Consider the following 56,365-nt stretch of genomic DNA (forward strand, 5'->3'; position numbering starts at 1 on the left):
GTGCGCAATCCGAAGATCTTCCTGTTCGATGAGCCACTGTCCAACCTCGACGCCGCCCTGCGGGTGCAGATGCGCCTGGAACTGCTGCGCCTGCACAAAGAACTCAAAGCCACGATGATCTACGTGACCCACGACCAGGTCGAAGCCATGACCATGGCCGACAAGGTTGTCGTACTCAATGGCGGCAAAGTCGAACAAGTCGGCTCGCCACTGGACCTGTATCACCAACCGGCCAACCTGTTTGTCGCCGGGTTCCTCGGCACGCCGAAAATGGGCTTCCTCAAGGGCAAAGTCACCCGCATCGAAAGCCAGCGCTGCGAAGTGCTGCTGGACGCCGGCACCCGCATCACCTTGCCACTGAGCGGTGCCAACCTGAGCGTCGGCGGCGCGGTGACCCTGGGCATTCGCCCGGAGCATCTGAATCTCGCGCAAACCGGCGATTGCACCTTGCAGGTCACCGCCGACGTCAGCGAACGCCTGGGCAGCGACACCTTTTGCCACGTGGTGACCTCGTCCGGCGAAGCGCTGACCATGCGCGTTCGCGGCGACCTGGCTAGCCGCTACGGCGAGTCGCTGAGCCTGCATCTGGACGCCGAACACTGCCATTTATTCGATGCCGACGGCGTGGCGCTGACCCGCCCGTTGCGCGCTGCAGCCTGATTTCGAGACCATGTGATGAAACTCAATAAACACAACCTCAACCGCCTCGCCCCTGAGGTGATCCTGCCGGCCTATACCCTGAGCGACACTCGCCAAGGCATCGCGCACATCGGCGTCGGCGGTTTCCACCGGGCGCATCAGGCGTATTACACCGATGCGTTGATGAATACCGGCGAAGGCCTGGACTGGGCGATTTGCGGTGTCGGCCTGCGCGCCGAGGACCGCCGTGCCCGGGACGACCTCAAAGAGCAGGATTACCTGTTCACCCTGTTCGAGCTGGGCGATACCGACGACACCGAAGTCCGGGTGATCGGCGCGATTCGCGACATGCTGTTGGCTGAAGACGGCGCACAAGCACTGATCGACAAGCTCGCCAGCCCCGAGATCCGTATCGTTTCGCTGACCATTACCGAAGGCGGCTACTGCATCGACGACAGCACCGGCGAGTTCATGGCCCAGCTGCCGCAAATCCAGCACGACCTGGCACACCCAAACACACCGAAAACCGTGTTCGGTTTCCTCTGTGCCGCGCTGGCCAAACGTCGTGCAGCCGGCACGCCCGCGTTCACCTTGATGTCCTGCGATAACCTTCCGCACAACGGCGCAGTCACGCGCAAAGCGTTACTGGCGTTCGCCGCTTTGCGCGATGCCGATCTGCGGGACTGGATCGCCAGCAATGTCAGTTTTCCGAACGCGATGGTCGATCGCATCACGCCGATGACCAGCACCGAACACAAGCTGCAACTGCACGATAAACACGCTATCGACGATGTTTGGCCGGTGGTTTGCGAACCGTTTGTGCAATGGGTGCTGGAAGACAAGTTCGTCAACGGTCGGCCGGCCTGGGAAAAGGTCGGCGTGCAGTTCACTGACGACGTCACGCCTTATGAAGAGATGAAGATCAAACTGCTCAACGGCAGTCACCTCGCCCTCACTTACCTGGGTTTTTTGAAGGGTTACCGCTTCGTTCACGAAACCATGAACGACCCGCTGTTCGTGCGCTACATGCGTGCCTACATGGACCTGGACGTGACCCCGCAACTGTCACCCGTGCCGGGAATTGACCTGACCGAATACAAGAACACCCTGGAGGCGCGCTTCTCCAACCAGGCGATTGCCGATCAACTGGAGCGCGTGTGTTCGGACGGTTCGTCGAAGTTTCCCAAGTTCACGGTGCCGACGATCAATCGATTGATTGCCGATGGGCAGGAAACCAAACGGGCGGCGTTGGTAGTAGCGGCTTGGGCGCTGTATTTGAAGGGCGTGGACGAGAATGGCCAGACCTACAGCATTCCTGATCCGCGGGCGGCGTTCTGTCAGGCGCTGGTGGCGGATGATGCGTTGATCACGCAGCGGTTGCTGGCAGTTGAGGAGATTTTTGGGACGGCGATCCCGCATTCGCCCGAGTTTGTGGCGGCGTTTGAGTGGTGCTGTAACAGCTTGCGCGATGTCGGCGTGACAACAACCCTCGAACGAGTACTCGCCAACTGATCATTCCCACGCTCTGCGTGGGAATGCCTCAAGGGACGCTCCGCGTTCCAATTCGCGAAAGGGACGCGGAGCGTCCCGGGCTGCATTCCCACGCAGAGCGTGGGTACGATCTTCGGCAGGGTGTATCCATGACAAACCAACAACTATTCCTCGGCATCGACTGCGGCACCCAAGGCACCAAAGCCATCATCCTCGACGCCATCAGCGGTCAGGTGCTGGGCCAGGGTGCTGCCGCGCACACTTTGATCAGCGGTGCCAATGGCCGCCGCGAGCAAGACACCGCCCAATGGCTGGAAGCCTTCGCGCTTGCCACCCGCCGCGCATTGCTCGCGGCGAAGGTCGACGGCCAGGACATCCTTGGCATCGGCGTTTCCGGCCAGCAACACGGGCTGGTGCTGCTCGACGATCAGGGCCAGGTGCTGCGCCCGGCCAAACTCTGGTGTGACACCGAATCCACCCCGGAAAACGACCGTCTGCTGGTCCATCTGGGTGGCGAAAAAGGCTCCCTGGAACGCCTCGGCGTTGTGATCGCCCCGGGCTACACCGTCTCCAAACTGCTCTGGACCAAAGAACAACATCCGCTGGTTTTTTCCCGGATCGCCCGCATCCTGCTGCCCCATGATTACCTCAACTATTGGCTCACCGGCCGCAGTTGCAGTGAATACGGCGACGCCTCGGGCACCGGGTATTTCAACGTGCGCACCCGCCAATGGGACTTGCAGCTGCTGCGGGATATCGATGCCACCGGGCGACTGCAAGCTGCGCTGCCGGAGTTGATAGACGCTCATCAAGCCGTCGGCACGATCCTGCCGAGCATCGCTGAACACCTGGGCATCAACCCGCAGGCGCTGGTTTCCAGCGGCGGTGGCGACAACATGATGGGTGCCATTGGCACCGGCAACATCAAGCCCGGCGCTATCACCATGAGTCTCGGTTCTTCGGGGACGGTGTACGCCTATGCCGACCAGCCGAAAGTCAGTCCGGACGCTTGCGTCGCAACGTTCTGTTCTTCCAGTGGTGGCTGGCTGCCGCTGATCTGCACCATGAACCTGACCAACGCGACCGGGGTGATTCGCGAGCTGTTCGAGCTGGATATCGAACAGTTCAACGACCTCGTCGCGCAAGCCCCCATCGGGGCCGAAGGCGTGTGCATGCTGCCATTCCTCAACGGCGAGCGCGTCCCCGCCCTGCCCCATGCCACCGGCAGCCTGCTGGGCTTGACCATGACCAACCTGACCCAGGCCAACCTGTGCCGCGCGGTGGTCGAAGGCACGACCTTCGGTTTGCGTTATGGGCTGGACCTGCTGCGGCAGAATGGCTTACAAAGCCGCAGCATTTGCCTGATCGGCGGCGGCTCGAAAAGCCCGGTGTGGCGGCAGATCGTCGCCGACATCATGAACACCCCAGTCATCTGCACCGAACAAAGCGAAGCCGCGGCCCTTGGCGCCGCGATTCAGGCAGCGTGGTGCAAGTCTTGGGAAAACGGGCATGAAGACAGCCTGGAGGATCTATGCAAACGCTGCGTGAAGCTCGATCCAGCCAGCGAAACCTTGCCGATCGCAGACAATGTGGCGGCCTGTCAGCAGGCCTACGAACGCTATCAACAGCATGTCGCAACCCTTTAAAGAGTGAATAACTATGTACCTGGTGTGTGGCGAAGCGCTGTTCGATTTCTTCAGTGAAGAGGACGCCAGCGGCCTGGCGTCAAAAGTGAATTTCAAGGCGATTGCCGGCGGCTCGCCGTTCAACGTGGCGGTGGGTTTGCGTCGTTTGGGGGTGGATGCGGCGCTGTTTGCCGGCCTGTCCACCGACTACCTCGGTCGGCGCTTGCAGCAGGTGCTGCAGGATGAAGGTGTGCGCCCGGATTACCTGGTGGATTTCGCAGCGCCTACGACTCTGGCGATGGTGGCGGTCGGGGCCAATGGTTCGCCGCATTACAGCTTCCGGGGTGAAGGCTGCGCGGATCGTCAGCTGAAAACCGAGCATCTGCCAGAACTGGGATCTGAAGTGCGCGGCCTGCACATCGGTTCGTTTTCGCTGGTGGTACAACCGATTGCCGACACGCTGTTGGCCTTGGTGCAACGGGAAAGCGGTAAACGCTTGATCAGCCTGGACCCCAACGTGCGGCTCAATCCTGAGCCGAATATCGATCTGTGGCGCTCTCGGGTTGCCACCTTGGTTGAGTTGGCCGACCTGATCAAAGTCAGCGATGAGGATTTGAGCCTGTTGTACCCCGAGCAGGATCCGCAACGGGTCATTGAAGGCTGGCTGCAGCATCGCTGTCAGTTGGTATTTCTGACCCGTGGTGGCGAGGGGGCGACGGTGTTCAGTCGTGCCCATGGTTCATGGTCGGTACCGGCGAGTTCAGTGAAAATCGCCGACACCGTGGGCGCTGGCGATACGTTCCAGGCGGCGTTGATTGCCTGGCTGACGGAGCAGCAGCTGGATTCGGTTGAGGGCGTGCAGCAACTGAGCCGTGAGCAGATCGACGGCATGCTCAAATTTGCAGTGCAGGCGGCAGCGCTGACCTGCAGTAAGACCGGGCCGGATCTGCCGTATCGCCATCAGTTGGATCTTCGCTGAGGCTGATGGCCTCCTCACGACAGGCGGCATTCAGTCGGGTTAACCATTGCTTAACCTCGCGGTCCAAAACTTTACTGGACCGCACGCCCTCAGAGTTCTCTGACGCCCAGTGCGGCAGGTTCGACGCTTGAACGTCGAGCTTACTTCAAGCCTGCATCGGAGATCGTTCATGAACATGCGCATCTTGCTGGTTACCAGCGCTCTCGCCTGCACCGCGTTTGCCGGTCTGGCCCAGGCCAATGACACTTCGAGCTCCCAGGCGGTGCCATACCACTATGGTATGCCGCTGCACGTGGGCAAGGTCATTGCCTTGACCGAACCGTCGACGCAGGACTGCCAAGTGGTCACAGCCGACATGAAGTACATCGATAGCACCTCGGGCAAACCTGCTCAAATCTCATACCGTAAACTTTCTGACGCCTGCAGTTATCAGAACTGATTGAACGGTCTGATCGAACTGGCGCTGGGTCTGGTGTGTTTCCAGACCTGGCGTGCGTCGGTGGAATTCGAAGCCGCGGGTTAAAGCGCTTTTCTGTCTGGATGCAGAGCCTGGGCAATGGTTTGGTGCTGCATGTCAGAGCGCAGCCCGGCGATCAGGTCATTGATTTCGCGGCAACCATTTAGCCTCTTGGCATTGATTCCGGTCACCATGAGATCGAGATGGTCGGTTTCCCGATCGGAATACACCTTCACTGTCATCGACAGGTCCGGCGACAGCGTGCATTGACAACGTTTCGGTAAAAAACTGCTTTCAATGATATTGCGAAGTTCCAAGGCAGAAAGAAACATGGTGACCCTCTCCTTAATGTGAGACTGCCAATCAACTATCGATACTGACGCCAAGAAATCCCCGATCAGCTTGAGACCAGCTACAGCATAAAACATGCCCGGGATTTCGCCCTGCAGCTCATCGGTAAATCAACGATTTAGCGAAACCAGCGCTAAACGGCCTCATGCAAGCTGCAAGGCCGCCCCATTGCGCCGCTGCAATTTGCACACCTCCCTTCAGTTTGCATTCACAGCTAACCGCAGTAAGAATGCGGCCTGGCAATCAGTATCTGCTGACACCACTCACAAGCAAGGAGGCGATCATGGGTTCGTTGATCCACATCAATACCGTTGGGCTAATAGTTGCTGGACTGTCGTTCGCTGCGCACGCCGCGAGACTCGAAGAGGTCGCGCCATTCCCCAAAGCTGACAGCGGTTTCACCCGCCAGGTCATTCACCTTGCCCCACAGACTCAGGAAGACGGCTACCAGGTCGAAATCCTCGCCGGCAAAACCCTGGCCGTCGACTGCAATCTCCAACGCCTGGGCGGCATTCTCGAGGAGAAAAACCTCGAAGGCTAGGGCTACCCGTTCTACCGACTGGAAAAAGTCATCGGCCCGATGAGCACGCTGATGGCCTGCCCGGACGGCAAGAGCACAAAAGACTTCGTGCCGGTGGTCGGTGACGGTTTCATGCTGCGCTACAACAGCAAACTGCCGATCGTGCTCTACGTGCCTAAAGACGTCGAAGTCCGCTACCGGATCTGGTCGGCGTCGAGCAAGGTCGAGAAAGCCGTCCAGGAATAACCGTTCTATCCCGTTACAGGAGCGCCAATTTGATTACCTGCCACGTCAAGTATGTGATCGATCCGTACCAACTCAGCGAGTTCGAAGCCTATGCCAAAGCCTGGCTCGGCATCGTCGAACGTTTGGGCGGTACGCACCACGGGTACTTCCTGCCTTCCGAGGGCGCGAGCAATATCGCCTACTGCCTGTTCAGCTTTCCTTCGCTGGCAGACTACGAAAGCTACCGGCATATCGCGATGACCGACGCCGAAAGTGCCGCGCTCGTAGCTTCGCTGGTCGAAAAGAAGTTTATCGTCAGCTATGAGCGGACATTCCTGCGCCCGCTGCTGGCCTGACACCGCTCACGCCGGGACGTCGCTCAATGCGGCGCGCTCGGCCACATGGCGCAAACTGTCGAAATTGATATTGGCGCCCGAGTCGATCGCGACCAGCGTCTGACCACGGGCGCCGGTCTGCGCTACGTATTTCTTGATGCCGGCCACGGCCAAGGCGCCGGAAGGTTCGGTGATCGAGCGGGTATCGTCGTAGATATTCTTGATGGCGGCGCAGAGTTCGTCGTTGCTGACCGTCAACACTTCATCGACGCAAAACTGGCAGACCTCGAAACCATAAGCACCGATCTGGGCGACGGCGACACCGTCGGCGAAAGTGCCTACGCTCGGCAGGACAACTCGCTCGCCAGCCTGTAATGCCGCGGACAAACACGCGGAATGCTCCGACTCGACACCGATGATGCGGACTTCAGGTCGCAAGTATTTGACATACGCTGCAATGCCCGCGATCAAGCCACCTCCGCCCACCGGGACAAAGATTGCGTCCAGCGAACCTTGATGCTGACGCAGGATTTCCATGGCGACGGTGCCCTGACCGGCGATCACATCCGGGTCGTCGAAAGGCGAGACAAAGGTGCGACCGGTTTGCCGTGCCAGGTTCAGCGCATAGTCCAGGGCAAACGGAAAACTCTCGCCGTGCAGCACGGCGTCAGCCCCCCGACTGCGAACACCGAGCACCTTCAATTCCGGTGTCGTGCGCGGCATCACAATGGTCGCGGCGATCCCCAATTCACGTGCTGCCAGCGCCACGCCCTGGGCATGATTGCCCGCCGAAGCGGTGATCACGCCGCGTGCCTTTTGCTCATCACTCAACTGCACCAGTTTGTTGTAGGCGCCGCGGATCTTGAAGGAAAAGGTCGGTTGCAGGTCTTCGCGTTTGAGCAAGATCTGGTTACCCAAAACCTCGGACAGTGCCGGTGCCACCTGCAACGGCGTACGCACCGCGAGCTCATACACGGGCGCGGCGAGGATCTTTTTCACGTAGTGCTCAAGCAAGGTCTGCTGGGCGTTGGTGCTGCTCATGGTCGTCTCCTGACGTTGATCAGAACCCAGGAGGCAGAAAGTAAAAACCCGCCTCTAGGGCGGGTTGGGTGCTGCAGTCGTGAGCTAGCCCGCCAAATAAGGAATGGCGGTAATAATGCTTGGCTGGCAGCGAAATACAGTGGAAGTCATGCCCGGAAATTAGCCGGGCGTTGATGGCAAGTCAATGGCCAATTCTACTCGGCCTCTGTAGGCTGGCGACTCTACTCATCATCCCAAGGAAGGAAACATGAAGTCTGTCGCCCTGCCCCTCATTACCCTGATTGCGTTCGCCGGCTACACCGTTTCGGTGATGCTGCAGGCCGAACAGTCATTGATCGACTTCGGCATCAGCCTGATGTCGCGCCCCGACACGGCGCAGGTGGTAATTGATTTGTACCTGCTGGCGACGCTCGCGGGCATCTGGATGTACACGGATGCGCGCAAGCGCGGGCGGTCGGGGTGGTCGGTGGTTCCCTACCTTTTGATCACCGCTGTTTTCGTCTCCATCGGGCCGCTGGTATACCTCGTGGTCCGTGGCCTGCAGGATCGGAGAACGGCCGTCACTTCGCCAACCGTCTGAGCCCCAGCACCATCATTCCAGCCCCCACTATCATCGCGCTCAGAAACAGCGGATACGAAACCCACCATGGCACGCCCGCCGTCATCATGCTGAACTCGGACATGCCGCCGATACTTGCAATCAGGTTCAGCGGCAGAAACACCACATTGATCAACGTCAGTTTGCGCAGCAGGTTGTTCATGCTGTTGTTCATCAGGTTGCCCCGGGCGTCGATCAGCCCGGAGAACACTGTGGAGTAGATTTCCGCCTGTTTGTAGCACTGGTTGTTTTCGATGATCAGGTCGTCGATCAGGCCAATGGCTTCGACGCTGAAATGTTCCTTGGCGGCGTGATTGCGCAACCGGGTCAGGACGGCGCCGTTGCTGTGAATCGCGTTGATGTAATAGATCAGGCTTTCGCTGAGGTTGAACATCTGGATCAGGTGCTGGTTCTGCATCGACGCGTTGAATTTCTGCTGCAACTCCCGGGCAACCAGTTTGATCACCTTCAGGTGGCCCAAGTAGTGATGGATGTTGTTGAACAGCAGGTCGAGCAACACATCGAGTGGCGTGTTCAGCGGTTGGCGCATGCCGAGGCCACTGAGCGGCGAGTCGTCGGTGGCGATCACCAGCAAACGATGCTCGGAAAACAGCAAACCGCAGGACGACACTTCAAAAGCCAGGCTGCCGGCACCGGAATAGTTTTCCGGGCGTTTCCAGATCAGGAACAGGTTGTCGGGGTGAAACTCGATGCGTGACACCTCGTCGGGGTCCAGGGCCGAGGCCAGGGCGTGCTCATCGAGCTTGAAATGGCTGTGCAGCAAGTCCCGCTCGGCGGCGTCGGGGTTGCTGAAGAGCATCACTTCGGCGTCCAGCCGTTCGACTTTGTGCAGGGCGCCGTGGATCAGTTGAAAGCTCTTGATCATCGGCCGCTCACCAGGCCTGGCCGCGGCGCTTGAGTTCAAGGCGACGGACGAACTCTTCCAGCACCAGTGAATACAGATCGTCCTGCAAGTAAGCGTCTTCGATGCCAGCGTCCATGTTCGGATTGTCGTTGACCTCGATCACCACCACTTTGTCGCCGGATTGCTTGAGGTCGACACCGTAGAGGCCATCGCCAATCAGGTTCGCGGTCTTCACCGCCAGTTCCACCACCGCCCGCGGCGCTTCGTGAACCGCCAGGGTACGGCATTCACCGTTGATGTCCTGACCCTTGGCCTTATGGTTGTAGATCTGCCAATGGCCCTTGGACATGAAGTACTGGCAGGCAAAAATGGGTTTGCGGTTGAGCACGCCGATGCGCCAGTCGTATTCGGTGTAGAAGAATTCCTGGGCCAGCAACAGCACCGAATGCTCGAACAGTTCGGCCGTGGCTTCGAGCAAGGCCTGCTGGCTTTCGACCTTGATCACGCCCCGAGAGAAACAGCCGTCGGGGATCTTCAACACCAACGGGAAACCGAGGCGCTCGCCGACCCGCTCAAAGTCTTCCGGTCGCTCTTTGTAGAGAATCTCGGTGGCGGGCATGCCTAACTGATGACTCTTGAGCAGATCGGTCAGGTACACCTTGTTGGTGCAACGCAGAATCGACGCCGGATCGTCCATCACGACCAGCCCTTCGCTCTCGGCTTTCTTGGCGAACCGGTAGGTGTGGTTGTCGACGCTGGTCGTCTCGCGGATCAACAGACCGTCGTATTCGGCAATACGTGCGTAGTCCTTGCGTTCGATCAGCTCGACGTCGATGCCCAACGTTTTGCCAACCCTGACGAAGTTGTCCAGCGCCTTGGCATTCGACGGCGGCAACGCTTCCTGGGGATCGTGCAGGATGGCCAGGTCATAACGGGCCACACGGCGGGAGCGCGGTACTCGCCAGATCTTGCGACTGAAACTGTCGAGTGAGTGGGCGAACTGATCTTCCTGATCTTCGCGTAACTTATGCAAGGCACCGGACTTTATCCCGTCAATGTGCCAGCCGTTAGTTCGACGAAACTCAACTAACAATATCGGACACGGGAAGACTTCAAACAACTGTCGCGCCAGATCCTGTAACGGCTCGATATGAGTCTTGCCAAAGTACAGCGTCAGGGTAAAACCTTCGGTGTCACTGTAAAGATGATGACTGAGGGCTTTTTCCAGGGTTTTATCCAGATCATCCAGGGCCAGGCCATACAAGGACTTTCGAGTCAGTTCGCTGATGGTCCGCACCGACGGAATTACCTTGTGTCCGCGGGCTTCGGCCAGCAACGAGCAGTAGTAGCCGTGCCCCAGGTATTTGTAGCTGCGGCACAGGTTGATCACCTGGACCCGCTTGCCCCGCTCGTCATCACGGGTTTTTTCGAGGTATTCCTGTGCCGTCACGATGTCTTCACTGGGGAAGTAAGAGGCCCAGTCTTCCTTGCGTTCGACGATGATAATCAACTGGCTGGAAGTTCTAACACCGTCATTTAAATAAGTTGCCGCCGGCAAAGTTTGCTCGGATACTTCGCGCCAATGACCCTGTACCGCTGACATAGTGATTGATCCGTTGGAGAACAAGACCTTTCCTATTAAGCACGAACTTTTTAGAAAGTCCCGTTTCGTTACGCAACTTTTACGGTGGTCATATGAATCTGGTTTTTCGCTTGGCGATGGTTGAAGACTTGCCAGCACTGCTGGAACTCGAACAACACTGTTTCACCACGGATCGGCTTAATCGTCGCAGTTTTCAATGGATGATCACCCGGGCCCACGGGCAACTGCTGGTGGCCCAGCGTGGCGAGCACTTGGTCGGTTACGCCGTGGTGCTGTTTCACCGGGGCACTTCGCTGGCGCGCCTTTACTCGATTGCGATCGCCACCGACGCGCGCGGCAGCGGCCTGGGCAAACAATTGCTCCAACGCATCGAGGCCTGCGCCCTTGAGCACGACTGCGCCTACCTGCGACTGGAAGTGCGCATCGACAACCCGGCAGCCATCGCTTTGTACGAGCGCAATGGTTACCGACGCTTCGCACTGATTCACGACTACTACCAGGACCATACCGACGCGCTGAGGCTGGAGAAGCGCATCCTCCAGCACCGCGACTCGCGCAACATCAAGGTGCCCTGGTATCAGCAGACCACCGATTTCACCTGCGGCCCGGCCTGTCTGCTGATGGGCATGGGCGCACTGCAAGCGGATCGCGTGCTGGAGCGGCGCGAAGAACTGCAGATCTGGCGCGAAGCGACCACCGTGTTCATGACTTCCGGCCATGGTGGCTGCAGCCCTCAAGGCTTGGCGCTGGCGGCATGGCGACGGGGTTTTGGGGTGCGTTTGCAATTGAGCATGGCCGGGCCACTGTTTCTTGATGGCGTACGCGATGCGCATAAAAAAGAGGTAATGCGGTTGGTACACGAGGAATTCACCACGCAGCTACAGGAGACTGATGTGGAGCGAGTGATCGGCGGACCACTGAACCTTGCACGGTTACTGGACGGTGGCGGACAACCGCTGGTGCTGATCAGCAGCTATCGACTGACCCGTTCCAAATCGCCGCATTGGGTGATCGTCACCGATTGCGATGAAGAGTTTGTCTACCTGCATGACCCGGATGTCGATCACAGTCAGCATCGCCAACCCATGGACTGCCAGCATCTGCCGGTCAGCCATGGCGAATTCGACAAGATGAGCAGCTTCGGACGAGGCAAGTTGCGCGCGGCAGTGGTTCTGTACACCCGATCATGAGCTTCACAACCCTTGTTGCAGCTGGCGAACTGTGGCGAGGGGATGTGTTACTTGAGTCCGATCCTGTACAGGGCTCCGTCGTCCTCGTCGGTCAGCACATACAAATACCCGTCCGGGCCTTGCCGCACATCGCGAATGCGCTTGTTGAGTTCGCCCAGCAATCGCTCTTCGTGAACGACCTTGTCGCCATCGAACTGCAAGCGAATCAACTCCTGGCTCACCAGCGCGCCAATAAACACGTTGTGCTGCCAGGCTTTGAAACGGTCAGCGTCATAGAACGCCATACCGCTGAGGCCGGGGGACTTTTCCCAGACGTGGCGCGGGCCGACGGTGCCTTCGGCAGTCTTGCCCGTGGCTTCCGGAATCGGTTGGCCGGAATAGTTGATGCCATGGGTTGCCATCGGCCAGCCGTAGTTCTTGCCACGCTCGATGATGTTGATTTCATCGCCTCCCCGGGGACCGTGTTCGTTTTCCCAGAGGGTGCCGGTCCAAGGGTTGAGCGCCGCGCCTTGCGGATTGCGCTGGCCGTAGGACCAGATCTCCGGGCGTACGCCAGCCTGACCGACAAAAGGGTTGTCATCCGGCACCTTGCCGTCCGGGTAGATCCGCACGACCTTGCCTTGCAGCTTGTCGAGGTCCTGGGCAGTCGGACGGTCATTGTTCTCGCCAAGGGTGATGAACAGATAGCCGTCGCGGTCAAACACCAGGCGCGAACCAAAGTGGTTGCCGACCGAAAGCTTGGGTTCCTGGCGGAAGATCACGTTGAAATCCTTGATGGCGGTGAGGTCGTCAGAGAGACGCCCACGCCCGACCGCCGTCCCGGCCCTGTCGCCCTCACCGCCACCTTCGGCATATGACAAGTAGACCGTGCGGTCTTGCTTGAAGTCGGGCGACAACGCTACATCCAGCAAGCCGCCCTGCCCCTTGGCCCAAACCTTTGGCACGCCACTGAGCGGAGCGGACAGTTTGCCATCGGCGCTGACCACCCGCAGATTGCCGGGCCGTTCGGTCACCAGCATTCCTTGGCGATCGGGAAGAAACGCCAAGGCCCAGGGATGTTCAAGCCCCTTGGTCATGGTCGTCACCTCAAGGGTGCCCTGTTCGCTTTTGAAGTTCTGGGTTGGCGCCGCGAAAACCGGCGCCGTGACAGTGATCAGTGCGCTGGCACACAGAGTGGCCAGAAGGGTTTTACGCAACATGCACGATTCCTTTTGTCGTTCGAATGGCTGGCAACGCTGTCGTGCCGTTCAACGGTTGCTGGTGTTTGCGTCTCGATGAGGTGGATTGGGAATGAATTTCGGTGGAGTGGAAGGAGGCGAGCGATCCTGGGGATAGCGGTTGCCGATGCCACCATTGTCCAGCGTCGGAGGGCGCGGCACGGGCACTGTGTTTGGCCCACGAATGACCGGCGCGCCGGGTTGCGTGCCTTGCATGCTGTTGGGATTGGCCCGGCGAATCGGGCTGTTGTAAGGATTGCTGGAGTTGCCCGTCGGGCTCTGGGCCAACAGCAATGAAAAAGGTGGCGTTGTGGTGTCAGCCTGGACCAGATTGCTCAGCACGCCACTCAAGGCCAACGCGGTGCAGCCGAGCACAAATCTGTTCATGGGGGAGCCTCTCGACATCAGGGGGATTGGAACTTCGATATCACGCTACGCCCGGGGTTCGGATTTGTTAACTAAAACCTCCTGGGCAAGATGTAACACGAAGTTGAGGACGCCGTTCATCCCCCGCTGGACCGGGCCGCAAGCCACTGAAACTTTTACGCCAGGACACAGGTCACCTGAACATCACTCGCGAGAAGACGACCATGGCACGGGCAATCTGGAAAGGCGCGATCAGTTTCGGTCTGGTGCATATCCCTGTGGCACTGGTCTCGGCGACGTCCTCGCAAGGGATCGACTTCGATTGGCTCGACAGCCGCAGCATGGACCCGGTGGGCTACAAGCGCATCAACAAGGTCACCGGCAAGGAAGTGACCAAGGAACATATCGTTAAAGGTGTGCAGTATGAAAAGGGCCAGTATGTGGTCCTCAGCGAAGAGGAAATCAAGTCGGCGCACCCGCTGTCCACGCAGACCATCGACATCTTTTCTTTTGTCGACAGCGAGCAGATCCCCCTGCAAAACATTGATACGCCCTACTACCTCGCGCCGGACAAACGCGGTGGCAAGGTCTATGCGCTGTTGCGCGAAACGTTAAGCCAAACCAATAAAGTCGCCCTGGCTCATGTTGTGCTGCACACGCGCCAGCACCTTGCGGCTTTGATGCCGCTGGAGTCGGCGATGGTATTGGTGATGCTGCGCTGGCCTGCCGAAGTGCGAAGCCTGGATACGCTTGAGTTGGGCAGTGAAGTCACCAAGCCCCAACTGGCCAAGGGTGAGCTAGAGATGGCCAAACGACTGGTCGAGGACATGAGCGCAGACTGGAGCCCCGAGGATTATCGCGACAGTTTTGAAGACAAGATCATGGCCCTGGTGGAGAAAAAGGCCAACGAAGGAAAAATCGAAGCTGTCGAAACGGCGACTGGCGAAGATGAGCGTAAAACCGCCGATGTTATCGATCTGACCGAGCTGCTTAAACGCAGCCTGGGTGGCAAGAGCACGGGCAAAACGAAGCCCGCCGCGAAACCCGCCGTAAACAAAAAAGCCACGAAGACTTCTCGTGGCTGATTGAAAGTTTGCGGTGAATGTTATGGCCTCTTCGCGAGCAAGCCCGCTCCCACATTAGATCGCGGTCAACTGTGGGAGCGGGCTTGCTCGCGAAGGGGCCATACGCCGTGACACAATCTTTAGATCAAGACGAAAATCGCCAGCAATCCGCCAAAAATCGCCCACTTTTCGAGGTAGTAAAGCTTGCGGTTGCGCTTCTTCAGCGCTTTGCCACGCAGGCGAATCTTGTAGACCTTGGCGAACAAGCGGTTGAGACCGCCGGTCTTGTCGCCCGCATCGTTCGGCGCGCCCGCCGCCGACATCACATGACGGCTGAACCAGCTATTGAACGCCGCCGCCCAGCGATACTTCAACGGCCGCTCAACATCGCAGAACAGAATGATGCGGTTCTGCCCGGTGGTGTTTTCGGCGTAATGAATGAAGGTCTCGTCGAACATGACCGCCTCACCGTCGCGCCAATGGTAGTTCTCGCCATCGACGTTGATGTAGCAACCGGCATCGTTCGGGGTTTCCAGGCCCAGGTGATAGCGGTAGGAACCGGCGTACGGATCGCGGTGACGCACCAGCTTCGAGCCCGGCGGCAGCTCGGCGAACATCGCAGCCTTGATCGAGCCGATGCTTTGCACCAATTCGGTTGTGCGCGGGCAAAGTTTCATCGCCGATGGATGGCTGTCGCCGTACCACTTCAGGTAGAAACGCTTCCAGCCCGTCTTGAAGAACGAGTTGAAGCCGACGTCGTCGTATTGATTCGAGCGCTTGATCTCCCCGGCCCTGAGCAGGTTCTGGCCCTCGGCGCGAATTTCTTCCCAATGGTCCTGCAACGGACTGAGATCGGGAAAGTCGGCCGGGTTGAGAAAAGGCTTGTTGGGGATTTTCGAGAATAGATAAAGGAAGCAGTTGATCGGCGCCAGAAACGTCGAGTGGTCGCTCAATTGGCGGCCCAGCTTGTGGCGCACACGTCCGCGCAAGTGGACGTACGCGATGGATACAACATAGATAGCGGCAATGATCAATTTCACAAAAATCGTCACACGTCAGAAGTGAACAAACTGCGTCCCTTGCCGATCGATCGGCCCGAGGGTCTTGTGCAGCGTCTGAATTAACAACAGCGGTCCTGAATGGCCCGTTCTTGAGCCTGTACCGTCTGTCGGCAGCAGGTGATAGATGGCATTTTAGCCACAGTTTGTAACCAATAGTTAACCTTCAGATGTGAAAAACTGTCCACTGATGCTGCCAAAGTGGCCGTGCGGCCTTAACGCCCTATCGTTTAAAGAGCCAGACCAGTACAATCGCCGCCAAACATTACGCGCCCCCCTTGGTTGATGACGGGAATGAACCCCGTCTCAGCGCACTTCGACTCGGGCCAAGCGCTCCATATGCTGCTGTCCACTTATTGCCAGATGGACCTTCCGCTTCTGACCGGGATGCATTTCCTGTGGTTCGAAAACCGGAAACGGGTACTGAATCGGTACTGCCGCACCCCTAGCTACTCTGAATGCTTCGCAGGAAAAACCTTTGATCTCTACAGCTAACATCACGATGCAGTTCGGCGCCAAGCCGCTATTCGAAAACGTTTCGGTCAAATTCGCCGCGGGCAACCGCTACGGCCTGATCGGCGCTAACGGTTGCGGCAAGTCGACTTTCATGAAAATCCTCGGCAACGATCTCGAGCCGTCCGGCGGCCAGGTCATGCTCGAGCCGAACGTGCGTCTGGGTAAATTGCGCCAGGACCAGTTCGCCTACGAAGAATTCACCGTGATCGATACCGTGATCATGGGTCACGAAGAGCTGTGGAAGGTCAAGGCCGAGCGCGACCGTATCTACTCGCTGCCGGAAATGACCGAAGAAGACGGCATGGCCGTTGCCGAGCTGGAAACCGAATTCGCCGAAATGGACGGCTACACTGCCGAATCCCGTGCTGGCGAACTGTTGCTGGGCCTGGGTATCGGCATCGAGCAACACTTCGGCCCGATGAGCGAAGTGTCCCCAGGCTGGAAACTGCGCGTATTGCTGGCCCAGGCGCTGTTCTCCGATCCTGAAGTGTTGTTGCTCGACGAACCGACCAACCACCTGGACATCAACACCATCCGCTGGCTGGAAAACATCCTGACCCAGCGCTCCAGCCTGATGATCATCATCTCTCACGACCGTCACTTCCTGAACAGCGTGTGCACCCACATGGCTGACCTGGATTACGGCGAGTTGCGCCTGTTCCCGGGCAACTACGACGAGTACATGACCGTGGCGACCCAGTCCCGCGAGCAACTGCTGTCGGACAACGCCAAGAAGAAAGCGCAGATCTCCGAACTGCAATCGTTCGTCAGCCGCTTCTCGGCCAACGCCTCGAAAGCCAAGCAGGCCACGTCCCGCGCCAAGGCGATCGACAAGATCCAGCTGGCCGAGGTCAAGCCTTCGAGCCGCGTGAGCCCGTTCATCCGTTTCGAACAAACCAAGAAGCTGCACCGTCAGGCGGTCATCGTCGAGCGCATGGCCAAAGGCTTCGACGGCAAGACCCTGTTCAAGGACTTCAGCTTCCAGGTTGAAGCCGGCGAGCGCGTGGCGATCATCGGCCCGAACGGTATCGGCAAAACCACCCTGCTGCGCACCCTGGTCAACGAACTGACCCCGGATGCCGGCACCGTGAAATGGACCGACGCCGCGGAACTGGGCTACTACGCCCAGGACCACGCGCACGACTTCGAAGACGACTGCAACCTGTTCGACTGGATGGGCCAATGGACCCAGGGCGGCGAGCAAATCGTTCGCGGTACCCTCGGCCGTATGCTGTTCTCCAACGACGAGATCCTCAAGTCGGTCAAGGTCATCTCCGGTGGTGAGCAAGGTCGCATGCTGTTCGGCAAGCTGATCCTGCAAAAGCCGAACGTGCTGATCATGGACGAACCGACCAACCACTTGGACATGGAATCCATCGAGGCGCTGAACCTGGCGCTGGAGAACTACCCGGGCACGCTGATCTTCGTCAGCCATGACCGTGAGTTCGTATCGTCGTTGGCCACACGCATTATCGAACTCAGCCCTAGCGGCGTGATCGACTTCAGCGGCACCTATGACGACTACCTGCGTAGCCAGGGCGTTGTGTTCTAAAAAGCTGCCGAAACTGAAAAGCCCTGTCCTGGTGACGGGGCTTTTTGCATTTCAGGGTTTAGTAATTCTGTGGTGCGGAAACCTTCGCGAGCAAGCCCGCTCCCACATTTGAAATGCGTTCCCCTGTGGGAGCGGGCTTGCTCGCGAAGAGGCCCTCAAGCGCAACGAACATAGTTAGCCTGCTTTCTTTTATTTTTCGCCCACGCCATGATGCGGTTCTCTTACCGCCGCCCGCGAACGAGCCCTCATGTCTGTGCAGCAGCTGCCACCGCAAAGCTCCCTGGCGATCACCCTGCAGATCGTCTCCATCGTCTTTTATACCTTTATTGCCTTCCTCTGCATCGGTCTGCCAATTGCGGTGTTGCCGGGGTATGTCCACGAGCAGTTGGGTTTCAGCGCGATCATCGCGGGGCTGACCATCGGCTCTCAATACCTGGCCACCCTGCTCAGCCGCCCGATGGCCGGGCGTCTGTCGGACAGCATCGGCACCAAGCGGGCGATTGTTTACGGGTTATCGGGGATTGTGTTGAGCGGCGTGCTGACGTTGATTTCAACGCTGCTGCAAAGTCTTCCGTTGCTGAGCCTGTTGATCCTGATCGCCGGCCGCTTGTTGCTGGGGATTGCCCAGGGCTTGATCGGGGTCGGCACCATCAGTTGGTGCATGGGTCAGGTGGGCACGGAACATACCGCGCGATCGATCTCCTGGAACGGCATCGCCTCCTACGGCGCCATTGCCATCGGTGCGCCGCTTGGCGTGGTGATGGTCGGTGAACTGGGATTCGCCAGTCTTGGGATCGCGCTGTCGGTGCTGGCGCTGGCGGCGTTGTTGCTGATCCGAAACAAACCCTCGGTGCCGGTGATTCGCGGCGAGCGCCTGCCGTTCTGGGCAGTGTTCGGGCGCATTGCGCCGTTCGGCGCGAGCCTGAGCCTCGCTTCCATCGGTTACGGCACGTTAACCACCTTTATTACCCTGTATTACGTCAGCCGTGGCTGGGCCGGCGCGGCTTATTGCCTGACGGTGTTCGGCGTGTGTTTCATATTGGCGCGACTGTTGTTCATCTCCAGCATCAGCCGTTTTGGTGGATTCACCTCGGCCATTGCCTGCATGAGCATTGAAACGGTGGGCCTGGTGTTGCTGTGGCTCGCGCCTTCGACCGGTTATGCGCTGATCGGCGCAGGCCTGACCGGGTTCGGTCTGTCGCTGGTGTATCCGGCGCTGGGGGTCGAAGCGATCAAGCAAGTGCCCAATTCCAGCCGCGGGGCGGGGTTGAGTGCTTACGCGGTGTTTTTCGACCTGGCGCTGGCGATTGCCGGGCCGTTGATGGGCGCCGTGGCGTTGAACCTGGGGTATTCGTGGATTTTCTTCAGTGCGGCGTTGTTGTCTGTAACTGGTCTCGGACTGACGTTGTTACTGAAACGCCGCGCAATGGCCTGACACTCCTACAAGGATTTCTTATTGATCGGCAGTCTGCATTCCGGCGCGGGTCGGCTTGGCCAGTGCGTGTGAGAAAAAACGCCCGGCTTCGGAAATCATGTTGCGATGGATGTCTTTGCGATCGACGCCATCGGCATCGGTACACAGCGCCGGCATGGCGATGATCTGCTCTTCGTTGCACGGCGCCAGGAACACAAAGTGCCCTGCCCCCGCCAGCAACTTGAAGTCCGGTGCAATCGGCAGTTTGCGAGCCAGGGCGGCGGCATTCTTGTCGAACGCCACCAGTTTGTCGCCGTCGCCGCTGTAGAGCAGCACCGGCACATGCACGTCGGCCAGGGTATGGCGGCCAAACTTCAGGCTCAACGGCGCCATGAGCAGCAAGGCGCGAACCCGCGGGTCTGCCACCGGTTGCAAGTCATCACGATCCGCAATCAATTCGCCTTGGGTGTTGCAGGCATCGCGGTCGTCCGGGCGCTCCTGACAATAGCGGCGCAGACGCTCCAGGTCGGGTGTCGCGCCGGACAGAATCAGCGCCGTCTCCCCGCCCGCCGAATAACCGATTACACCGATCTGATCGGCATTGACGAAGGGCGCGAGCATTCGGTCGCCCAGCGTCGCGGTGATGGCTTCGGAAATCTGGATGGGCCGACCGTAAAGGTTACTCAACGTACCGAGGCGGCTGTGGTCCTTGGAGTTGTCACCGGGATGGATCACCGCCACCACCACAAACCCTTTACGTGCCAGCGACGTGGCGAGGTCGTGCAAGGCCAGCGGGGTTCCGGTGTTGCCGTGGGACAGCATCAGCATCGGGAAACGGCCGATAGCGACTCGGGTGTCTTCGCCCGCTTCGACCGTGTAGCCCTCGAGGAGGCTGGAGTGTTCCTTGTCGCTGGAAGGATAGAAGGCGATGGCGCGCATCGGCTGCAAATCCAGAGGGTCAAGGAAACTCATCTCATGGAAGCCGACGCTCCAGTGAGGATGCGGCGCAGGCGCGGCGTGCACCGAGTTCAGGCTGCTGAGCAGGCAAATCAGCAAGGCTGCACAAAGACGCACCATGGAAGGTTCCACCTGGCTACTGACCGGGGACGTTAACCCTCGACTGCATGACTCGGGCCACTATTTAATGAAACTCTAAACAGCAAGAAACAGCCAGAAACAAAAAACTCCGTATCTGGCACTTGCGTGATCAGAATACAGAGTTTTTTGAGTGCTGCTCGAGCTGTTTGATTTTCTTTACAAAGGCCTTACGCGGCGGCGAACAACTGCTCGCTGATTTGCGTGTGCGCGTCGCTCATGGCTTTGGTGCGGACTTCGTCACCGTAGGCAAGGCCATGGGCACGGACGAACTCGAGGTCGGTGATGCCGATGAAGCCGAACAGCACCTTCAAGTATTCTTCGTGAGCCACGCCAGTCGCTTGACCAGCATGCAGACCGCCGGAAGTCGATACGATGACGACTTTCTTGCCACCGCACAGGCCCTCAGGACCGGCTTCGGTGTAACGGAAAGTCTGACCGGCGACGGCGATGCGGTCGATCCAGGCCTTGAGTTGGGTCGGGATGGTGAAGTTGTACATCGGAGCTGCAATCACCACGGCATCGGCGGCGAGGAACTCGGCCAGCGTGGTGGCGCTCAACTCGGCTTCGTGCTGCTGGGCGGCATTGCGCAGTTCAGCGGTGGTGCCGGCGGCGACCAGGGTCGTGGCGGAGAAATGGCTGATGGCATCGGCGGCCAGGTCGCGGTAGGTCACCACGGCCGTCGGCTCGGCGGTTTGCCAGGCTTTAACGACTTCGCTACTCAGCTGACGGGAAGCCGAGTTGTCACCAAGAATGCTCGAATCGATATGCAGCAGTTTCATGGGGGGATCTCCAGGTGAGGATCGCTACGTGGCGATCTGATGGGGAGAATCCTACAGGCGAAACCAATAGCTGATTAGACTGCAACAATGCGATAGTTCGTCCCACTGATAGAACAATCGAGCGCCCACCATGCAAGACCTCAATGATCTTTACTACTTCGCCAAGGTGGTTGAAGCCGGAGGTTTCGCCGCGGCCGGGCGTTTGCTCGGCATTCCCAAGTCGCGATTGTCGCGGCGCATCGCCGAGCTGGAAGAGCGCCTCGGCGCGCGCCTGCTGCAACGCACCACTCGCCAACTGAAGCTGACCGCCGTCGGTGAACGTTACTTGCGGCACTGTCAGGCAATGCTGCTGGAAGCCGAAATGGCCGACGAAGCCGTGGCCAGTATGTCCAGCGAACCTCGCGGGCGGTTGCGGGTGTCCTGCCCCGTCGGGTTGGCCCACGAAATTCTGCCGACAGTGATCAGCGATTTCCTTGAGAAGTATCCTCAGGTTCAACTGGAGGTCATGTTGCTCAACCGCCGCGTCGACCTGGTGACCGAGGGCGTCGATGTGGCATTGCGGGTGCGTGATTTGGGCGACGAGGATCCGCTGTTGGTTACCCGACGTTTGCGCCAGGCGCAGATGGCGATGGTTGCCAGCCCCGGCTTTTTGCAAGGACGTAAAATCAATCACCCCGAAGACTTGAGAAACCTGCCCGTGCTCGGTGCCCTGGAAGCTGATCGCCTGGTGCATATCCGCCTGCTCGACCAACAGGGCAAAAGCTGCGACCTCACCCTCGAAGCGCGATTGGGCATCGATGACTTTATCGTGCGCAAGGCCTGCACCCTCGCCGGCCAGGGCTTTACCATGCTGCCGATGATGTACTGCGAGCAGGAACTGCAAGACGGCTCGCTGGTACAGTTGCTGCCCGACTGGTCGTTGCCTGGCGGCTGGCTGCAAGCGGTCTACCCTCATCGGCGCGGAGTGATGCCGGCCGTACGCGCCTGGCTCGACCATTTGATCGAATCATTCAATGCCTGTGGGGATCGACTGATATGAAGGCTGGACGTATGAGCGAAGAAGATGTCGCGCAATTCTGTCTCGCGCTGCCGGGTGCGCGGGAAGACTACAAGTGGGGTGGCGTACGGGTGTTTTCGATTGCCGGGAACAAGATGTTTGCCTTGCAGAATCTGCGGGGCGAATCCCTGGCCTTCAAGGTCGACAAGGACTTGTTTCTCGGTCATTGCGACCGCCCGGGAATCCGCCCGGCGCCGTATCTGGCGCGGGCTCAGTGGATCATCATGGAAACGCCCTACCCGCTGGGCCGTGAAGAGCTGCAAGGTTTGTTGCAGCGTTCCCATCAATTGGTCGTGAGCAAGTTGCCCAAGCGCACCCAGGTCGGGCTGCTGCTTTAAAACAGCGCCAGCAGATTTGCACCCAGAAACAATTGATCGATCCAGAACACCTGATGCATCAGCACGATGATCCAGAACACCAATTGATACGAGAGCTTGCGCGTCTTGTGACGGAACAGCTGCTGCGCCAGCAAGGCGCCCGGCCACCCTCCGGCGAGTTCCACCGCATGCAACACGTTCTCCGGCGTGCGCCAATGGTCAGCGCGCGCCTTGCGCTTGTCGCTCCAGTACAGCAAGAACGCCAGCAGGCTGACGACCCCGTAAGCTACCAGGGGAATAACCGAAACCCCACGCAGCCACAACGAGATCGAGCCAAACAGCGGCAACGTGCACAGGACCGCAAACACCAACAGTTTCAGCTGGAGATTGCGAATCGCTCCTGAGGGCTTGCGTCCGGGGTTGTTGCGCGCGCTGCCATCATTCATGGCTTGACCGCGGTCCAGTCGACCCAGCCGAACTGCCAGGTGGCCAGGATGAACAGGCCGAACGCGATGCGATACCAGGCGAACGCCGCATAGCTATGGCTGCCGATGAACACGAGCAAGGCTCTGACGGCAATCATCGCGAAGATGAACGCCGTGACAAAACCGATCGCGAACACCGGAAAATCAGACGGAACGAACAGGTCGCGATACTTGTAGCCCGAGTAAACCGCCGCTGCGACCATGGTCGGCATCGCCAGAAAGAACGAGAACTCGGTAGCGGTCTTGCGCGACAGCCCGAACAACAAGCCACCAATGATCGTGGAGCCGGAGCGTGACGTCCCGGGAATCATCGCCAGGCACTGGGCGAAGCCGACTTTCAGGGCATCTTTCCAAGTGATGTCGTCAACGGATTCGGCATGCACTTCATGCTGACGCTTTTCGGCCCACAACATGACGATGCCGCCCACAACCAACGCCGTCGCGACAGTGATCGGGTTGAACAGGTACTCGTGGATCAAATCGGAAAAAATCACCCCAAGTACCACGGCCGGCATGAACGCAATCAACAGATTCGCGGTAAAGCGTCGAGCGCTCGGCTGGGTCGGCAAACCGATGACTACGTCGAAGATCTTGCGGCGGAACTCCCACACCACCGCCAGAATCGCCCCCAGCTGAATAATGATGTTGAAAGCGATGGCCCGTTCGCCACCGAAGTCGAGCAAGTCCGCCACGATGATTTGGTGACCGGTACTGGAAATCGGTAAAAACTCCGTCAGCCCTTCTACCACCCCAAGTATCAACGCCGAAAAGGCAGTCCAAAGATCCATCAATCCCCCAAGAAGCAATGCGCCACGGCATGCCCCATTAATATTTTTTCACAACGTTGACTGCGGTCAGCGTCGCTGCTGCGCCGCACGCATAGAATCCGGACGAAACCATAAAAATTCCGTGAAAAATCGACTTGGATTCAGGTTTTTCCGCGCGGGGCCGAAATCCTATCAGACAAGTCTGATTAACGCTGCCGCGTTGTTGGACTTGGGTCGGATATGACCGATTGGCAAAGTGTGGTTGGATGCTGGCGATCATTTTTTACAAGAAAAAGAAACCGGAGTGACAGCGTTATGAACAGCTTGCGCAGTATGTCGATCAGCCGACGCTTGTGGCTCATCTTGATCGTGGCCGTCCTGATGCTAATGACGTTGGGCGTCTTGATGCTCAAGCAGATTCACGATGACCTTTACCAGGCCAAGGCCCAGAAAACCCAGCATGTGGTGCAAACCGCCAGCGGCATTCTGACTTATTACCATGGCCTCGAAACTGCCGGCACCCTCACTCGCGATGCTGCGCAGAAGCAGGCACTGAGCGCCGTTCGCGGTCTGCGTTATGACCAGAATGACTACTTCTGGATCAATGACCTGACGCCGGTGATGATCATGCACCCGGCCAACCCGAAACTCGACGGCCAGAACCTCTCGGCGATCCGCGACCCGGACGGTTTTGCCCTGTTTAATGAAATGGTCGCCGTCGCCAAGTCCAAGGGGGCCGGTACCGTCGACTATCGCTGGCCGAAACCGGGCGCGAGCGCTCCGGTAGAAAAAACGTCCTACATCAAACTCTTCGAGCCCTGGGGTTGGGTGATCGGTTCCGGCGTGTATATCGATGACATGCAGGCCGAGTTCTATGGTCAGGTCTGGAAGGCCACATTCGTGGGGCTGGTGATAGCGCTGGTCATGGCGCTACTGGTCATCCTGATCGCCCGCAGCATCGTGCGTCCCTTGCAGGAAACCGTGAACGCCATGGCCAACATCGCCAGCGGCGAAAGCGACCTGACCCGCAGCCTCGATACCCATGGCCAGGATGAAGTCACGCAACTGGCACGCCACTTCAACGCCTTCACCGCCAAGCTGCGGCTGGTGATCAGAGAACTGCAGGTATCCGCCAGTGCCCTCGGCCAGTCTTCCAGCGAACTGGGCAACGACGCCGCCCAGGCCCAGCAACGCAGCCAGCAACAATCCCAGCAAATGGAACTGGTGGCCACAGCCATTAATGAAGTGACGTATGGCGTCCACGACGTCGCGAAAAACGCCGAGCACGCCGCCAGTGAAATGCGCGATGCCGAGTCTCAGGCGCAGCAAGGCCAGGTCAATATCGATGGCAGCCTGCAACAGATCGACAAGCTGTCGTCGACTATCGATCAGGCAGTGGACGTGATTCGTACCCTGGCCGCCGAAAGCACGCAGATCGGCAGCGTTCTCGAAGTGATCCGTTCCATCGCCGAGCAAACCAACCTGCTGGCCCTCAACGCAGCCATCGAAGCTGCTCGCGCCGGCGAGCAAGGTCGCGGTTTTGCGGTGGTGGCCGATGAAGTGCGACTGCTCGCTCAGCGGACCCAGAAGTCCACGGCCGAGATCCAGTCGATGATCGAACGCCTGCAAAGCCACTCCGAAGCCGCGGTCAAAGTGATCAGCGACAGCAGCCGTGCATCGCAGTTGACCATCGAGCAGGCCGGCCTGGCCGGCGCAAGCCTGAATGCCATTGCCCAGGCGCTGCGCAATCTCAACGGGTTGAACGCCTCCATCGCCAGCGCGACCTTGCAACAGGCGCATGTGGTCGAGGACATCAACCAGAACGTCACCCAGGCCGCCGGTTTGTCCCACAGCACCGCGCTGGCGGCCGAACAGTCGAGCGTGGCCAGCGTTCACCTGAAGGAATTGAGTGAGCAATTGAACGGGCTGCTCAAGCAGTTCCGGGTGTAACGACAAGCCCTGTGTAGCAGCGGCCGAGCCTGTGGTGAGGGGATAAATCCCCTCACCACACCTCGCAGGCGCGGCAGCTGCTACACAGCACGCCGGTTCTACTTGGCCGCGCCTGCCGTTACAATCGCCCCCTCTTCGACTTCCCCCAAGGAACCTCCATGTCCGGGCTTGAACTGTTTGCCGCTGCCCTCGGTGTCATTGCCGTCTGGTTGACGGTCAAACAGAACCCTTGGTGCTGGCCGATCGGTCTGGTCATGGTGCTGCTTTATAGCTGGATCTTTTTTGAGGTAAAGCTCTACTCGGACATGCTCCTGCAAGTGATCTACGCCGCATTGCAGCTCTATGGCTGGTGGCAGTGGACACATGCGGGTGGCGCGCGACATGGTCGGCAGGTCAGCCTGCTCGACGGTAAATCAGTTGCTATCAGTCTGGCCATTGGCGCGGTCGGCAGTCTGTTGCTCGGCGCTGCAATGGCGAACTGGACCGATGCTGCACAACCCTGGCTCGATGCGGCACTCACTGGCTTCAGCCTGGTGGCGCAGTTATGGATGGCGCAAAAACGCGTTCAATGCTGGCCGTTGTGGTTCACCCTGGACATAATTTTCGTCGGGCTGTTTATCTACAAAGGCCTGTACCTGACTGCCGGGCTCTACGCGCTGTTCGCCGTGATTGCCGTGCAAGGCTGGCGGGAATGGCGCGCCGATCTGGCATTGCGCACATGAAAGTCCTGGTACTCACAGGCCCCGAATCCAGCGGCAAGAGTTGGCTGGCAGGCGAGTTGCAACAGCATTTCGGCGGGGTGCTGGTAGACGAGTATGTACGCTGGTTCATCGAACAAAACCCACGAGATACCTGCCTGGCCGACATTGCGCAAATCGCTCGCGGACAGCTTAAATGGGAAGACGAGGCACGCGCCCGGCAGCCGCATTTGCTGATTCTCGACACTCACTTGTTGAGCAACATTCTCTGGAGCCAGACCTTGTTTGGCGATTGCCCGACGTGGATCGAACAAGCCTTGCTGGCACGGCACTATGACCTGCATTTGCTGTTGAGTCCTGAAACCGTGGACTGGCATGACGACGGACAACGTTGCCAGCCGCAACTGGCAGAACGTCTGGCATTTTTCCAGGCCAGCCGCCAATGGCTTGACCTGCACCATCAACCTTTCCAGGTGCTGCAAGGTGACTGGCAACAACGCAAGGACGCAGCATTCGAGGCTGTGACGCACTTGCTCAACACCTGAGCGCCCCCACCGCTCTGCCGAAAATGTCCATTACTGAAACACCCTCCCCCGTGCAAACCCGCGAACTAAAGCGGTTCAAGCATTCCTGCAAGAACATGTTAAGCCACCGATACAACCTGCCTTCCGCGCCGCTAGCAAGCAAATGCCGCCAGCATCGACGGCATTTTCACGTGGCTATGTCTCGGCGGCGTTACAAACTTTTTTGACCTTATCGACAAAAAAAGCCAAGCATCTGTTTTCAAAAGAAAAACCAAAACCGGCACACCTTCTGCTCTCTACCTCGCAACGCTGATAAGGGCCAGCGTTCCACTTACAGAAGGAATTGCCGCCGTGGGGAAACGTGATAACAGCATTTATGGCCTCCTGCTGATCGGATGCGCACTGGGCTCAAGTGTCTGCATGCCCGTACAAGCAGACAACGGCATCATCATTATCAAACGTGATGTCCAACCGCGCATGGCAACGCGTGCTCCGATAATTCCCGATCCTAGCCCCACGACCGCCAATGCCAACCCGTCCAAACAAATCATCAGTCAAACGAACGAGTTGAGCGACGGCGACTTTGCCGGTGTTGCCAGTGGTGCAGGCATCTCCCGCCTGGTCACTCAAAACACCAATAACCTGGGCGGCAATATCAGCAACCAGACCCAGCTTTCCAACCTCCCCGCCGGGCGCTCTGGAAATGCCGGAAACGGTATCGCCAACATGGTCAATTCAAGCGTCCAGCAAGGCCTGGGTGCTCTGAAAGTCATAACGGGAGACCGTTAAGATGAATCGTACGCTGCTGATTATCGCCATGTTTTGCAGTGCATCGACCTTCGCCCAATCTCCCGTCATCAATAACGCCAACATCGACGGCTCGGGCACGCAGTACCAGGGCAACCTCGCGGTCAACCAGGCTGCCGGCGATCTACAGCAACAGGCTAACGCCCGGGCCATCGCCGCTGGCCATGGAGCCAATGCGACCACGCAGATTCGCCAACGGCTGCGTACGGTGGTCGACCCCAGGATCGATGCGCGATCCAGCATTCAAGGCGACTCCTTCAGCCAGGGCAACGGCGTTCTGGGCGTCAACCAGAGCGCGGGCGCCAGCAACCAGCAGGCCAATGCCCTGCGTATAAGCATCGGCACACAGCCGCAAAGCATCGACGACAGCGTCCTCAGGCAACAGAACGTGGCGCTGATCATCAACTCCGATCCAACTGACTCTGCACCAGGCTATCGCCAGGTCGCTACCAGCGATCAGGCCTTCACCGGTAGCCGTGGGGTGATCCAGTTGAATCAGAGCGCCGGGGTGGGAAACCGAACGGCCAACACCCTGAGCGTACGGGTCATGGATTGACCCAAACAGGTAGGTACAACACTTAACCTAAAATAAGTACGGAGAATCACCATGAAACCTTCGATGGCAATAAAACCTCTGGTTTTTGCAATCGCTGCGGTCTTGGCTGTTGCTGCACAAGCTGGGCAAAACGATCGGCGTGGCAACCATCACAACGGTGGCCATCACAACCCTCCTGCAAAAATGGTCCCTATCAGCGCGACTGCCAATGCGAACGACAGACAGAGCAGTACCGGCAACCGCATCTGGAATGAAGGGGTAGAAAACTCAGCCGAGATGAGTAGTTCGGCCGCAGGCGCAAGCGGCAACGTCGGCGTCAACGTGGCGGCAGGTTCCGGCAACCAGCAAGACAACGCCGCCGCCATCGCTAACGCAGCCTCCGACAACGCCGCGATCGATAACAGCTTCGTGTTCGGCACTGCCAATGCCACCGCTGACGTCAGGCAAACCAGCAACCGTAACCGCGTCGACAACTTCGGCGTAACCAACTCTGCCGTGATGAGTGGATCCGCCGACGGCAGCAGCGGCAACGTGGGTGTCAACATTGCTGGCGGCGATCTGAACCAACAGAAAAACACCATGGCAATTGCCAATACCAATGCTCCACTCGGTAGCGCAAGAGCCACCGCCTCCGCCAATCAAGACGGTCCTGGCCTGACAGTGAACAACACCGCTGACCGGACCTACCGCGTGGATACCATTACGGTTACCAAAACCGCTAGTGGTAGTGCCTCTCGCGAGAAGTCCTTCGAGGCTAGTGGCAGTCAAAGCGCTTCTTCGAGCTGGGCTGCGGCCGGTTCCAAAAGCTCCGAAGCCAGCGGTTCGCTTAGCATTGATGTAAGCGGTTCATCCGCCAGCGCTGCAAGTGGTTCCAACAGCAGCGCTGCAAGCGGTTCCAACAGCAGTTCTGCTAGCGGATCCAACAGCAGCAGTGCAAGCGGTTCCAACAGCAGCAGTGCTAGCGGTTCTTCGAGTGCTTCTCTGAATGCTTCCCTGGGCGCTACTTTGGACGCTGAAGCAGCGGCTTCCAGCTCCACTACCTATAACAATGGCTTTGGCGATCGCACCCGTAGCAGGAGTTCCGAGGCATCGCTTAGCGCATCGGTTGACGCAACACTTGATGTAGCGGTAGACAGATCGTACGACCGTTCGCGCGATTCCTCGTTCGACCGTTCACGCGACTCCTCGTACGACCGTACACGTGACTCCTCGTACGACAAATCGCATGAATCCTCGTACGACAAATCGCGCGAATCGTCGTTCGAGAAAGCGTTCGACGCTTCGTTCGAGAAATCGACCGCGTCCTCGTACGATAAATCGGGCAGCAAGTCGTCCGAATCTGAGTACGCCAAAGCGGGAAGCTGGAGTGAAAGCAGCTCATATGATTTGAGCAACACCTACTCTTATCAAGTGCTGACTCCAACTGGCTGGGCCAACCCTGTGACCAACACTGCAACCCTGAGCGGTTCGGTGAATGGTGGCAGTGGCAACCTGGGCGTCAACGTAGCTGCCGGTGTGGGCAACCAGCAAAGCAACTCGCTGGCCATCTCCAACCAATCGTTCTAACTGCTGTCTCTGGAGGCCCCCTTACGGGGGCCTTTTTCAACACCACCAGAAGGCATCCCGCTATGCGCATTATCGCCTTGGCGTTCCTGCTTTGCGTGGCCAGTGTTATCGAGGCTGCACAACTGCCGCTTTCCGTCCTGCCGGGTGGCGGGTTGGTATATAAGCCGATCCAAAGCATTCGTGAGCGCAAGTTTTCCGACCTGGTACAGCAGAAAACCGACTTCAGTTGCGGCGCAGCGGCGCTGGCGACGATATTGCGCCAGGCCTATTGGCTGGATGTAGACGAAGAACAAATCATCGAAGGCATGCTGGCCCACTCGGATCAAGACCTTGTCCGCGTCCAGGGCTTCTCCATGCTCGACATGAAGCGTTACGTGGAAAGTCTCGGCATGCGGGCCCGTGGTTACCGGGTAGCGACGGAAACGTTGAGCGAAATCAAAATTCCGGTCGTGGTACTCATGGATATCCGTGGCTACAAACATTTTGTAGTCATGCAACGGGTTCATAACGGCTGGGTATACATCGGAGATCCGGTACTCGGTCATAAACGTTACAAAGTCGAAGACTTTGTAAAAGGCTGGAACGGCATCATCTTTGCCGTCATCGGCCAGGGCTACGACAAATCCAATGCGTTGCTCGACCCACCCCTGCCACTGACCGCCAAGAACCGCATCAACACCTTCAGCCCGGTGCAAGACGCAGAGTTGATGGATTTCGGATTCATCCAAAGCGACTTCTTCTAATAACAAGGGAGCACGACGCTCCGGGAGCATTCCAATGAAGACTCCAATCTGGCTGGCCGTGGTTTGCCTGGCCGCCAGCCTGCCGACCGAGGCACAAACGCTCAAACCCATTGAACTCAAGGATCACGAATTGGCATCCCTGCGCGGCCGCTATGTCATGCCGGGGCGGATCATCAGTTTCGGCATCGTCATGACCAGCACTTGGCAAAATGCCAACGGTGAAGTGATCGGGGCAACGTCCTCGATGCAAATTCAACAATCGACCATCAAGCCACAGTTCTATGTGTCGATAATCAATGAAAAAGGTTATGGCTCAGCGAGCTCACAAGGCACCGGCACCGTCACTGGCGGCGACGGCCTCAATACCACTGAAGGTGTCACTCAAGTCGTGCGTGCTGCCGGCGACCACAACACTGCCTACAACAACGTTGATATCAACGTCACAAGGTCTAATCAGGCGCCCACAACGCAACAGCAAGGACAGGCATTGGCCGCAGGCTCGACGCTGGCCGACGCCAATGGCGCGGGCTCGCTGAGCGTTTCTTCGACCGGTACGGGTATGCAACTCAACATCGTGGCCAACAACAACCAGGGCAATACGGTACAACGCCTGGGCCAGGGTGGGCTGATGCAGAACACGACTTTGCTCGGCGCTGATAACCAGGTCCGAAACCTCACGTCCCTCAATGTCGTGCTGCGTGACAACGTGGCGACAGCCGGCTCGCTGAACGGCAATCTGGACCAGCTCAAAGGTCTTCGCACCCAGGGATTCTGATCTACGCTCAGTCTCATCAGATGAAGTCAGAAGGGACGGCTAACCCATGCACCGATCGTTTACGTTCAGAGCTATCGTTTGTTTGAGTAGCCTGGCCCCGGCGACACTGCTATACGCAGCACCGGACCCCCAGGTCGAATTATTAAAACAAGAACTCATGGAGTTGAAACAGCGTTACGAAGCACAGCAGAACGCATTGATGGTACTCGAGCAACGCGTTCGCCAAGTCGAAGAAACACCTGCAACACCTGCTCCCAAACGCCTGACCAAATCCCCCGCCGAAACGCCAAAGGGTGGCCAGACGCTGGCCGCTGGTGCGCCGGGAACCACAGGCAGTTCATATGGCCAGTCGCTCAAGGATGATTCGGAGCCTGCGCAAAGCGTTTCCAACCTGTACGACGAAGCCAGCGGCTTCTTCGGTGGCGGCAAATTCAGTTTCGAAACCGGCGTGACCTACACGCACTACGATACCCGTGCATTGGTACTCAACGGCTTCCTGGCACTGGACTCGATCTTCCTCGGCAACATCAACCTCGACCGTATCAAGGCGGATAACTGGACCCTGGACCTGACCGCCCGCTACAACACGGGACAACGCTGGCAGTTCGACATTAACGTCCCCGTGGTCTATCGCGAAACCACGTATTCCTCCGGCGGCGCTGGTGGCGCCGCCAACGGGGTTTCAGACGCGACGGTTACCCGCGACCCGGCGATCGGCGATGTGAACGTTGGCGTTGCCTACAAGTTCCTGGATGAATCGGCCAACCTGCCCGACGCGGTGATGACACTGCGCGTCAAGGCGCCGACCGGGGATGACCCTTACGGCATCAAACTGGTTGAGGTCCCGGGCAACGATAACCTCGCAGTACCCGAAGACTTGCCTACCGGCAATGGTGTCTGGGCGATCACCCCGGGTATCTCGCTGGTCAAGACCTTCGACCCAGCCGTGCTGTTCGGCAGCCTGTCCTACACCTACAACATTGAAGACTCTTTCAGCGACATCAGCCCTCAGGTCAACGCCAAGGTGCCCGGTGACGTGAAACTGGGCAATTCCTGGCAGGTCGGCGCCGGCATCGCTTTCGCCTTGAACGAGAAGATGAGCATGTCGTTCTCGTTCACCGACCAGTTCGCCCGCAAGAGCAAGATCAAGCCGGACGGTGGCGATTGGCAATCGATTACCAACAGCGACTACAACGCGGCCAACTTCAACATCGGCATGACCCTGGCGGCAACCGATAACCTGACGATCGTTCCCAACCTGTCCATCGGACTGACCGACGACTCGCCAGACTTTTCCTTCAGCCTGAAATTCCCGTACTACTTCTAATCCGGCCCCCACAAAAAACCCGCTTTTTCGGCGGGTTTTTTGTTGTTGATGGCTTCAGGTTTTCAGTGCTTTTAGTTGCAGCTCAACGTATCTGATGCTTGTGCAACAACCGGTAGAAGGTAGGCCTGGAGATCCCCAGCACCTTGGCGGCGATGCTCAGATTATCGCTGTGGCGGTTAAGTACATCGCACAGAGCCTGGCGCTCTGCCCGGTGCTTGTAATTTTCCAGCGTGCCCATCGGCGCGGCAACTACATGCTGGCTGATCAGGCCCAAGTCTCGCGCTTCGATCTGCCGGCCTTCGGCCAGTACCAACCCTCGACGAACCCGGTTGGCCAGCTCGCGCACATTGCCCGGCCAGTCATGCTTGCCCATGGCAATCAACGCGTCTTCACTGAAGCTGCGCGGACGGCGGCCGGTTTCATGGCTGTAGAAATGGGAAAAGTGGTTGGCCAGCATCGACAGATCGCCATTGCGCTCACGCAGGGGCGCGGTCGCGACCTGCAACACATTGAGGCGGTAATACAGATCTTCACGAAAGCGTTTCTTCTCGATCGCAGCCTCAAGATCGACATGGGTCGCAGCCAACACCCGCACATCCACGGGAATCGGCTGACTGCCGCCCACCCGCTCGATGTGCTTATCCTGAAGGAAACGCAACAGGTTCGCCTGCAGCTCCAGGGGCAGATCACCGATTTCGTCCAGAAACAGCGTGCCGCCGTTAGCCGCTTCGATCCGCCCGATCTTGCGTTGATGGGCGCCAGTAAAGGCCCCCTTCTCATGGCCAAACAATTCGGACTGGATCAAGTGTTCGGGAATTGCGCCGCAATTGATCGCGACAAAGGGTTTGCTGTGACGTTGGGATTGTCGATGGAGCGTGCGGGCGACCAGTTCTTTACCGGTACCGCTTTCACCACGGATCAATACCGGAGACTCGGTGGGCGCCAGCTTGCTCAGCAACTTGCGCAGTTCGCGAATGGGTTTGCTGTCGCCAAGCAGTTCGTGTTCAGGCGAATCAATGTGAACGGTACCTTGCCCACGCAGGCGTGCCATCCCGAATGCCCGGCCCAGCGTCACCTGAACCCGGGATACATCGAATGGCAAGGTATGGAAATCGAAGAACCATTCGCAGACAAAGTCTCCGACATTCTGCAAGCGCAGGACTTCCTGGTTGAGTACGGCGATCCACTCGGTACCGCTACGGCTGATCAGCTCTTTGACGGCTTCCGGGTGTTCGAGGTGAAAAGGCTGCAAACGCAACAGGCCGACATCACAGGTTTTATCGGCAACATTTTCCAGGGTACAGCTGTCAACATCCCAACCCACAGAGCGCAAACCCGGCAGCAGACGATAACAATCGTCGCAAGGGTCCACTACTAACAGACGTCGTAAGGCAGGCACTTCGATCATGACTGTTCCTTGGCGCCAAATTTATGAAATATTATTAAAAACAGTCGTTTGGCGGATCTGGCTGTAACGTTAGCAATAATTTGACGTGACCTTGTATCGTTTGACTATAGAGCGGTTGCGTTATTAGTTATAAGAAGCGACTTGGTTAGTTACCTAACGAGTCATTCCTTTCATTCAGCTTTCAACGCCTGTCCAAATCTTGAACCCATCAAAGAAAGTTGATATTTCTTTTAATTGTATGTGACCCGCCCCCCGGTTGCGGGCATCAGTACAAGTAACCAGCCGAACGGTAAGCCCAACCGACGGCACATCACTTGATTGGGCATACAGAGAGAAAACCCCATGAACGCCCCGCTCCGCATCAACGAAGCTCTTTTGATTGCCGACCGCGCATTCCAACCGTTCCAATGCGTGGCCTGGGCCCCACAAGATGGCAATGGCGAACTCTGCCTGACCGTTATCGACCGCACCAATACCCGCAGCATCGGGCGCAAACAGATCCCAAGCAGCGCCTATACCGATCCTGCGCAACTTGAATGCCTGCTTGAAGCGGCACGTGCGGAGTTGAGCGAGGAGGGTTACAAACTCCAATCGTGGTCAATGCCACACTAAGCGTTTTTGCGGGTTACCAAAGGGTAGCCCGCGCCCTCCCCCGATTACTTTTCGAAACTGCACACGCCTAACTGCTTGGCAGGCTTGCCAGTGGGTCGAAAAGACACTGTTCTGGCACACAGCGACCCTCCGCCTGTTAGTTATGACAGTTGTGCATTCAGCCGTTCAGGGATTGAATGTTTCCTTATACAGTCGCCACCCAAACTCCCGGTTCAGGACGACTCGCAAGGAGCTGCGTGCATGTCAATCCAGACCGCGTTTGCATTACCGGCAACCCTGAGTGACGCCGGCAAGCTTGATTCAACCTTCGCCTCATCCGGCAAAACCCAAGTGTATTTCGCAGGCAGTCTCTCAAGCATGGCCAACGGAGTTGCGATTGATTCAAGCGGCAGGTTGTTAGTCGCGGCGAAGGTCGGAACGCCAGGCGGCAGCCGCTTCGGTCTGGCTCGCTTGCTTGAGGACGGCTCGGCGGATCTGGCGTTCGGCAACCAAGGCAGCGTCATCGGGCAATTTCAACACGGCTTTGAAGCCATGGCCGGCAAAGTCCAGGTACTGGCCGATGGACACATACTGGTAGCCGGCCTGCATTACGAAAATGCTCACCGGACACTGCCCGCCCTCGCCCTGTTTGATCAGCATGGTCGGCCGGCGCAATGTTTTGGCGACAATGGCCGCTGCGTCGTGCGTCTGCCGGGCGATCTTTCCCAAGGCGTGCGTGACACCTGGCTTCCCCCCGGCGTACCGGGCGCAGAAGCCTGTGATGCCTGCGTGCAGGAGGATGGTCGGATCCTGCTGGTGGCCAATCATCACTTCGAACTGTCCGATCATGTCGGCATGCTGATACGGCTCAACACCGACGGCTCGCTGGACAACACCTTCAACGGTCGTGGCTTCGTGATTGTCAGGCACTTGTTGATGAACACCTGGCTCAGCAGCCTGATGGTGCAACGAGACGGCCGGATCCTGGTGGGAGGATCGATCAACTTCCCTGAAGAAGGTCTGTTGGCCCGCTATCACATCGACGGCAGGCTCGACGATTGTTTCGCCGTGGATGGTTTCATGACCTTCAAGGCACGTGGCTATAGCGCTCAGGTCAGCCAGATCGTCCAACAGGAAAATGGCGATGTGCAGTGCTTTGGCAGCAGCCGCGACCCGATGCACTGCCTGGCACTGAAAATACACAGCAACGGGCGCCCGGACATTCATTGCAATGGAGGCCAGGCCCAATTGCTGGAAATTGGCCACAGTGGCTGTCAGTGGACCGACGCGAAGGCACTGCCGGACGGCTGCGTGGTGACGGTCGGAGCCACGATCGGCGGCGTCGAGGCGGATTTCATTCTGGCGCGGCACCTACCCAACGGGCAACTCGATCGCAGCTTCGGCAATGGCACCGGTTGGGTTCGCACCCGCCTTGGCCGCAGCCTGGATACCGCGACTTCAGTGGTCATGCAGGCCGATGGAAACATTGTCGTAGGCGGTTATTCACTCGATGGTAATTATCGGGCGGTTGTCGCGCGCTATCTGGGATAGGCCCGCACAGTATTCCTGCACTTGATCTTCCCTGGCGCTTACGGCAAGTTGCGCGCTTCTTAATACAAGGAGTAGCCGATGCCCGGTTCAATGGCTCAGGCGTTCGCGCATAATTTTCTCGGGCATTCACCCCGCTGGTACAAGGCAAGCATTGTCGGCTTCCTGATTCTCAACGCGTTGGTGTTGTGGACCGTCAGCCCGGTAGTGGCCGGTTGGCTGCTGGTGCTGGAGTTCATCTTTACCCTGGCGATGGCGCTCAAGTGTTATCCGTTAATGCCCGGCGGCCTGCTGGTGATCGAAGCACTGCTGCTGAAGATGACCACGCCCCAGGCACTCTACGACGAGCTGGTGCACAACTTCCCGGTGATCCTGCTGCTGATGTTTATGGTGGCCGGCATCTACTTCATGAAAGACCTGCTGCTGTTTCTGTTCTCACGGCTGCTGCTCGGGGTTCGCTCCAAGGCGCTGCTGGCATTGATGTTCTGCTTCCTCTCGGCGTTCCTGTCGGCGTTTCTCGATGCCTTGACCGTGACCGCCGTGATCATCAGTGCAGCCGTCGGGTTTTACTCGGTGTATCACCGCGTCGCCTCAGGCAACGATCCGCGTCAGGACAGTGAGTTTGGCGACGACCAGCACCTGCCCACACTCCATCACGCCGACCTCGAACAATTCCGCGCCTTTCTGCGCAGCCTGCTGATGCATGGAGCCGTGGGTACCGCACTGGGCGGTGTTTGCACATTGGTCGGTGAGCCGCAGAACCTGTTGATCGGCCACGAGATGGGCTGGCACTTTTCTGAGTTCTTTCTGAAAGTCGCCCCGGTTTCATTGCCGGTCCTGGTGGCGGGCCTGGTGACCTGCGTCCTGCTGGAGAAACTTCGCTGGTTCGGTTACGGCACGCTGTTGCCGGACAACGTGCGCGCGATTCTGGCCAACTACGCTGCAGAAGACGATGCCGAACGCACCTCGCGCCAACGTGCAGCGCTCATCGTGCAAGGATTGGCAGCGCTGGTTTTGATTGTCGGGTTGGCGCTCCACATTGCCGAGGTCGGCCTGATCGGCTTGATGGTGATCGTGCTGATCACCGCATTCACTGGCATCACCGACGAGCACCGTATCGGCAACGCGTTCAAGGACGCCATGCCGTTTACAGCGCTGCTGGTGGTGTTTTTCGCGGTGGTGGCGGTGATTCACGATCAGCAGCTGTTCACCCCTTTGATCCAGTGGGTGCTGGCGCTGCCAGCGGATCAACAACCGGGCATGCTCTTTATCGCCAACGGCTTGCTGTCGGCCATCAGCGATAACGTGTTCGTCGCGACCATTTACATCACCGAGGTCAAACAGGCGTTCATCTCCGGCCACATGAGCCGAGAGCATTTCGAGACGCTGGCGATTGCGATCAACACCGGCACCAACCTGCCGAGCGTGGCGACACCCAATGGTCAGGCTGCGTTTCTGTTCCTGCTGACCTCGGCGATTGCACCGCTGATTCGCCTGTCGTACGGGCGGATGGTGTGGATGGCGTTGCCGTACACCGTGGTGATGGGTGTTCTTGGCTGGTATGCCGTGAGTTATTGGTTGTAGCACCGACCAAAAAATATGGGAGCGGGCTTGTGTGGCGAGGGGGCTTGCCCCCGTTGGGTCGCGGAGCGGCCCCAAAAAATGGGACTGCTGCGCAGTCCAACGGGGGCAAGCCCCTCGCCCACACAAGCCCGCTCCCACAGGGTTTTTGCATGAGCTATCGAGGGAGGATGTAGCGCTCGATTGCCTGGGCGGCACCGTCCTCGGTGTTGGCGCCTGTCACCACGTCCGCCTGGCGCTTCACCGCCTCTTCCGACTGCCCCATGGCGATCGACAAGCCTGCGCGGTGAAACATCGCCGGGTCGTTGCCGCCATCGCCCAGCGCCGCGGTCTGCTCCAGCGGTACACCGAGAAATTCAGCCAGTGTCGCCAGCGCTGCACCCTTGTTGGCTTGCATCGCGGTCACGTCCAGATAAATCGGCTGTGAACGGGAAACCTGTGCCTGGCCTTCCACTTTGGGCAGCAGCAGTGCTTCCAGCTCAATCAACAATTGCGTGTTGTTGCTGGTGGCGACGATCTTGTCGATACGTTCCAGGTACGGTTCAAAACTCTCGACCACCACTGGCGGATACCCCAGTCCGTGCTGTTCACGAGGCACCATTGGGCCGTTCGGATCTTTCAGCAACCAGTCGCCACCACTGAACACCCAGATTTCGATGTCCGGCCGGTCGGCAAACAGTGCCAATGCCGTCAGCGCCGCCGTCGCCGGCAAGAAATGTGCGACCAGCAAACTGCCGTCCGGATGGACGATAGTGCCGCCATTGAAGGCTGCCGTTGGCAGGTCGACGCCCAGGGCTTCAATCTGCTGCAACATGGCTTTGGGTGGACGGCCGGTGGCGAGGCTGAACAACACGCCCGCCTCGCGCAAGGAACGGACGGCTTCAATCGTGCGTTGGCTGAGGCTGTGATCGGGCAGCAACAAGGTGCCGTCCATGTCACTGAGCAGAAAACGGATGGGGTGCGTCGTTGCATCACTCATCCGAGGCCGTGCCAGACGCGACCATCGCGAGTCAGCAGATCTTCGGCAGCCTGCGGGCCGTCTTCGCCAGCGGCATAGCTCTGCACGCTCGCGTCCTGCTGCCAGGCGTCGAGGAACGGCTGTACCGCGCGCCAGCCATTCTCGATATTGTCGGCGCGCTGGAACAGCGTCTGATCGCCGGTCAGGCAATCGTAGATCAGGGTTTCATAGCCGGTGGACGGCTGCATTTCAAAGAAATCCTTGTAGGCAAAGCCCAGTTCGATATTGGCCATTTTCAAGGCCGGGCCGGGCCGTTTGGCCAGCAGATCGAACCACATGCCTTCGTTGGGTTGAATCTGGATTCGCAGATAGGTCGGTTGCAGTTCATCGACCTCGGTATCGCGAAACTGTGCATACGGCGCCGGTTTGAAGCAGATGACAATCTCGGTATCGCGCACGCTCATGCGTTTGCCGGTGCGCAGGTAAAACGGCACGCCGACCCAGCGCCAGTTGTCGATCATGACTTTCAGCGCGACGTAAGTTTCGGTATTGCTGTCGGGCGCCACGTTGTTTTCCTGGCGATACCCCGGCAACGGCTTGCCGTCGATTTCGCCGGGCGCGTATTGGCCGCGCACCGAATTGGCCAGCGCTTCCTCGACCGACCAAGGACGAATCGCACCGACTACCTTGGCTTTCTCGCCGCGTACTGCGTCGGCGCCAAAGGCAGCCGGCGGCTCCATCGCGACCATCGCCAGCAATTGGAACAGGTGATTGGGCACCATGTCCCGCAAGGCGCCGGTGTGCTCATAAAAACTGCCACGGGTTTCCACGCCGACGGTTTCGGCGGCAGTGATTTGTACGTGGTCGATGTAGTGGTTGTTCCAGAACGCTTCGAACAGGCTGTTGGAAAACCGGCTGATCAAAATGTTCTGCACGGTTTCCTTGCCCAGATAGTGATCGATCCGGTAGATCTGGTTTTCCGTCATTACCTTGAGCAAACAAGCGTTCAAGGCTTCCGCCGTTGGCAGATCGGAACCGAAGGGTTTTTCGATCACGACCCTTCTGAACGCTTCCGGCGACTCTTGCAGCAAGCCGGCGGCGCCGAGACGACGCACCACCTCACTGAAGAACCGTGGCGCAGTGGCCAGGTAGAAGACGGCGTTGCCAGTGCCGCTGTCGGCGATTTTCGCCGCCAGGGCTTGATAGGTGCTGTCGTCCAGGAAGTCGCCCTGGACGTAGCTGATGCCTTTGGCCAGCTTGGCCCACAAGGCCGGGTCAAGGGCATGCTCGCCCTTGCCGACCTTGGCGGCCACTTCGGCCCGAATGAAGTCTTCGAGTTTTTTCGCAAAGGCTTCATCGGTGATGGCGTTGTGGTCGACGCCGATGATCCGCAGTCCATCCCCAAGCAGACCGTCACGACTCAGGTTGTACAGCGCCGGCATCAGCAGACGCTTGACCAGGTCACCATGGGCGCCGAACAGAAACAGCGTGGTCGGTGGTGCGGCTTCGGCCTTGGATTTATTGCGGATCAAGCGGGTCATTTTTTCGAAGTCTCCACGTGGCCACCGAAGCCGAAACGTTGGGCCGAGAGAATTTTGTCGCCAAAGGTGCCTTGCCCACGCGAACGGTAGCGGGAGAACAGCGAGTTCGACAGCACCGGTACGGGCACCGATTGCTCCATCGCGGCTTCGATGGTCCAGCGACCTTCACCGCTGTCAGCCACCGAGCCTGAGTAACCGTCGAGTTTCGGGTCGCTTGCCAGCGCGTCGGCGGTCAGGTCGAGCAGCCAGGACGACACAACGCTGCCACGACGCCATACTTCGGCGATGTCGCCTACGTTCAGGTCGAAACGCTGGTCTTCCGGCAGGTTGGTGCTGGCCTTGGTCTTGAGGATGTCGAAGCCTTCGGCGAAGGCCTGCATCATTCCGTATTCGATGCCGTTGTGGATCATTTTCACGAAATGGCCCGAACCGGCCGGGCCTGCATGGATGTAACCGCGCTCGGCACGATCGTCTTCGGACTTGCGGTCCTTGGTCCGAGGGATGTCACCCAGGCCCGGTGCAAGGCTGTCGAACAGCGGATCAAGGCGCTTAACCACCTCGGCTTCGCCACCGATCATCATGCAGTAACCACGCTCCAGGCCCCAGACGCCGCCGGAGGTGCCGACGTCGACGTAGTGCAGGCCTTTCTGCGAGAGGGTTTTCGCCCGGCGAATATCGTCCTTATAGAAGGTGTTGCCGCCGTCGATGATGGTATCGCCAGCTTCGAGCAAGGTGCTCAGGGTGTCGATGGTGTCTTCGGTCGGTGCGCCGGCCGGCAGCATCACCCACACCGCACGTGGCTTGGCCAGGCCAGCGACCAACGCTGGCAGGTCGATGACGCCAGCGGCGCCTTCTGCGGCCAGGGTGTCGACAAAGGCAGTATTGCGGTCGTAAACAACGGTGGTATGCCCGTTGAGCATCAGGCGCCGCGCAATATTGCCGCCCATGCGGCCCAGTCCAATAATCCCGAGTTGCATGTGCTGATGCTCCTTACTACAAATAAAGTGTGTCAAAGGTTATAGCCCAACGTGACTAATGAGGGTTAGTCCAGAGCGCTGGCACATAGTTTCCGGGCATTGTGCCCGATTCAGATTGATAACGTCGGTAATCGAGCCGAAGACACAACGACCGTGAAAAATAAAAAAGTTCCCTTCAAGGGCAAAAGAAATCAAAATCGGCGCCGATAGTAAATAAGCACCCGATGTCGGGGGCAGGTTTACAGTTGAGACAGCCATTTGCGAGGTGAGCAATGGGCACAGTACAAGCAGCACGGCCAGCACAAACCCTTTACGTCACGATTCGTCGCGATGAATTGCGCCAGTTGAAAGACGAGCGCGACCAATTGAAGCAGGAGCTCGCGCAATTGCGCTTGTTGACACAAAGCAATCAGGCCCAGCCTTTGCCCGTCACTCACCGTGTGCCTCACGCCTGATCCCCTCGCTTGATTCGGAAGCAGCCCATTGCTGTTTCCGACCTGCTATCCCTCTTTGCCAAACCCGGCAACATCACGAAGTTTTCACATCCGTTTGTTGATACTCCGGCTCATTATGGCCGCTCGGTATCCGCGCGGTGCCTGTTCGTCGGTGACGTCGATGTCCCGACGATGAAAGTGATTACTGGCTGGAGCGCTGAATGGCTTTGTTTAAACGCAGCAATACGTCTGCGAATGGTTTCGACTGGACAGGATTTCTCTGGCTGTTCCTGTTCTTCTGGTATTTTTCCGGCATTACCCAACTGCTGATCCAACTGACAGGCACCTCTGGTTTCAGCGGGTTCCGCCAGGCCTTTGTGATGAGCGCCCTCTGGCTTGCGCCGATGTTGCTGTTCCCCAAACAGACACGTGTCATGGCGGCAGTCATTGGTGTAGTGCTGTGGGCCTGTTCAATGGCCAGTCTGGGTTATTTCTTCATCTATCAGCAGGAGTTTTCCCAAAGCGTCATCTTCATCATGTTCGAGTCGAACATCTCTGAAGCCGGCGAGTACATGACTCAGTATTTTGCCTGGTGGATGGTGGCGGCATTCCTCGCCCACACCGCTTTCGCTTACTTCCTCTGGACTCGCTTGCGCCCGGTGTACATGCCCCGCGGTCGGGCACTGGTGGCTGCAACGGCGATTGTAGTGGCCGTGGTCGGTTATCCGCTGATCAAGCAAACCGCGCGCACCGGCAGCCTTGCCAGCGGTTTCGAGAAGTTTGAAACCCGTATCGAGCCCGCCGTGCCTTGGCAGATGGCCGTGGCTTATCACCGTTACCTCGATACCCTGGCGGGTATGCAAGACATGCTCCATAGCGCGAGCAAGATCCCTCCCCTGCACAATCTCAAGGATTCGGCGGCCAATCAGCCGGCGACCCTGGTGCTGGTGATCGGTGAGTCCACCAACCGTCAGCGCATGAGCCTGTACGGCTACCCTCGGGAAACCACCCCGGAGCTGGACAAGCTCAAGGATCAACTGGCGGTCTTCGATAATGTCATCACCCCACGCCCTTACACCATCGAGGCGTTGCAGCAGGTTCTGACCTTCGCCGATGAAGAAAATCCGGACCTGTACCTGTCGAGCCCGTCGCTGGTCAGCATGATGAAACAGGCAGGCTACAAGACCTTCTGGATCACCAACCAGCAGACCATGACCAAGCGCAACACCATGCTGACGACCTTCTCCGAGCAGGCCGACGAGCAGGTGTACCTGAACAACAACCGTAACCAGAATGCCGCCCAGTACGATGGCGATGTGATCGAGCCGTTCAACAAGGCCTTGGCCGACGCTGCGCCGCGCAAGCTGATCGTCGTGCATTTGCTCGGCACGCACATGAGCTATCAATACCGTTATCCGTCGTCCTTCGACAAGTTCAAGGACCGCAAAGGCGTTCCGGACGGTGTGCGCGACGATCAGGTGCCGACGTACAACAGCTATGACAACGCGGTGCTGTACAACGACTTCGTGGTCTCGAGCCTGATCAAGGACTACGCCAAGTCTGATCCGAACGGGTTCCTGCTGTACCTCTCCGACCACGGTGAAGACGTTTTCGATTCTCCTGGTCACAGCACCCTTGGCCGCAACGAAAGCAAACCGACGGCGCCGATGTACACCATTCCGTTCATGGCCTGGGCCTCGCCGAAATGGCGCGAAAACCATGACTGGAGCTTTGCCGGTGATCTGGGGCGGCCTTACAGCAGCTCGCACCTGATCCATACCTGGGCTGATCTGGCGGGTCTGAGCTTCGATGAACTGGATCGCAGCAAGAGCCTGGTCAGCGACAGTTTCAAACCACGGCCATTGATGATCGGCAATCCTTATGAGCGCAAGCAAAAGGCATTGATCGACTTCAGCCTGATGAAGCCCAAGGCGCTGCCAGGCGCTACGGCAGCCGTTCAGAAGTAATCCTTTCAGGGGCCGGTTCCGGCCCCTTTTCCTGTGCCTTTGCGTGGCGGTGCTGCCCGAAACGCCGCAAAGATAATAATTATTCTCGTTTATAGCTAAATCCCGGCTCTCCCCTTCGTCTTTGAACAAACGGAAATTTTCCCTCGAAGACAAGGAGTCGGCCGCGATGTTCGCGCCTATCACCCGTTCCATGACCTTTACCCTGGGCCTGTGCAGTGTCGCCCTGTGCCCCGAGCTGCTGGCTGAAACCAACCCGGATCAAGAACCCGCCCGCACCCTCGAACTGGGCGCCACCAATGTCACCGCCCAGGGCTTGGGCAGCACCACCGAAAACACCGAGTCGTACACCACGGGCGCCATGAGCACGGCGACGCGCCTGAACCTGTCGATCAAGGAAACGCCGCAATCGGTGTCCGTGGTCACGCGCCAACAAATGGACGACTTCAAACTCGGCACGCTGTCCGAAGCCATGAGCCAGACCACCGGCGTGGTCGTTCAGCACAACGATTCGGACCGGGTCAGCTATTCGTCCCGGGGTTACTCGATCAGCAATTTCCAGATCGACGGCATGCTGAACACCTTCACCTTCATGAAGTCCGATTCCGACACCATCATCTACGACCGCATCGAAGTGGTTCGTGGTGCCACCGGCCTGACCACTGGCGCGGGCGACCCTTCGGCCACCATCAACATGGTGCGTAAACGGCCGACGTCGCAGTGGCAAGTCCAGACCGGTGTCAGCGGCGGCAGTTATGACGACTACTACAGTTATCTGGATGTCGGTGGCCCGCTGGCGTTCGACGGCCGCTTGCGCGGACGCAGCGTGCTGGCCTATCGCGACAGCGATTCGTTCCGCGACAAGTACCAGCAACAACGTGAAGTCGGCTACGGCATTCTCGAAGCCGACCTGACCGATGACACTGTATTGGCCGTGGGCTACGACTATCAGAACAAACACGTCCAGGGCACATCCTGGGGCACGGTGCCGTACTGGAACGCTGACGGTGGCAAGGCCAACCTCGGACGCTCCACCAACATGGCCACCTCGTGGAGTTCCTGGCCGCTCAAGGACAAAACCGCGTTCGCCACGCTGGAACACCAATTGGGTGCCGGGTGGCGCGCCAAGGCCGCCTACACCCATCGCGAGAGCGATACCGACGGCAAGATCTACTACGGCGGCGGGGGTTTCCCTGAGGCTGATCGCAGTGGCATGAGCGCTAACGTCAGCCACATGCTCAGTACGCAAAAAATGAAGGCGTATGACTTCAACATAGCCGGCCCTTACTCGCTATTCGGAAGGGAACACGAAATGATGATCGGCTACGGCGAGGCCGAGCGCCGGGAAGATTCGCCCTACATGGTGGACGGCCCCAGGGCGGCGGATTACGAAAGCATCCGCGACTGGAAGTACATGGGTGATATCGCCAAGTTTCCCGACACGGTCACCAGCCTTTCAGGTTCAAAAGACAGTACCCGCCAGAAGGCCGGTTACCTGGCCACTCGCCTGAGTCTGACGGATGAGCTGCACGCCGTACTCGGCAGTCGTTATGGCAGCTGGAAGGTGTCGACCAGGACCAACAAGTACGACAACAACCTGCAACTGAGCAGCGTCGATGCCAGCAGCCAGGAACACAACGACATGTGGACGCCCTACGCCGGGCTCCTCTACGACCTCACCCCCGAATACACCGCGTACGTCAGCTACACCGACATCTTCAAGCCGCAAGACAACCGCGACAGCAACCGCAAATACCTCGAGCCGGTGGTGGGCAGCAACTATGAACTGGGGCTCAAGGGCAGCTTGCTGGAAGAACGCCTCAACCTGGCGACCGCGCTGTTCTGGAGCAAACAGGACAACGTTGCCGAACTCGACGATTCGGTGCCACCGGATCCGGTGACCGGTGATGAGTTCTACAAGTCAGGCGGTAAAGGCAACAAGGTTCAGGGCTTCGAAGCCGAGGTCTCGGGCGAAGTCATGGCCGGCTGGAACATGACGGCCGGCTACACCTACACCCACGCGGCCAATGGCGAAAAGAAACGCGCCAATACCAACCAGCCGCTGAACATGTTCCGGCTCTCCACGGCCTATCGTCTGCCCGGCGACTGGCAGGCACTGACCGTCGGTGGCGCGGTGAACTGGCAAAGCGATGTGTTCCGCGCCGCCAGTCGCCCAGTGGGACGTGATGCCAACGGTGCGGTGATCACCGAAAAAACCAACATCCGCCAAGAGGCTTATACCGTGGTCAAACTGATGTCGCGGTATGAGTTCGACAAGCACCTGTCCGCCTCGCTGAACGTCGATAACCTGTTCGACAAGAAGTATTACGACAACGTCGGGTTCTATAACGGTGTGTTTTGGGGTGACCCGCGTACGGTGACCCTGAGCCTGGACTGGAAGCTCTAGGCGCAGGCAATTCCCATTTGACGGAATCGGCGGATAATGTCCCTTCGACATTGCTTCATGGACGAAAGGACCCGACAACTCATAGTGGGGCATACCATGAAACGTACAACCATGATCCTCGCCGGCCTGATGCTGATCAGTTCAACCGCTGTATTCGCCGAAGGTGGCGCTGAACGCATGCGGTATTACTTTGAGAGTCTGCGTCTGAGCCAAACGGCGAATCAAAGTCACGCCAGCACCGCTGAAATCAGGGTTCCGAATGATCAAACCGCGCAAGTGACAGAGCACTACAAACCGTAACGACAGAGGGCGTCCTGATGGACGCCCTTTTTCATTGCTCGTATTACCTTAAAGCGCCTTGGTCCAGAACAGCATCCGGCCGTGCGCCGGGTCGAACATGCCTGCGGCAAAACCGAACTTGCCATAGGACGCCTGGGCGACTGCATTACCTTCCAGCACTTCCAGCGTGATTTTGCAGCAGCCGCGCTGGCGAGCGATGTCTTCGACCTTTTGCAGCATTTTCTGGCTTAACCCCAAGCCGCGAAACTTCTTCACCACCGCCACATCGTGCACGTTGACCAGCGGTCGACAGGCGAAGGTCGAGAAACCTTCAAAGCAATTGACCAACCCGGCCGGCTCGCCACCGACAAACGCCAGAACACTGAACGCATGGGGACGTTTGGCCAGTTCCGCCGGGATTTGCTTCAACAAGTCGGCGGGCAATGAGTGGCCGCCCCCCATCGGGTCTTCGGCGTAAGCATTCAGCACCAGCCCAATTGCCTCGGCATGCACCGAATTGGTGTAACTGGCCTGAAGCACAAGAATTTCTGCGGATTCCATTTCCACCCTCGTTCACACATTAAGTTGCCCCAGCGCATTTCGAACTGAAAGGCCGACCGACAATATCGCGGACACCGCCGTGTCGACAACCCGACCCTGCGCTAATTTTTCACTCAAGCGCCCCAGATCAACGCTTCGGTCCACCCCAGTTCGGCAAAATCCTCAGCCCTCAAGTCTGACTCACCGGCACAGAAAAACTCGTCCAGTTGCGGTGGTTTGACCGAGGTTCCGCTGAGCATGGCGTGAACCTGCCCGCGATGATGAATCTGGTGCTCGAACAGATGCGACAGCAGGCGCAAGCGGCTGTCATGTTGCGGCGTGTCCCGGGCGATGGTCACGATCTTGCCAAGGTCTGCGTCGCGCATTTGCTCGCAATAGGCAATCAGTCGACGGTCCACCAGCGCTTGTTCGCGCTTGAGGTCTGCGGCGTGCGTAAACGGCTCGTCCTGGTTGAAAAACACAGAGCAGTCAGGATGTGGGTCATCGCCGCGCAACTCCCGCTCCAGCGCATCCACGTAAAACCAGTCACAGGTCAGGATGTGATTGAGGGTGGCGCGCAGACTGGGAAAGAAGCTGACCCGTGGCGCCGTCAGATCGGCCGGGCTCAACTGGTTCCAGGCCTTGGCGAGGCGATGATTGGCCCAGGCGTTCTGATAGGCCATGGTCAGCAAATGGTGCGACAGAGGCTGATTCATGTTCGCGGCTCCTTGTTCAAGCTTCGGCGAAACGTTGCAGCTGCATTTCCTGTAAACGGCTGAGGGTGCGGCGGAACGGAAACTCCAGATAACCCTCGGTGTACAACGATTCCATGGGCACCTGCGCTTCGAGGCACAGCGGCACCTTGCGGTCGTAGCACTCGTCCACCAGGGCGATGAAACGCCGCACACCGTCGTCATGCACCGACAATTGCGGCAACTCGCGATCGCCCGCTACCACCCGTTCGACGCCGTCTTCGGTGCCTCGGGCGATGCGCCCTTCGCGCTTTTGCGCGCTGAGGTTGGGCACCTCACTCAAAAGAATAGCGCTGAAGGTGTCGCACAGGGCGATGAAATCCATGGCGGCAAACGGCTGCTCACAGAGATCGGCGTAACGAGTCCAGAGCACGGTTTGACTGGCCTGCACGACATTGAGTGAGCGGTAGCCGACCTTGATCGGGTCACTGGACACCGACTGGCCGACGGTGAGTGCCTTGAACACTTCACCCAGAGCGCTGGGTTGCCCCGGTGTCGCCACCCAGTAACGCTGCAAACCTTTGCCTGGATGCAGGCGATGATCTTCGCCGCCATCCACCGCAATCACCTGCATATGTTTCTTGATGGCTTCGATGGCGGGCACGAACCGGTCGCGGTTGAAGCCATCGGCGTACAGCTGATCCGGTGGCTGATTGGAGGTACAGACCACCACCACGCCCTGTTCGAACATAACCTGAAACAAACGCCCGAGAATGATCGCGTCGCCGATGTCGTTGACGAACAATTCGTCAAAGCACAGGACCCGCACTTCCTCGCTCAGTTCGCGAGCCAACGCCTTCAACGGGTCGGCGGTGCCGGTCAGCTGAAACGAACGCTGATGCACCCAGCCCATGAAGTGGTGGAAATGTTGGCGGCGGGCCGGGACCTGCAGGCTTTGGTAAAACTGGTCCATCAACCAGGTCTTGCCGCGACCGACCGGACCCCAGAGGTACACGCCAGTGACCGGCGTGCGCCCTTCATGCAGCGCTTCGTAGCATTTCTGCAACGCCCACACGGCATGTTCCTGGGCTTCGTCCTGGACGAAGCCCTTCTGTTCGATGGCGTGTTGCCAGGCGTTTAAGGGGGAGTCGACATTCATGCGCGGCAGTATACGTCCATGTGGCACCTGTGTTGTGGCGAGGGGATTTATCCCCTCGCCACAACGCAGCAACTACAGGGGATCTCGTTGTCGGTTAGAGGGAGATGTCTAACCGGGCGATCTTGCCCTGTTCGTTCAGGCGAAACATGTAGCGCAATTCCAGCGGGCTGCCGGGAAACGTTCCGGAGATCAGGTTATGCACCAACACTTTGCCGGTGCGCAGTTGCACGTCGAGCACTTCGACCCGTGGCTGGTATCGCTGGGCGGTGTCTTGCATCCATTGCGCGATGGCGTGAGTGCCGACCTGGTGCTGGCCTTCATCGAACACATTGGCATCCTCAGCGAAAAAACTGGCAACCCGTGAGGTGTCGCGGGCATTGGCGGCAGCAATGTAGGCGGCGATGGCGGGTGCCAGTGAAGAGGCGGGATTGGACATGGTTACGGCTCCTTGTTTGTTGATTCTGCAGCCATGCTAAAACAAGCCTGTGTCAGTTCTTGTCAGGAGTGAAGCGCCCGGCTTCGTCAAGTTGCATCTGTTTGCGCCAGGTGCGCAGCAGGTCGCTGCGCCGCCCCGGATAACGCTCGCCCTGCTCGTTCGCCGCCGAGATCCGGTCAGTGCGAAAGGTCCGATAGGCGCTGCGCAACTCACACCAGGCGACGATGATTCGTACCTCGTTCAAAAAACCCAGGGCCAGCGGCCAGATCAGCCGCTGACTCGGCACCTGGTTGGCGTCCGCGTAATCGATATGGAGCTTGGCCTGATCGCGGATGGCTTGGCGAAATACATTCAGCGGCACGGCGTTGGGTGCAAAGCCATAGCCGGGCGGTCCCGGCAACACCGTCGGGTTGCGTAACGCGTCCAGCGCTTCGGGCGCCAATACCGCCGCAATCTTGGCCAGCGCATCCGCCGCCGCTTTGCTCAACACTTCATCACCGCGCTGATCCACATAGCGCAACCCCAGCACGATGGCTTCGGTTTCATCGGCGTTGAGCATCAACGGTGGCAGAAACAAACCGCTGCGCAGCACGTAGCCGATCCCCGCTTCGCCGTAGATTGGCGCGCCGAGGGCGGAGAGTTCGGCGATGTCGCGGTACAGCGTGCGTTCAGAAATCTGCAATTCGCCGGCAAGCGTCGCCGCGGTCACCGGACGACTTTTGCCGCGCAGTACTTGCAACAAGGTCAGTAAACGAGTGGTACGCGACACGATCGGCAGGCTCTGTCCGTAAAAGTTGTCGGAGCTTAGCAGAGGCACCTGTCAGAAAGTGGCAGTAGCAATGCTACCCAGTACACCCTTGGATGGGCGTGCCCCATGAATCCATTGCCGGGTCGATGACGCAATTTATTGGGGCTGAGACATTGGATCTACCAAAAAATCCCGGTTGCCTGACACCGATCGAATGTGGGAGCGGGCTTGCTCGCGAAAGCGGTATGTCAATTGATATAAATATTGGCTGACACGCCCCCTTCGCGAGCAAGTCGGATCGCCGCACCGCCGCTCCCACAGTTTTGACCGCGTTTTACCGGTCGACCTTATGCTTCGCGGCATAGAGGCACAGCATTTCCATCGCCAACGTCGCAGCCGCCAGTGAGGTAATGTCCGCACTGTCGTAGGCCGGCGCCACTTCCACAACGTCCATCCCCACCAGATTAATCCCGCGCAAGCCGCCGAGGATTTCCAGCGCCTGCACCGTGCTCAGGCCGCCGCACACCGGCGTTCCGGTGCCTGGAGCGAAAGCCGGATCAAGGCAATCAATGTCGAACGTCAGGTACACCGGATGATCACCGACCCGTGCCCGAATGGCCTCGACAATCGCATCAACGCCACCTCGATGCACTTGCCGCGCATCCAGCACTTGAAAGCCCTGGTGATCGTCATTGGTGGTGCGCAAACCGATCTGCACCGAACGCGACGGATCCACCAACCCTTCCTTGGCTGCGTGCCAGAACATCGTGCCGTGATCGACGCGCTTGCCGTCTTCGTCCGGCCAGGTGTCGCTGTGGGCGTCGAAGTGGATCAACGACAGCGGACCATGTCTGCGCGCATGAGCCTTGAGCAGCGGATACGTGATGAAGTGATCCCCGCCGAACGTCAGCATCGCGCTACCGGCGTTGAGAATGTGTTCGGCATGGGCTTCGATGCGGTCCGGAACCGACTGCGGTGTGCCGTAATCGAAGTCGCAATCGCCGTAGTCGATCACCGCCAGATGGTCGAACGGGTCGAAGGCCCACGGCCAATGGCGCTCCCAGGCAATCCCGGCGGACGCGGCACGAATGCCCCGTGGTCCGAAACGCGCACCGGGGCGGTTGCTGGTGGCGGTGTCGAACGGGACACCGCTGACCGCTACGTCGACGCCGCGCAAGTCGCGACTGTAGCGACGACGCATGAAACTGGTGATACCGGCGTAGGTACTTTCGGCGGCAGTGCCATAGAGGCTGTCGCGGGTCATGGCCTGATCGTTTTGCATCGGGACGTCCATCAGGTGCTCCTTGTTGTTGGCTTATTGGCGGCTACGGAAAGTGGTCCACAAGCGAGTGCGCTGCCGCAGGTCCTTAAGGCTCATGCTGCGGTCGGCGTACAGCAGAGCGCGAACGTCGGCGGGTGGGTAAATGTCCGGGTCGGTGCGCACCGCCTCATCCACCAGCGATGTTGCGGCCTGGTTGGCGGTGGCAAAGAACAGTGTGTTGGTCAGCGCCGCGACGGAGTCCGGGCGCAACATGAACTCGATAAAGGCGCGGGCCGCTTCGGGGTGCGGCGCGTCCTTGGGGATCGCCAGGTTGTCCTGCCAGACCAGCGTGCCCTCTTTCGGAATCCGGTACGCCACTTCGAATGGTTTGTTGGACTTGCTCGCCTGGTCGGCGGCCATGCTGGCGTCACCGTTGTAGGTCAGCGCCAGGCAAACATCACCATTGGCCAGATCGCTGATCTGTCGACCGGTCGCGACGTACAGCACATTGGGTTGCAGCTGACGCAATAACGCCTCGGCGGCTGTCAGATCAGCCCTGTCAGTGCTGTAGGGATCTTTACCCAGGTAATGCAACGCCAGGCCGACGACTTCCTGGGGCGAATCGAGAATGGCGATGCCGCAGTCCTTCAATTTGCTGGCGTACTCAGGCTTGAACAGCAAATCGAGGCTATTGAGCGGCACATTCGGCAAGCGCTGTTTCACCGCTTCGACATTCATCCCAAGACCCAAGGTGCCCCAGGTGTAGGGCACGCCATAGCGATTGCCGGGGTCGACGGCGGCGAGTTTTTCCAACAAATCCGGATCGAGGTTGGCGTAACCCTTGAGGCCTTCGTGGGGAATCTCTTTCAAGGCACCGGCGGCCAATCCGCGGGCCAGCACGCTGGAAGACGGCACGACCACGTCATAACCGCTGCCCCCGGTGAGCAATCTGGTTTCGAGCACCTCCGAGGAATCGAAGGTGTCGTAGCGCACGTGGATGCCGGTTTCCTGCTCGAACCGCCGCAAGGTTTCAGGCGCTACGTAATCGGCCCAACTGTAGAGATTGACGACTTTTTCCTCGGCCTGAGCTGATACAGCCACGGCGAGCAACAGCGCGGGTAAACACAGCTTGAACATGGGAGCCATGACGGAACACCTGACCAGATGAAGTGGATGCAGAATGCGTCGTCGGATACATTGGAAAAATACCAAGTTAGTTATCCTGACTTTATCCAGAGGTAATGTTTAATGCTCAGCCAACTCCACGATCTCGATCTGCAACTGCTGCGCCTGTTCGTCAACGTGGTGGAGTGCGGCGGTTTCAGCGCGGCTCAGGGGGAGTTGGGCTTAAGCCAGTCGAGCATCAGCCAGCAAATGGCCAAACTGGAAACCCGACTCGGCTATCGCCTGTGCAGTCGTGGCAAGGGTGGTTTCAAGATCACACCCAAGGGCGAACAACTGCTGAATGCAACTCGCAGCCTGTTCGAGTCCATCGAAGCCTTCCGTCATCAATCCAATGGAGTGGCCGGGCGCTTGATCGGCGAGGTTCGGCTGGGGCTGTCCGAAGCGCTCGATCAATCCGTGCTGCAACGGGTGGCCGATGCGATCCGGCGTTTTCGCGAACGGGACGAATCGGTACGTATCGAATTGATCAGCGCCATGCCCGGCGAGATGGAACGCTTGCTGCTGCAACAACGACTGGACCTGGCGATCGGCTATTTCTCACAAGTGCAAAGCGCTTTTGACTACCGCGAACTGTTTACCGAAACCCAGCACTTGTATTGCGCCGCCGGCCATCCGTTGTTCACCAATGAGGCGCCTGACGATCAAGCGCTACAGGCGTGCGATCGGGTCGATCACCCTTACCGCTTCCTGCGCAGCGACGACCCCTTCCAGGGGAAGATGTGTTCGGCACGCTCGGAGCAAGTCGAGGGCACCCTCGCCTTCATTCTCTCTGGCAAGCATGTCGGTTATTTACCCGAACACTTTGCCCGCAGCTGGGAAGACAACGGATTTTTGCGGGCCGTACGCCGTGGCGATATGAGTTTCGACGTGGCATTCCATCTGGCCCGCCATCGCGCCCAGGTGCCGGGGGATGCGCAAAAGGCATTTGAAGAAGATCTACTGGCCGCGTTCGCCTGATGATCGTTCCCACGCTCTGCGTGGGAATGCAGCCAGGGACGCTCCGCGTCCCAAGAGCGGACGCAGAGCGTCCGGTGAGGCATTCCCACGCAGAGTGGTGGGAACGATCAGTGCGTTGTGCGTTGCCCTTGATGCCCGCTGCTGGCATCCTGCGCCTCCATTTTTGACCCGGCCCGCCTTCTGGCACGCACCTCACCATGACCGCCTCCGAAAAAGCCCCTGCCTCGCGCAATAACGACCTGATTTACGGCCTCGACGATCGCCCGCACCTGACCGCCACTGTCTTCGCCGCCCTGCAACACGTGCTCGCCAGTTTCGTCGGCATCATCACCCCGACCCTGATCATGGGCGGCGCTCTCGGCCTGCAAAGCGAGGTGCCGTATCTGATCAGCATGGCGCTGTTCGTCTCGGGGCTCGGCACGTTTGTTCAAGCGCGACGTTTCGGCCCGATCGGTTCCGGCCTGCTGTGCCTGCAAGGCACCAGCTTCTCATTCATCAGCGTGATTCTCAGTGCCGGCTTCATGGTCAAGGCCCGGGGCGGCGGCACCGACGAAATCCTGTCGACCATCTTCGGTGTGTGCTTTTTCGCCGCCTTCATCGAAGTAGTGTTGAGCCAGTTCATCGGCAAATTGCGGATGCTGATCACCCCGGTGGTGACCGGCACGATCATCACGCTGATGGGCCTGTCGCTGATCAAAGTCGCCATGACCGACATCGCCGGCGGCTTCGGTGCGGCGGACCTCGGCGCGGCCAGTCATCTGGCCCTGGCGGCCCTGGTGCTCGGAACGATTGTGCTGTTGAACCGGGTCGATGTGTCGTTCCTGCGCCTCGGTGCGATCGTCATCGGCCTGACCCTCGGCTATCTCGTGGCCTGGCTGATGGGTGACGTCAATTTCGCCAGCCTGCCCGAAGTCCCCCTGATGAGCGTGCCGGTGCCGTTCAAGTACGGCTTTAACTTCGATTGGGTGGCGTTTGTGCCAGTGGCGGTGATTTTCCTCGTATCGCCACTGGAAGCCGCCGGTGACTTGACCGCCAACTCGATGATTTCCCGCCAGCCCGTTAAAGGTCCGATCTACATCCGCCGGATCAAGTCCGGCCTGCTCGCCGACGGCCTCAACTCGGCCATGGCCGCCGTGTTCAACAGCATGCCGATGGTGACCTTCGCCCAGAACAACGGCGTGATTCAGCTCACCGGCGTGGCCAGCCGCTACGTGGCGTTCTTCATAGCCGGTTTGTTGGTGCTGCTGGGGTTGTTCCCGATGATCGGCGCGGTGCTGCAACTGATGCCCAAACCAGTACTCGGTGGCGCTGAACTGGTGATGTTCGGCACCGTTGCCGTCGCCGGAATCAAGATTCTCGCCGAAGCCGGCCTGCACCGACGCAACATGCTGATCGTGTCGATATCCCTCGGCATGGGCCTGGGCGTGGCGGCGGTTCCGGAAGTGCTGCGCGAGTTGCCGAAGGCGCTGCACAACATCTTCGAATCGCCGATCACCGTCGGCGCGTTGTGCGCTATCGTGCTCAACATCTTCCTGCCTGAAGAGTTCATCGAGCTGGAAGAAGACGATTTCGATCCGGAAGCCTCGATCCTGCGAGTCATGGAAAACCCGGATGTCCCGGCCAAGGGTGAACCCGTCTCGCCTGCCGCTGTCGCACCCTTGAACCGCTAGAAATGCTCTTGGCCGAGCCACTGGCGGTTCGGCCTTTTCTTTAAGAGAGCACGTTCATGCGCAGTGTCCACACCGTTATCCTTTGCCTGCTTTTGCTTTCCCTGAGCGCCTGCGCCCTGCTGCCCAATCGCGACCCGCTGAACATCAACGTGGTCGGCTTCGAGCCGTTGCAAAGCCAGGACATGGAAGTACGTTTTGCCGTGAAAATACGCGTGCAAAACCCCAACGAGACCACCATCAATTACAACGGCGTCGCCCTGGACCTGGAAGTCAACGGCCAGCCGCTCGCTTCTGGCGTCAGTGATCAATCGGGCTCGATTGCACGTTTTTCCGAAACCGTGCTGACCGTGCCGGTGAGTGTCTCGGCGTTCTCCGTGCTGCGCCAGACCCTGGGCCTGGGCAAAACCCAAACCCTCGACAACCTGCCCTACGTCCTGCGCGGCAAACTCGCGGGCGGCTTGTTCGGCACCTTGCGCTTCGTGGACAGTGGCAAACTCAGCCTGCCAACTTCGACGACCGGCACCTGGTGAATCTAGACTCAAGGAGCGACAAAGAACATGGAAGCCATACCCACGCTGTACACCGAACGCCTGATCCTGCGTCCGCTGGAGTTGTCCGACGCCGAAGCCATCCAGCAACAGTTCCCGCACTGGGAAGTGGTGCGTTATCTCAACGCCTTGGTGCCTTGGCCGTACCCTGCCGACGGCGCACTGACCTATCTGCGTGACATCGCGTTGCCGGCGATTGCCGCGGGCAAAGAGTGGCACTGGTCGATACGTTTGAAGTCGGCGCCGGAGCAACTGATCGGCAACATCAGCCTGATGGATGAGCAGGACAACAACCGGGGCCTGTGGCTCGGGCCAAAATGGCAAGGCCAGGGCTTGATGACCGAAGCCAGTGGGGCGGTCACCGAGTACTGGTTCAAGACCCTAGCCCGGTCAGTGCTGCGGGTACCGAAAGCGACGCCCAACCTCGGCTCGCGCAAACTCTCGGAACGCACCGGTATGCGCTTGATCCGCAGTGATGAGGACGATTTTGTCAGCGGGCGATTCCCCAGAGATCTCTGGGAAATCACCCGTGAAGAATGGTTGCGGCAGCACTGAAGATCCCATTGTGGGAGGTTATGCAGTGAAGCGAACGCCGGGTTTGGCGCGCTCATCCACCGTCAGCTCAAACACGTCCGGGCGCGCGTAGTGCCCGACCACGTCGTAGTCGTAACGGGCGCGGATCAGGTCATCGGTGTCGATTTCTGCGCAGAGCAAACCGGTGCTGTCACGCAGCGGCCCCGCCAGAATGTCGCCCATCGGCCCGACGATCACGCTGCCACCGGCAATCAACGGACGGTCCGCCGGCCAGTTCGCGATCGCCACGCCCAAGGCGTGCGGTGAATCCTGAACCTGACAGGCACTGACCACAAAGCAGCGTCCTTCATGGGCGATATGGCGCATGCTGACCTGCCACATTTCCCGCTCAT

The 56,365-nt window shown here is 58.7% G+C and carries 55 protein-coding genes and 2 pseudogenes (2 of these 57 only partly in view); 34 read left to right on the plus strand and 23 right to left on the minus strand.

The genetic code is table 11. The features are described 5' to 3' along the window. From PFAS1_RS26630 to PFAS1_RS26650, 5 genes are all read left to right on the plus strand, one after another. Positions 1–660: the 3' portion of an ABC transporter ATP-binding protein gene (locus PFAS1_RS26630; protein ID WP_076031180.1), read on the plus strand. The gene continues 444 nt to the left of window position 1, outside the view; only the last 660 of its 1,104 coding nucleotides appear in the window; the start codon falls outside the window, past its left edge; the stop codon is at positions 658–660. A gap of 15 nt (positions 661–675) precedes the next feature. After that, positions 676–2,151, plus strand: a complete 1,476-nt coding sequence (locus PFAS1_RS26635) for a mannitol dehydrogenase family protein (RefSeq protein WP_076031181.1) — start codon at positions 676–678, stop codon at positions 2,149–2,151. Positions 2,152–2,279: 128 nt separating this feature from the next. After that, entirely contained in the window at positions 2,280–3,776 is a 1,497-nt protein-coding gene (gene xylB / locus PFAS1_RS26640) for a xylulokinase (RefSeq protein ID WP_076031182.1), read from the plus strand. 13 nt (positions 3,777–3,789) lie between these two features. After that, positions 3,790–4,734 (plus strand): carbohydrate kinase family protein, encoded by a 945-nt coding sequence (locus tag PFAS1_RS26645; RefSeq protein WP_076031183.1) that lies wholly within the window; start codon positions 3,790–3,792, stop codon positions 4,732–4,734. A gap of 169 nt (positions 4,735–4,903) precedes the next feature. Beyond that, complete coding sequence (locus tag PFAS1_RS26650; protein ID WP_076031184.1) at positions 4,904–5,173, plus strand: DUF2790 domain-containing protein; 270 nt, start codon at positions 4,904–4,906, stop codon at positions 5,171–5,173. Positions 5,174–5,253: 80 nt separating this feature from the next. Here the strand turns inward: PFAS1_RS26650 and PFAS1_RS26655 are convergent, their stop codons facing one another. Beyond that, entirely contained in the window at positions 5,254–5,523 is a 270-nt protein-coding gene (locus PFAS1_RS26655; RefSeq protein ID WP_076031185.1) for a DUF1652 domain-containing protein, read from the minus strand. A 302-nt stretch (positions 5,524–5,825) separates the two neighbouring features. On the opposite strand from PFAS1_RS26655, the pseudogene eco reads away from it, so the two are divergent. Beyond that, a pseudogene (gene eco, locus PFAS1_RS26660) lies at positions 5,826–6,308 on the plus strand (serine protease inhibitor ecotin). A 29-nt stretch (positions 6,309–6,337) separates the two neighbouring features. Next, the gene (locus PFAS1_RS26665; RefSeq protein WP_074876451.1) at positions 6,338–6,643 is read left to right on the plus strand and encodes an NIPSNAP family protein; all 306 of its coding nucleotides are present in this window, start codon (positions 6,338–6,340) and stop codon (positions 6,641–6,643) included. A gap of 18 nt (positions 6,644–6,661) precedes the next feature. On the opposite strand, the pseudogene ilvA reads toward PFAS1_RS26665, so the two are convergent. Beyond that, positions 6,662–7,663 (minus strand): annotated as a pseudogene (gene ilvA, locus PFAS1_RS26670) (threonine ammonia-lyase, biosynthetic); the annotation flags it as partial. A 247-nt stretch (positions 7,664–7,910) separates the two neighbouring features. On the opposite strand from ilvA, the gene PFAS1_RS26675 reads away from it, so the two are divergent. Then, the gene (locus PFAS1_RS26675; protein ID WP_076031187.1) at positions 7,911–8,243 is read left to right on the plus strand and encodes a DUF2834 domain-containing protein; all 333 of its coding nucleotides are present in this window, start codon (positions 7,911–7,913) and stop codon (positions 8,241–8,243) included. Here the strand turns inward: PFAS1_RS26675 and PFAS1_RS26680 are convergent. Together PFAS1_RS26680 and PFAS1_RS26685 are read right to left on the minus strand one after the other, a co-directional pair. Beyond that, the gene (locus PFAS1_RS26680) at positions 8,224–9,147 is read right to left on the minus strand and encodes a magnesium transporter CorA family protein (RefSeq protein ID WP_076031188.1); all 924 of its coding nucleotides are present in this window, start codon (positions 9,145–9,147) and stop codon (positions 8,224–8,226) included. The genes PFAS1_RS26675 and PFAS1_RS26680 overlap by 20 nt on opposite strands. A gap of 7 nt (positions 9,148–9,154) precedes the next feature. Then, positions 9,155–10,729: a RimK family protein gene (locus tag PFAS1_RS26685; RefSeq protein WP_076031189.1), complete on the minus strand. Its 1,575-nt coding sequence runs from the start codon at positions 10,727–10,729 to the stop codon at positions 9,155–9,157. A gap of 92 nt (positions 10,730–10,821) precedes the next feature. On the opposite strand from PFAS1_RS26685, the gene rimI reads away from it, so the two are divergent. Beyond that, entirely contained in the window at positions 10,822–11,919 is a 1,098-nt protein-coding gene (gene rimI / locus PFAS1_RS26690; RefSeq protein WP_074876441.1) for a ribosomal protein S18-alanine N-acetyltransferase, read from the plus strand. A 47-nt stretch (positions 11,920–11,966) separates the two neighbouring features. Here rimI and PFAS1_RS26695 read toward each other — a convergent pair whose 3' ends face one another. Both PFAS1_RS26695 and PFAS1_RS26700 read right to left on the minus strand, forming a co-directional pair. Beyond that, on the minus strand, positions 11,967–13,118 hold the full coding sequence (locus tag PFAS1_RS26695; protein ID WP_076031190.1) for a PQQ-dependent sugar dehydrogenase: 1,152 nt from the start codon (positions 13,116–13,118) through the stop codon (positions 11,967–11,969). 48 nt (positions 13,119–13,166) lie between these two features. Continuing rightward, positions 13,167–13,523 (minus strand): hypothetical protein, encoded by a 357-nt coding sequence (locus PFAS1_RS26700; protein WP_076031191.1) that lies wholly within the window; start codon positions 13,521–13,523, stop codon positions 13,167–13,169. Positions 13,524–13,726: 203 nt separating this feature from the next. Between PFAS1_RS26700 and ku the strand changes: the two genes are divergently transcribed. Then, complete coding sequence (ku, locus tag PFAS1_RS26705; protein ID WP_076031192.1) at positions 13,727–14,587, plus strand: non-homologous end joining protein Ku; 861 nt, start codon at positions 13,727–13,729, stop codon at positions 14,585–14,587. Between the two features lie 119 nt (positions 14,588–14,706). Here ku and lpxO read toward each other — a convergent pair whose 3' ends face one another. Next, positions 14,707–15,606, minus strand: a complete 900-nt coding sequence (gene lpxO, locus PFAS1_RS26710) for a lipid A hydroxylase LpxO (protein ID WP_076031609.1) — start codon at positions 15,604–15,606, stop codon at positions 14,707–14,709. A 496-nt stretch (positions 15,607–16,102) separates the two neighbouring features. On the opposite strand from lpxO, the gene PFAS1_RS26715 reads away from it, so the two are divergent. Together PFAS1_RS26715 and PFAS1_RS26720 are read left to right on the plus strand one after the other, a co-directional pair. Next, on the plus strand, positions 16,103–17,692 hold the full coding sequence (locus PFAS1_RS26715) for an ABC-F family ATPase (RefSeq protein WP_074876433.1): 1,590 nt from the start codon (positions 16,103–16,105) through the stop codon (positions 17,690–17,692). Positions 17,693–17,939: 247 nt separating this feature from the next. Continuing rightward, the gene (locus tag PFAS1_RS26720) at positions 17,940–19,127 is read left to right on the plus strand and encodes an MFS transporter (RefSeq protein ID WP_076031193.1); all 1,188 of its coding nucleotides are present in this window, start codon (positions 17,940–17,942) and stop codon (positions 19,125–19,127) included. A gap of 18 nt (positions 19,128–19,145) precedes the next feature. Here the strand turns inward: PFAS1_RS26720 and PFAS1_RS26725 are convergent, their stop codons facing one another. Both PFAS1_RS26725 and PFAS1_RS26730 read right to left on the minus strand, forming a co-directional pair. Then, positions 19,146–20,183, minus strand: coding sequence for an alpha/beta hydrolase family protein (locus PFAS1_RS26725; protein WP_076031194.1), 1,038 nt, complete (start codon positions 20,181–20,183; stop codon positions 19,146–19,148). Positions 20,184–20,371: 188 nt separating this feature from the next. Further along, positions 20,372–20,983 (minus strand): FMN-dependent NADH-azoreductase, encoded by a 612-nt coding sequence (locus PFAS1_RS26730; protein ID WP_056740026.1) that lies wholly within the window; start codon positions 20,981–20,983, stop codon positions 20,372–20,374. A 130-nt stretch (positions 20,984–21,113) separates the two neighbouring features. Between PFAS1_RS26730 and PFAS1_RS26735 the strand changes: the two genes are divergently transcribed. Both PFAS1_RS26735 and PFAS1_RS26740 read left to right on the plus strand, forming a co-directional pair. Next, complete coding sequence (locus PFAS1_RS26735) at positions 21,114–22,022, plus strand: LysR substrate-binding domain-containing protein (RefSeq protein ID WP_076031195.1); 909 nt, start codon at positions 21,114–21,116, stop codon at positions 22,020–22,022. Then, complete coding sequence (locus PFAS1_RS26740) at positions 22,019–22,378, plus strand: MmcQ/YjbR family DNA-binding protein (RefSeq protein ID WP_076031196.1); 360 nt, start codon at positions 22,019–22,021, stop codon at positions 22,376–22,378. The genes PFAS1_RS26735 and PFAS1_RS26740 overlap by 4 nt, the downstream gene beginning before the upstream one ends. On the opposite strand, the gene PFAS1_RS26745 is transcribed toward PFAS1_RS26740, so the two are convergent. Both PFAS1_RS26745 and PFAS1_RS26750 read right to left on the minus strand, forming a co-directional pair. Next, positions 22,375–22,803 carry a DUF1294 domain-containing protein gene (locus tag PFAS1_RS26745; RefSeq protein WP_076031197.1) on the minus strand — a complete coding sequence of 143 codons (429 nt, stop codon included), beginning with the start codon at positions 22,801–22,803 and terminating at the stop codon, positions 22,375–22,377. The genes PFAS1_RS26740 and PFAS1_RS26745 overlap by 4 nt on opposite strands. After that, entirely contained in the window at positions 22,800–23,630 is an 831-nt protein-coding gene (locus tag PFAS1_RS26750; RefSeq protein WP_076031198.1) for an undecaprenyl-diphosphate phosphatase, read from the minus strand. Before PFAS1_RS26750 ends, PFAS1_RS26745 begins: the two co-directional genes overlap by 4 nt. A 294-nt stretch (positions 23,631–23,924) precedes the next feature. Here PFAS1_RS26750 and PFAS1_RS26755 point away from each other — a divergent pair, with 294 nt between their 5' ends. The 9 genes from PFAS1_RS26755 to PFAS1_RS26795 all read left to right on the plus strand — a co-directional run bounded on the left by PFAS1_RS26755 (position 23,925) and on the right by PFAS1_RS26795 (position 32,555). Next, on the plus strand, positions 23,925–25,559 hold the full coding sequence (locus PFAS1_RS26755; RefSeq protein ID WP_076031199.1) for a methyl-accepting chemotaxis protein: 1,635 nt from the start codon (positions 23,925–23,927) through the stop codon (positions 25,557–25,559). 158 nt (positions 25,560–25,717) lie between these two features. Next, the gene (pnuC, locus tag PFAS1_RS26760) at positions 25,718–26,281 is read left to right on the plus strand and encodes a nicotinamide riboside transporter PnuC (protein WP_074876417.1); all 564 of its coding nucleotides are present in this window, start codon (positions 25,718–25,720) and stop codon (positions 26,279–26,281) included. Then, entirely contained in the window at positions 26,278–26,802 is a 525-nt protein-coding gene (locus tag PFAS1_RS26765; protein ID WP_076031200.1) for an AAA family ATPase, read from the plus strand. Before pnuC ends, PFAS1_RS26765 begins: the two co-directional genes overlap by 4 nt. Before the next feature lie 330 nt (positions 26,803–27,132). Further along, positions 27,133–27,570 (plus strand): hypothetical protein, encoded by a 438-nt coding sequence (locus tag PFAS1_RS26770; protein WP_076031201.1) that lies wholly within the window; start codon positions 27,133–27,135, stop codon positions 27,568–27,570. A gap of 1 nt (position 27,571) precedes the next feature. Then, the gene (locus tag PFAS1_RS26775; RefSeq protein ID WP_076031202.1) at positions 27,572–28,144 is read left to right on the plus strand and encodes an adhesin; all 573 of its coding nucleotides are present in this window, start codon (positions 27,572–27,574) and stop codon (positions 28,142–28,144) included. A gap of 51 nt (positions 28,145–28,195) precedes the next feature. Then, positions 28,196–29,710 (plus strand): heme utilization protein, encoded by a 1,515-nt coding sequence (locus PFAS1_RS26780; RefSeq protein ID WP_076031203.1) that lies wholly within the window; start codon positions 28,196–28,198, stop codon positions 29,708–29,710. Between the two features lie 62 nt (positions 29,711–29,772). Beyond that, positions 29,773–30,453, plus strand: coding sequence for a C39 family peptidase (locus PFAS1_RS26785; RefSeq protein ID WP_076031204.1), 681 nt, complete (start codon positions 29,773–29,775; stop codon positions 30,451–30,453). Positions 30,454–30,487: 34 nt separating this feature from the next. Continuing rightward, positions 30,488–31,228 carry a hypothetical protein gene (locus PFAS1_RS26790; RefSeq protein ID WP_076031205.1) on the plus strand — a complete coding sequence of 247 codons (741 nt, stop codon included), beginning with the start codon at positions 30,488–30,490 and terminating at the stop codon, positions 31,226–31,228. Between the two features lie 46 nt (positions 31,229–31,274). Further along, entirely contained in the window at positions 31,275–32,555 is a 1,281-nt protein-coding gene (locus PFAS1_RS26795) for a coiled-coil domain-containing protein (protein ID WP_076031206.1), read from the plus strand. An 82-nt stretch (positions 32,556–32,637) separates the two neighbouring features. On the opposite strand, the gene PFAS1_RS26800 is transcribed toward PFAS1_RS26795, so the two are convergent. Further along, positions 32,638–33,963, minus strand: coding sequence for a sigma-54 dependent transcriptional regulator (locus PFAS1_RS26800; protein WP_076031207.1), 1,326 nt, complete (start codon positions 33,961–33,963; stop codon positions 32,638–32,640). 342 nt (positions 33,964–34,305) lie between these two features. Between PFAS1_RS26800 and PFAS1_RS26805 the strand changes: the two genes are divergently transcribed. From PFAS1_RS26805 to nhaB, 3 genes are all read left to right on the plus strand, one after another. Next, positions 34,306–34,575, plus strand: a complete 270-nt coding sequence (locus tag PFAS1_RS26805) for a hypothetical protein (protein ID WP_074876399.1) — start codon at positions 34,306–34,308, stop codon at positions 34,573–34,575. A gap of 240 nt (positions 34,576–34,815) precedes the next feature. Beyond that, positions 34,816–36,105, plus strand: a complete 1,290-nt coding sequence (locus PFAS1_RS26810; protein ID WP_076031208.1) for an NHL repeat-containing protein — start codon at positions 34,816–34,818, stop codon at positions 36,103–36,105. 78 nt (positions 36,106–36,183) lie between these two features. Continuing rightward, entirely contained in the window at positions 36,184–37,686 is a 1,503-nt protein-coding gene (gene nhaB, locus PFAS1_RS26815) for a sodium/proton antiporter NhaB (RefSeq protein ID WP_076031209.1), read from the plus strand. Positions 37,687–37,840: 154 nt separating this feature from the next. On the opposite strand, the gene PFAS1_RS26820 is transcribed toward nhaB, so the two are convergent. The 3 genes from PFAS1_RS26820 to gnd are packed head-to-tail and all read right to left on the minus strand — an operon-like array spanning position 37,841 to position 41,159. Next, positions 37,841–38,662, minus strand: coding sequence for a Cof-type HAD-IIB family hydrolase (locus PFAS1_RS26820; RefSeq protein ID WP_076031210.1), 822 nt, complete (start codon positions 38,660–38,662; stop codon positions 37,841–37,843). Next, positions 38,659–40,182 carry a glucose-6-phosphate dehydrogenase gene (gene zwf, locus PFAS1_RS26825; protein WP_076031211.1) on the minus strand — a complete coding sequence of 508 codons (1,524 nt, stop codon included), beginning with the start codon at positions 40,180–40,182 and terminating at the stop codon, positions 38,659–38,661. The genes PFAS1_RS26820 and zwf overlap by 4 nt, the downstream gene beginning before the upstream one ends. After that, positions 40,179–41,159 (minus strand): phosphogluconate dehydrogenase (NAD(+)-dependent, decarboxylating), encoded by a 981-nt coding sequence (gene gnd / locus PFAS1_RS26830; RefSeq protein WP_074876389.1) that lies wholly within the window; start codon positions 41,157–41,159, stop codon positions 40,179–40,181. Before gnd ends, zwf begins: the two co-directional genes overlap by 4 nt. A gap of 272 nt (positions 41,160–41,431) precedes the next feature. On the opposite strand from gnd, the gene PFAS1_RS26835 reads away from it, so the two are divergent. The 4 genes from PFAS1_RS26835 to PFAS1_RS26850 all read left to right on the plus strand — a co-directional run bounded on the left by PFAS1_RS26835 (position 41,432) and on the right by PFAS1_RS26850 (position 46,264). Further along, positions 41,432–41,614 (plus strand): DUF6026 family protein, encoded by a 183-nt coding sequence (locus PFAS1_RS26835; protein WP_008149922.1) that lies wholly within the window; start codon positions 41,432–41,434, stop codon positions 41,612–41,614. 200 nt (positions 41,615–41,814) lie between these two features. Further along, complete coding sequence (locus tag PFAS1_RS26840; protein WP_076031212.1) at positions 41,815–43,560, plus strand: phosphoethanolamine transferase CptA; 1,746 nt, start codon at positions 41,815–41,817, stop codon at positions 43,558–43,560. A gap of 166 nt (positions 43,561–43,726) precedes the next feature. Next, positions 43,727–45,964, plus strand: coding sequence for a TonB-dependent siderophore receptor (locus PFAS1_RS26845; protein ID WP_076031213.1), 2,238 nt, complete (start codon positions 43,727–43,729; stop codon positions 45,962–45,964). Positions 45,965–46,060: 96 nt separating this feature from the next. Continuing rightward, positions 46,061–46,264: a hypothetical protein gene (locus PFAS1_RS26850; protein ID WP_074876383.1), complete on the plus strand. Its 204-nt coding sequence runs from the start codon at positions 46,061–46,063 to the stop codon at positions 46,262–46,264. 48 nt (positions 46,265–46,312) lie between these two features. Here the strand turns inward: PFAS1_RS26850 and PFAS1_RS26855 are convergent, their stop codons facing one another. The 7 genes from PFAS1_RS26855 to PFAS1_RS26885 form a co-directional block, all read right to left on the minus strand. After that, entirely contained in the window at positions 46,313–46,804 is a 492-nt protein-coding gene (locus PFAS1_RS26855; RefSeq protein WP_074876381.1) for a GNAT family N-acetyltransferase, read from the minus strand. A gap of 113 nt (positions 46,805–46,917) precedes the next feature. Then, positions 46,918–47,499: a DinB family protein gene (locus PFAS1_RS26860; protein WP_076031214.1), complete on the minus strand. Its 582-nt coding sequence runs from the start codon at positions 47,497–47,499 to the stop codon at positions 46,918–46,920. A gap of 16 nt (positions 47,500–47,515) precedes the next feature. Beyond that, a complete protein-coding gene (gene zapE / locus PFAS1_RS26865) occupies positions 47,516–48,634 on the minus strand; it encodes a cell division protein ZapE (protein ID WP_076031215.1) in 1,119 nt (372 codons plus the stop codon). 94 nt (positions 48,635–48,728) lie between these two features. Beyond that, positions 48,729–49,070: a nuclear transport factor 2 family protein gene (locus PFAS1_RS26870; protein WP_008069241.1), complete on the minus strand. Its 342-nt coding sequence runs from the start codon at positions 49,068–49,070 to the stop codon at positions 48,729–48,731. Between the two features lie 52 nt (positions 49,071–49,122). Beyond that, entirely contained in the window at positions 49,123–49,839 is a 717-nt protein-coding gene (locus tag PFAS1_RS26875) for a helix-turn-helix transcriptional regulator (RefSeq protein ID WP_074876375.1), read from the minus strand. A 313-nt stretch (positions 49,840–50,152) separates the two neighbouring features. Continuing rightward, a complete protein-coding gene (gene speB / locus PFAS1_RS26880) occupies positions 50,153–51,112 on the minus strand; it encodes an agmatinase (protein WP_076031216.1) in 960 nt (319 codons plus the stop codon). A 21-nt stretch (positions 51,113–51,133) separates the two neighbouring features. After that, entirely contained in the window at positions 51,134–52,225 is a 1,092-nt protein-coding gene (locus PFAS1_RS26885; protein WP_076031217.1) for a polyamine ABC transporter substrate-binding protein, read from the minus strand. 102 nt (positions 52,226–52,327) lie between these two features. On the opposite strand from PFAS1_RS26885, the gene PFAS1_RS26890 reads away from it, so the two are divergent. The 4 genes from PFAS1_RS26890 (at position 52,328) to PFAS1_RS26905 (ending at position 55,994) form a co-directional block, all read left to right on the plus strand. After that, positions 52,328–53,221, plus strand: coding sequence for a LysR family transcriptional regulator (locus PFAS1_RS26890; protein WP_076031218.1), 894 nt, complete (start codon positions 52,328–52,330; stop codon positions 53,219–53,221). A 197-nt stretch (positions 53,222–53,418) separates the two neighbouring features. Then, positions 53,419–54,891: a nucleobase:cation symporter-2 family protein gene (locus PFAS1_RS26895; protein ID WP_076031219.1), complete on the plus strand. Its 1,473-nt coding sequence runs from the start codon at positions 53,419–53,421 to the stop codon at positions 54,889–54,891. Between the two features lie 56 nt (positions 54,892–54,947). After that, positions 54,948–55,421, plus strand: a complete 474-nt coding sequence (locus PFAS1_RS26900; RefSeq protein WP_076031220.1) for an LEA/WHy family protein — start codon at positions 54,948–54,950, stop codon at positions 55,419–55,421. Between the two features lie 27 nt (positions 55,422–55,448). Then, complete coding sequence (locus PFAS1_RS26905) at positions 55,449–55,994, plus strand: GNAT family N-acetyltransferase (RefSeq protein WP_076031221.1); 546 nt, start codon at positions 55,449–55,451, stop codon at positions 55,992–55,994. Between the two features lie 18 nt (positions 55,995–56,012). On the opposite strand, the gene PFAS1_RS26910 is transcribed toward PFAS1_RS26905, so the two are convergent. Further along, on the minus strand, positions 56,013–56,365 hold the 3' portion of the coding sequence (locus tag PFAS1_RS26910) for a carbon-nitrogen hydrolase family protein (protein WP_076031222.1). Its footprint extends 571 nt past the window's final position; the window shows 353 of its 924 coding nt (coding positions 572–924); the start codon falls outside the window, past its right edge — the gene reads right to left on this strand; it ends in the stop codon at positions 56,013–56,015.

Origin of the sequence: Pseudomonas frederiksbergensis, assembly GCF_001952935.1 — a bacterium.
Lineage (GTDB): Bacteria > Pseudomonadota > Gammaproteobacteria > Pseudomonadales > Pseudomonadaceae > Aquipseudomonas > Aquipseudomonas frederiksbergensis.

What these genes read in the sequence shown, in the direction of transcription:
- PFAS1_RS26675 (WP_076031187.1), top strand. Translation starts at nt 7,911, where the DNA reads ATGAAGTCTGTCGCCCTGCCCCTCATTACCCTGATTGCGTTCGCCGGC.
- PFAS1_RS26740 (WP_076031196.1), top strand. Translation starts at nt 22,019, where the DNA reads ATGAAGGCTGGACGTATGAGCGAAGAAGATGTCGCGCAATTCTGTCTC.
- xylB (WP_076031182.1), top strand. Translation starts at nt 2,280, where the DNA reads ATGACAAACCAACAACTATTCCTCGGCATCGACTGCGGCACCCAAGGC.
- PFAS1_RS26695 (WP_076031190.1), bottom strand. Translation starts at nt 13,118, where the DNA reads ATGTTGCGTAAAACCCTTCTGGCCACTCTGTGTGCCAGCGCACTGATC.
- PFAS1_RS26870 (WP_008069241.1), bottom strand. Translation starts at nt 49,070, where the DNA reads ATGTCCAATCCCGCCTCTTCACTGGCACCCGCCATCGCCGCCTACATT.
- PFAS1_RS26725 (WP_076031194.1), bottom strand. Translation starts at nt 20,183, where the DNA reads ATGGTGCGTCTTTGTGCAGCCTTGCTGATTTGCCTGCTCAGCAGCCTG.
- pnuC (WP_074876417.1), top strand. Translation starts at nt 25,718, where the DNA reads ATGTCCGGGCTTGAACTGTTTGCCGCTGCCCTCGGTGTCATTGCCGTC.
- PFAS1_RS26720 (WP_076031193.1), top strand. Translation starts at nt 17,940, where the DNA reads ATGTCTGTGCAGCAGCTGCCACCGCAAAGCTCCCTGGCGATCACCCTG.
- PFAS1_RS26845 (WP_076031213.1), top strand. Translation starts at nt 43,727, where the DNA reads ATGTTCGCGCCTATCACCCGTTCCATGACCTTTACCCTGGGCCTGTGC.
- PFAS1_RS26735 (WP_076031195.1), top strand. Translation starts at nt 21,114, where the DNA reads ATGCAAGACCTCAATGATCTTTACTACTTCGCCAAGGTGGTTGAAGCC.
- PFAS1_RS26635 (WP_076031181.1), top strand. Translation starts at nt 676, where the DNA reads ATGAAACTCAATAAACACAACCTCAACCGCCTCGCCCCTGAGGTGATC.
- PFAS1_RS26750 (WP_076031198.1), bottom strand. Translation starts at nt 23,630, where the DNA reads ATGGATCTTTGGACTGCCTTTTCGGCGTTGATACTTGGGGTGGTAGAA.
- nhaB (WP_076031209.1), top strand. Translation starts at nt 36,184, where the DNA reads ATGCCCGGTTCAATGGCTCAGGCGTTCGCGCATAATTTTCTCGGGCAT.
- rimI (WP_074876441.1), top strand. Translation starts at nt 10,822, where the DNA reads ATGAATCTGGTTTTTCGCTTGGCGATGGTTGAAGACTTGCCAGCACTG.
- PFAS1_RS26835 (WP_008149922.1), top strand. Translation starts at nt 41,432, where the DNA reads ATGGGCACAGTACAAGCAGCACGGCCAGCACAAACCCTTTACGTCACG.
- PFAS1_RS26780 (WP_076031203.1), top strand. Translation starts at nt 28,196, where the DNA reads ATGAAACCTTCGATGGCAATAAAACCTCTGGTTTTTGCAATCGCTGCG.
- PFAS1_RS26855 (WP_074876381.1), bottom strand. Translation starts at nt 46,804, where the DNA reads ATGGAATCCGCAGAAATTCTTGTGCTTCAGGCCAGTTACACCAATTCG.
- PFAS1_RS26730 (WP_056740026.1), bottom strand. Translation starts at nt 20,983, where the DNA reads ATGAAACTGCTGCATATCGATTCGAGCATTCTTGGTGACAACTCGGCT.
- speB (WP_076031216.1), bottom strand. Translation starts at nt 51,112, where the DNA reads ATGGACGTCCCGATGCAAAACGATCAGGCCATGACCCGCGACAGCCTC.
- PFAS1_RS26685 (WP_076031189.1), bottom strand. Translation starts at nt 10,729, where the DNA reads ATGTCAGCGGTACAGGGTCATTGGCGCGAAGTATCCGAGCAAACTTTG.
- PFAS1_RS26680 (WP_076031188.1), bottom strand. Translation starts at nt 9,147, where the DNA reads ATGATCAAGAGCTTTCAACTGATCCACGGCGCCCTGCACAAAGTCGAA.
- PFAS1_RS26840 (WP_076031212.1), top strand. Translation starts at nt 41,815, where the DNA reads ATGGCTTTGTTTAAACGCAGCAATACGTCTGCGAATGGTTTCGACTGG.
- PFAS1_RS26905 (WP_076031221.1), top strand. Translation starts at nt 55,449, where the DNA reads ATGGAAGCCATACCCACGCTGTACACCGAACGCCTGATCCTGCGTCCG.
- PFAS1_RS26890 (WP_076031218.1), top strand. Translation starts at nt 52,328, where the DNA reads ATGCTCAGCCAACTCCACGATCTCGATCTGCAACTGCTGCGCCTGTTC.
- PFAS1_RS26795 (WP_076031206.1), top strand. Translation starts at nt 31,275, where the DNA reads ATGCACCGATCGTTTACGTTCAGAGCTATCGTTTGTTTGAGTAGCCTG.
- PFAS1_RS26810 (WP_076031208.1), top strand. Translation starts at nt 34,816, where the DNA reads ATGTCAATCCAGACCGCGTTTGCATTACCGGCAACCCTGAGTGACGCC.
- PFAS1_RS26790 (WP_076031205.1), top strand. Translation starts at nt 30,488, where the DNA reads ATGAAGACTCCAATCTGGCTGGCCGTGGTTTGCCTGGCCGCCAGCCTG.
- PFAS1_RS26860 (WP_076031214.1), bottom strand. Translation starts at nt 47,499, where the DNA reads ATGAATCAGCCTCTGTCGCACCATTTGCTGACCATGGCCTATCAGAAC.
- PFAS1_RS26885 (WP_076031217.1), bottom strand. Translation starts at nt 52,225, where the DNA reads ATGGCTCCCATGTTCAAGCTGTGTTTACCCGCGCTGTTGCTCGCCGTG.
- PFAS1_RS26645 (WP_076031183.1), top strand. Translation starts at nt 3,790, where the DNA reads ATGTACCTGGTGTGTGGCGAAGCGCTGTTCGATTTCTTCAGTGAAGAG.
- PFAS1_RS26850 (WP_074876383.1), top strand. Translation starts at nt 46,061, where the DNA reads ATGAAACGTACAACCATGATCCTCGCCGGCCTGATGCTGATCAGTTCA.
- PFAS1_RS26900 (WP_076031220.1), top strand. Translation starts at nt 54,948, where the DNA reads ATGCGCAGTGTCCACACCGTTATCCTTTGCCTGCTTTTGCTTTCCCTG.
- ku (WP_076031192.1), top strand. Translation starts at nt 13,727, where the DNA reads ATGGCACGGGCAATCTGGAAAGGCGCGATCAGTTTCGGTCTGGTGCAT.
- zwf (WP_076031211.1), bottom strand. Translation starts at nt 40,182, where the DNA reads ATGACCCGCTTGATCCGCAATAAATCCAAGGCCGAAGCCGCACCACCG.
- PFAS1_RS26820 (WP_076031210.1), bottom strand. Translation starts at nt 38,662, where the DNA reads ATGAGTGATGCAACGACGCACCCCATCCGTTTTCTGCTCAGTGACATG.
- PFAS1_RS26700 (WP_076031191.1), bottom strand. Translation starts at nt 13,523, where the DNA reads ATGAACAGATTTGTGCTCGGCTGCACCGCGTTGGCCTTGAGTGGCGTG.
- PFAS1_RS26765 (WP_076031200.1), top strand. Translation starts at nt 26,278, where the DNA reads ATGAAAGTCCTGGTACTCACAGGCCCCGAATCCAGCGGCAAGAGTTGG.
- gnd (WP_074876389.1), bottom strand. Translation starts at nt 41,159, where the DNA reads ATGCAACTCGGGATTATTGGACTGGGCCGCATGGGCGGCAATATTGCG.
- PFAS1_RS26805 (WP_074876399.1), top strand. Translation starts at nt 34,306, where the DNA reads ATGAACGCCCCGCTCCGCATCAACGAAGCTCTTTTGATTGCCGACCGC.
- PFAS1_RS26655 (WP_076031185.1), bottom strand. Translation starts at nt 5,523, where the DNA reads ATGTTTCTTTCTGCCTTGGAACTTCGCAATATCATTGAAAGCAGTTTT.
- PFAS1_RS26755 (WP_076031199.1), top strand. Translation starts at nt 23,925, where the DNA reads ATGAACAGCTTGCGCAGTATGTCGATCAGCCGACGCTTGTGGCTCATC.
- PFAS1_RS26745 (WP_076031197.1), bottom strand. Translation starts at nt 22,803, where the DNA reads ATGAATGATGGCAGCGCGCGCAACAACCCCGGACGCAAGCCCTCAGGA.
- zapE (WP_076031215.1), bottom strand. Translation starts at nt 48,634, where the DNA reads ATGAATGTCGACTCCCCCTTAAACGCCTGGCAACACGCCATCGAACAG.
- PFAS1_RS26650 (WP_076031184.1), top strand. Translation starts at nt 4,904, where the DNA reads ATGAACATGCGCATCTTGCTGGTTACCAGCGCTCTCGCCTGCACCGCG.
- PFAS1_RS26895 (WP_076031219.1), top strand. Translation starts at nt 53,419, where the DNA reads ATGACCGCCTCCGAAAAAGCCCCTGCCTCGCGCAATAACGACCTGATT.
- PFAS1_RS26785 (WP_076031204.1), top strand. Translation starts at nt 29,773, where the DNA reads ATGCGCATTATCGCCTTGGCGTTCCTGCTTTGCGTGGCCAGTGTTATC.
- PFAS1_RS26800 (WP_076031207.1), bottom strand. Translation starts at nt 33,963, where the DNA reads ATGATCGAAGTGCCTGCCTTACGACGTCTGTTAGTAGTGGACCCTTGC.
- PFAS1_RS26775 (WP_076031202.1), top strand. Translation starts at nt 27,572, where the DNA reads ATGAATCGTACGCTGCTGATTATCGCCATGTTTTGCAGTGCATCGACC.